49 protein-coding genes, 1 tRNA gene and 1 CRISPR repeat array (1 of these 51 running past the window's edge) are annotated in these 57,671 nt (G+C 44.8%); of the genes, 5 read left to right on the top strand and 45 right to left on the bottom strand.

What is annotated here, in order from left to right; all coding sequences use genetic code 11:
* The 7 genes from pabB to ppdK all read right to left on the bottom strand — a co-directional run.
* Positions 1-172: the 5' portion of an aminodeoxychorismate synthase component I gene (gene pabB, locus LI091_RS11890; protein WP_215638541.1), read on the bottom strand. The gene continues 1,250 nt to the left of window position 1, outside the view; the window shows 172 of its 1,422 coding nt (coding positions 1-172); its start codon is at positions 170-172; its stop codon lies off the left edge, out of view.
* A gap of 4 nt (positions 173-176) precedes the next feature.
* Positions 177-764, bottom strand: coding sequence for an anthranilate synthase component II (locus LI091_RS11885; protein WP_092069392.1), 588 nt, complete (start codon positions 762-764; stop codon positions 177-179).
* 153 nt (positions 765-917) lie between these two features.
* Positions 918-1,127, bottom strand: a complete 210-nt coding sequence (locus LI091_RS11880; RefSeq protein WP_021650997.1) for a DUF1858 domain-containing protein — start codon at positions 1,125-1,127, stop codon at positions 918-920.
* 144 nt (positions 1,128-1,271) lie between these two features.
* A complete protein-coding gene (locus LI091_RS11875; protein WP_173733058.1) occupies positions 1,272-2,609 on the bottom strand; it encodes an MATE family efflux transporter in 1,338 nt (445 codons plus the stop codon).
* Between the two features lie 62 nt (positions 2,610-2,671).
* Complete coding sequence (locus LI091_RS11870; protein WP_015525821.1) at positions 2,672-3,136, bottom strand: GtrA family protein; 465 nt, start codon at positions 3,134-3,136, stop codon at positions 2,672-2,674.
* Positions 3,137-3,277: 141 nt separating this feature from the next.
* On the bottom strand, positions 3,278-4,330 hold the full coding sequence (gene rsmH / locus LI091_RS11865) for a 16S rRNA (cytosine(1402)-N(4))-methyltransferase RsmH (protein ID WP_129974628.1): 1,053 nt from the start codon (positions 4,328-4,330) through the stop codon (positions 3,278-3,280).
* Between the two features lie 194 nt (positions 4,331-4,524).
* On the bottom strand, positions 4,525-7,155 hold the full coding sequence (gene ppdK / locus LI091_RS11860) for a pyruvate, phosphate dikinase (protein WP_059085207.1): 2,631 nt from the start codon (positions 7,153-7,155) through the stop codon (positions 4,525-4,527).
* Between the two features lie 271 nt (positions 7,156-7,426).
* On the opposite strand from ppdK, the gene LI091_RS11855 reads away from it, so the two are divergent.
* Entirely contained in the window at positions 7,427-8,305 is an 879-nt protein-coding gene (locus tag LI091_RS11855) for an aldose 1-epimerase family protein (RefSeq protein ID WP_015525818.1), read from the top strand.
* Positions 8,306-8,394: 89 nt separating this feature from the next.
* Here the strand turns inward: LI091_RS11855 and LI091_RS11850 are convergent, their stop codons facing one another.
* From LI091_RS11850 to LI091_RS11835, 4 genes are read right to left on the bottom strand one after another with little or no spacing between them, the layout of a single operon-like run.
* The gene (locus LI091_RS11850; RefSeq protein ID WP_173722571.1) at positions 8,395-10,575 is read right to left on the bottom strand and encodes an alpha-galactosidase; all 2,181 of its coding nucleotides are present in this window, start codon (positions 10,573-10,575) and stop codon (positions 8,395-8,397) included.
* 27 nt (positions 10,576-10,602) lie between these two features.
* Positions 10,603-11,445: a carbohydrate ABC transporter permease gene (locus LI091_RS11845; protein WP_021651004.1), complete on the bottom strand. Its 843-nt coding sequence runs from the start codon at positions 11,443-11,445 to the stop codon at positions 10,603-10,605.
* Positions 11,445-12,323 (bottom strand): carbohydrate ABC transporter permease, encoded by an 879-nt coding sequence (locus LI091_RS11840; RefSeq protein WP_015525815.1) that lies wholly within the window; start codon positions 12,321-12,323, stop codon positions 11,445-11,447. Before LI091_RS11840 ends, LI091_RS11845 begins: the two co-directional genes overlap by 1 nt.
* Before the next feature lie 2 nt (positions 12,324-12,325).
* Positions 12,326-13,621: an ABC transporter substrate-binding protein gene (locus tag LI091_RS11835; protein WP_015525814.1), complete on the bottom strand. Its 1,296-nt coding sequence runs from the start codon at positions 13,619-13,621 to the stop codon at positions 12,326-12,328.
* Between the two features lie 461 nt (positions 13,622-14,082).
* Here LI091_RS11835 and LI091_RS11830 point away from each other — a divergent pair, with 461 nt between their 5' ends.
* Complete coding sequence (locus tag LI091_RS11830; protein ID WP_022426301.1) at positions 14,083-14,955, top strand: AraC family transcriptional regulator; 873 nt, start codon at positions 14,083-14,085, stop codon at positions 14,953-14,955.
* A gap of 31 nt (positions 14,956-14,986) precedes the next feature.
* Here LI091_RS11830 and LI091_RS11825 read toward each other — a convergent pair whose 3' ends face one another.
* The 8 genes from LI091_RS11825 to LI091_RS11790 form a co-directional block, all read right to left on the bottom strand.
* The gene (locus LI091_RS11825) at positions 14,987-16,381 is read right to left on the bottom strand and encodes a glycine--tRNA ligase (protein ID WP_015525811.1); all 1,395 of its coding nucleotides are present in this window, start codon (positions 16,379-16,381) and stop codon (positions 14,987-14,989) included.
* Between the two features lie 193 nt (positions 16,382-16,574).
* Positions 16,575-17,333, bottom strand: coding sequence for a DNA repair protein RecO (recO, locus tag LI091_RS11820; RefSeq protein WP_092069364.1), 759 nt, complete (start codon positions 17,331-17,333; stop codon positions 16,575-16,577).
* A 2-nt stretch (positions 17,334-17,335) separates the two neighbouring features.
* The gene (gene era / locus LI091_RS11815; RefSeq protein WP_015525809.1) at positions 17,336-18,244 is read right to left on the bottom strand and encodes a GTPase Era; all 909 of its coding nucleotides are present in this window, start codon (positions 18,242-18,244) and stop codon (positions 17,336-17,338) included.
* A gap of 68 nt (positions 18,245-18,312) precedes the next feature.
* Positions 18,313-21,234 (bottom strand): insulinase family protein, encoded by a 2,922-nt coding sequence (locus LI091_RS11810; RefSeq protein WP_265191180.1) that lies wholly within the window; start codon positions 21,232-21,234, stop codon positions 18,313-18,315.
* Between the two features lie 141 nt (positions 21,235-21,375).
* On the bottom strand, positions 21,376-21,954 hold the full coding sequence (locus LI091_RS11805) for a DUF6553 family protein (protein WP_173740827.1): 579 nt from the start codon (positions 21,952-21,954) through the stop codon (positions 21,376-21,378).
* A 57-nt stretch (positions 21,955-22,011) separates the two neighbouring features.
* Positions 22,012-22,605 (bottom strand): DUF5662 family protein, encoded by a 594-nt coding sequence (locus tag LI091_RS11800; RefSeq protein ID WP_021977109.1) that lies wholly within the window; start codon positions 22,603-22,605, stop codon positions 22,012-22,014.
* Positions 22,556-24,481, bottom strand: coding sequence for a Type II secretory pathway, pullulanase PulA and related glycosidase (locus tag LI091_RS11795; RefSeq protein WP_265191179.1), 1,926 nt, complete (start codon positions 24,479-24,481; stop codon positions 22,556-22,558). The genes LI091_RS11800 and LI091_RS11795 overlap by 50 nt, the downstream gene beginning before the upstream one ends.
* A 62-nt stretch (positions 24,482-24,543) precedes the next feature.
* A complete protein-coding gene (locus LI091_RS11790; RefSeq protein ID WP_178004229.1) occupies positions 24,544-25,299 on the bottom strand; it encodes an exodeoxyribonuclease III in 756 nt (251 codons plus the stop codon).
* Between the two features lie 200 nt (positions 25,300-25,499).
* On the opposite strand from LI091_RS11790, the gene LI091_RS11785 reads away from it, so the two are divergent.
* A complete protein-coding gene (locus LI091_RS11785) occupies positions 25,500-25,874 on the top strand; it encodes a DUF1292 domain-containing protein (RefSeq protein WP_015525805.1) in 375 nt (124 codons plus the stop codon).
* 94 nt (positions 25,875-25,968) lie between these two features.
* Here LI091_RS11785 and LI091_RS11780 read toward each other — a convergent pair whose 3' ends face one another.
* The 22 genes from LI091_RS11780 to LI091_RS11675 form a co-directional block, all read right to left on the bottom strand.
* Positions 25,969-26,481 (bottom strand): deoxyuridine 5'-triphosphate nucleotidohydrolase, encoded by a 513-nt coding sequence (locus LI091_RS11780; RefSeq protein WP_174095713.1) that lies wholly within the window; start codon positions 26,479-26,481, stop codon positions 25,969-25,971.
* A 43-nt stretch (positions 26,482-26,524) separates the two neighbouring features.
* On the bottom strand, positions 26,525-27,016 hold the full coding sequence (gene nrdG, locus LI091_RS11775; protein ID WP_044961222.1) for an anaerobic ribonucleoside-triphosphate reductase activating protein: 492 nt from the start codon (positions 27,014-27,016) through the stop codon (positions 26,525-26,527).
* Positions 27,017-27,019: 3 nt separating this feature from the next.
* Entirely contained in the window at positions 27,020-29,113 is a 2,094-nt protein-coding gene (locus tag LI091_RS11770) for a polyribonucleotide nucleotidyltransferase (RefSeq protein WP_114001447.1), read from the bottom strand.
* Between the two features lie 197 nt (positions 29,114-29,310).
* Positions 29,311-29,577, bottom strand: coding sequence for a 30S ribosomal protein S15 (rpsO, locus tag LI091_RS11765; RefSeq protein WP_015525801.1), 267 nt, complete (start codon positions 29,575-29,577; stop codon positions 29,311-29,313).
* A gap of 155 nt (positions 29,578-29,732) precedes the next feature.
* Positions 29,733-30,632: a bifunctional riboflavin kinase/FAD synthetase gene (locus LI091_RS11760; protein ID WP_118625419.1), complete on the bottom strand. Its 900-nt coding sequence runs from the start codon at positions 30,630-30,632 to the stop codon at positions 29,733-29,735.
* 34 nt (positions 30,633-30,666) lie between these two features.
* A complete protein-coding gene (gene truB, locus LI091_RS11755) occupies positions 30,667-31,557 on the bottom strand; it encodes a tRNA pseudouridine(55) synthase TruB (protein ID WP_370816446.1) in 891 nt (296 codons plus the stop codon).
* 7 nt (positions 31,558-31,564) lie between these two features.
* Positions 31,565-32,521, bottom strand: coding sequence for a DHH family phosphoesterase (locus tag LI091_RS11750; RefSeq protein ID WP_022426620.1), 957 nt, complete (start codon positions 32,519-32,521; stop codon positions 31,565-31,567).
* Between the two features lie 9 nt (positions 32,522-32,530).
* Positions 32,531-32,899, bottom strand: a complete 369-nt coding sequence (rbfA, locus tag LI091_RS11745; protein ID WP_015525797.1) for a 30S ribosome-binding factor RbfA — start codon at positions 32,897-32,899, stop codon at positions 32,531-32,533.
* A gap of 12 nt (positions 32,900-32,911) precedes the next feature.
* Positions 32,912-35,605 (bottom strand): translation initiation factor IF-2, encoded by a 2,694-nt coding sequence (gene infB, locus LI091_RS11740; RefSeq protein ID WP_015525796.1) that lies wholly within the window; start codon positions 35,603-35,605, stop codon positions 32,912-32,914.
* Between the two features lie 42 nt (positions 35,606-35,647).
* Positions 35,648-35,965: a L7Ae/L30e/S12e/Gadd45 family ribosomal protein gene (locus tag LI091_RS11735; protein WP_021650310.1), complete on the bottom strand. Its 318-nt coding sequence runs from the start codon at positions 35,963-35,965 to the stop codon at positions 35,648-35,650.
* Complete coding sequence (gene rnpM, locus LI091_RS11730) at positions 35,952-36,230, bottom strand: RNase P modulator RnpM (protein ID WP_015525795.1); 279 nt, start codon at positions 36,228-36,230, stop codon at positions 35,952-35,954. Before rnpM ends, LI091_RS11735 begins: the two co-directional genes overlap by 14 nt.
* On the bottom strand, positions 36,230-37,423 hold the full coding sequence (gene nusA / locus LI091_RS11725) for a transcription termination factor NusA (protein WP_059085213.1): 1,194 nt from the start codon (positions 37,421-37,423) through the stop codon (positions 36,230-36,232). The genes rnpM and nusA overlap by 1 nt, the downstream gene beginning before the upstream one ends.
* A gap of 41 nt (positions 37,424-37,464) precedes the next feature.
* On the bottom strand, positions 37,465-37,929 hold the full coding sequence (gene rimP, locus LI091_RS11720; protein WP_021650312.1) for a ribosome maturation factor RimP: 465 nt from the start codon (positions 37,927-37,929) through the stop codon (positions 37,465-37,467).
* A gap of 216 nt (positions 37,930-38,145) precedes the next feature.
* Positions 38,146-39,886: direct repeats of the CRISPR family, unit length 32 nt; unit sequence ATTTCAATCCACGTTCCCTCGTGGGGAACGAC.
* A gap of 160 nt (positions 39,887-40,046) precedes the next feature.
* On the bottom strand, positions 40,047-40,337 hold the full coding sequence (cas2, locus tag LI091_RS11715; protein ID WP_059085214.1) for a CRISPR-associated endonuclease Cas2: 291 nt from the start codon (positions 40,335-40,337) through the stop codon (positions 40,047-40,049).
* Between the two features lie 9 nt (positions 40,338-40,346).
* On the bottom strand, positions 40,347-41,378 hold the full coding sequence (gene cas1c, locus LI091_RS11710; RefSeq protein WP_015525792.1) for a type I-C CRISPR-associated endonuclease Cas1c: 1,032 nt from the start codon (positions 41,376-41,378) through the stop codon (positions 40,347-40,349).
* Positions 41,375-42,040 carry a CRISPR-associated protein Cas4 gene (cas4, locus tag LI091_RS11705; protein WP_059085215.1) on the bottom strand — a complete coding sequence of 222 codons (666 nt, stop codon included), beginning with the start codon at positions 42,038-42,040 and terminating at the stop codon, positions 41,375-41,377. Before cas4 ends, cas1c begins: the two co-directional genes overlap by 4 nt.
* The gene (gene cas7c / locus LI091_RS11700) at positions 42,040-42,951 is read right to left on the bottom strand and encodes a type I-C CRISPR-associated protein Cas7/Csd2 (protein ID WP_059085216.1); all 912 of its coding nucleotides are present in this window, start codon (positions 42,949-42,951) and stop codon (positions 42,040-42,042) included. The genes cas4 and cas7c overlap by 1 nt, the downstream gene beginning before the upstream one ends.
* The gene (gene cas8c, locus LI091_RS11695) at positions 42,948-44,684 is read right to left on the bottom strand and encodes a type I-C CRISPR-associated protein Cas8c/Csd1 (protein WP_059085217.1); all 1,737 of its coding nucleotides are present in this window, start codon (positions 44,682-44,684) and stop codon (positions 42,948-42,950) included. The genes cas7c and cas8c overlap by 4 nt, the downstream gene beginning before the upstream one ends.
* Entirely contained in the window at positions 44,681-45,343 is a 663-nt protein-coding gene (gene cas5c / locus LI091_RS11690) for a type I-C CRISPR-associated protein Cas5c (protein WP_015525785.1), read from the bottom strand. The genes cas8c and cas5c overlap by 4 nt, the downstream gene beginning before the upstream one ends.
* Positions 45,344-45,362: 19 nt before the next feature.
* Positions 45,363-45,803, bottom strand: coding sequence for a hypothetical protein (locus tag LI091_RS11685; protein ID WP_059085218.1), 441 nt, complete (start codon positions 45,801-45,803; stop codon positions 45,363-45,365).
* Positions 45,787-46,254 carry a DUF3990 domain-containing protein gene (locus LI091_RS11680; protein WP_015525783.1) on the bottom strand — a complete coding sequence of 156 codons (468 nt, stop codon included), beginning with the start codon at positions 46,252-46,254 and terminating at the stop codon, positions 45,787-45,789. The genes LI091_RS11685 and LI091_RS11680 overlap by 17 nt, the downstream gene beginning before the upstream one ends.
* 331 nt (positions 46,255-46,585) lie before the next feature.
* Positions 46,586-48,721 carry a CRISPR-associated helicase/endonuclease Cas3 gene (locus LI091_RS11675; RefSeq protein WP_059085252.1) on the bottom strand — a complete coding sequence of 712 codons (2,136 nt, stop codon included), beginning with the start codon at positions 48,719-48,721 and terminating at the stop codon, positions 46,586-46,588.
* A gap of 150 nt (positions 48,722-48,871) precedes the next feature.
* Here LI091_RS11675 and LI091_RS11670 point away from each other — a divergent pair, with 150 nt between their 5' ends.
* The gene (locus LI091_RS11670) at positions 48,872-49,012 is read left to right on the top strand and encodes a hypothetical protein (RefSeq protein ID WP_173733046.1); all 141 of its coding nucleotides are present in this window, start codon (positions 48,872-48,874) and stop codon (positions 49,010-49,012) included.
* Positions 49,013-49,082: 70 nt separating this feature from the next.
* Here the strand turns inward: LI091_RS11670 and LI091_RS11665 are convergent, their stop codons facing one another.
* The 4 genes from LI091_RS11665 to LI091_RS11650 form a co-directional block, all read right to left on the bottom strand.
* Complete coding sequence (locus LI091_RS11665; RefSeq protein WP_129974622.1) at positions 49,083-51,329, bottom strand: DNA gyrase/topoisomerase IV subunit A; 2,247 nt, start codon at positions 51,327-51,329, stop codon at positions 49,083-49,085.
* Between the two features lie 15 nt (positions 51,330-51,344).
* Entirely contained in the window at positions 51,345-53,270 is a 1,926-nt protein-coding gene (locus tag LI091_RS11660; protein WP_161209006.1) for a DNA gyrase/topoisomerase IV subunit B, read from the bottom strand.
* A gap of 286 nt (positions 53,271-53,556) precedes the next feature.
* Entirely contained in the window at positions 53,557-55,461 is a 1,905-nt protein-coding gene (locus LI091_RS11655) for a GGDEF domain-containing phosphodiesterase (RefSeq protein ID WP_022426612.1), read from the bottom strand.
* Positions 55,448-57,127: a GGDEF domain-containing protein gene (locus tag LI091_RS11650; protein ID WP_022426611.1), complete on the bottom strand. Its 1,680-nt coding sequence runs from the start codon at positions 57,125-57,127 to the stop codon at positions 55,448-55,450. The genes LI091_RS11655 and LI091_RS11650 overlap by 14 nt, the downstream gene beginning before the upstream one ends.
* A gap of 213 nt (positions 57,128-57,340) precedes the next feature.
* On the opposite strand from LI091_RS11650, the gene LI091_RS11645 reads away from it, so the two are divergent.
* Positions 57,341-57,412 (top strand) — tRNA-Glu (locus tag LI091_RS11645).
* Positions 57,413-57,671: the final 259 nt, after the last annotated feature.

Raw genomic sequence — 57,671 nt, 5'->3', positions numbered from 1 at the left:
CCTTTACCAGCTTCAGATACGGGCATCTTCCGATCACAGAATAATGTCCCAGCTCATTGACAAGGGAGGAATCCAGAAATGCTGCTCCGGGTTCCCTCTCGTAGATCCGGAAAATGTCCGCTGCAGGGATGTATGGGGTCAGTTCTTTTATTCTTCGCTGATTTTTGTACATATTTTTACTCCTCCTTCTGAAAATCCTCCGCGATCCTGCAAAAATTCTCAAGAAGCTCATGTCCATATTCCGTACGAACGGCTTCCGGATGGAATTGCACACCGTAGATAGGCAATGCTTTATGGGAAATTCCCATAACAGCACCATCATCAGAAAGCGCATCCACCTGATACTCCTCCGGGATGCTGTCTTCCCGAACAATCAGGGAATGGTATCTTGTCACCTTATATTTCTCCGGCAGGCCTGCAAACACTCCTGTTCCGTGGTTGTGGATCTCTGTTACTTTTCCGTGCATGGGACACACGCCCTTTTCCACTACTGCTCCCGCACAGTGGCCAATCACCTGATGTCCCAGACAGACACCAAGAACAGGAATCCTTCCCTGAAATCTTTTTACGGTATCTACGCAGAACTTCGCATCCCAGGGACGCTTCGGTCCCGGAGAAAGGATGATTCCTTCCGGGTTCAGCTCTTCCAACTCCTCCAGGGTGATCTCATCGCAGCGTCTGACCAGGATCTCTCTTCCAAGCTCCTGAAAATATGCCTTGAGATTATAAACAAATGAATCGAAATTATCGATCATCACATACATGCTTTTTTCCTCCATATCAAGCAGATATTTAAGACTCTCTTTATCGTCTGCTCACAAAAAAAGGGATAACGACGGCATGCCAAAAAGACATGCACAGTCGTTATCCCCTTGCGGTCCGTAATCTGTACGTTCTAATATAAATTGTACTGCTGATTATTTCTGTTTCTTGGTTTCCTCATAATGATGGATGTCTGCCAGTACAGCGTTTACATCAAGTCCGTGTACCATACATGCCTCCTCAAGAGACTCACCGATAGAAGACGGACAGCCGATACAGTGCATTCCTTCCTGCATAAGAATGTATGCAATCTTCTCATCGTATGCAAGCATCTCGCCCATTGTTGTTTCCTTTGTGATTTCCATGATCTATATTCTCCCTTCTGGATCTGTAATCTTACCCGGAATCCCGGTTTCCTGGTTTTTTCCGCAGTTATAATATCATTATAACTGTATCTTCCATAATTGCAAGCCTAAATTTATTCTTTTCATTTTCTGTATTATACCCACTCAGGCAGCAGTTTCCTTTTTTCCCCTGCTCCACTTTTTCATCACATAAATATAATACGGGATCAGAGGGATCAGCGCTGCGATCCATGCGGCAGGATCTGCCAGACATACACCTGCAAAACTTGTTTTTCCTGCAATAAACATAACGATCGCACTTCTTGCCGCCAGTTCAAACACACCGCCCAGCATGGGAACCAAGCCATATCCCAGTCCCTGAAGTCCGTTTCTGTAGAGGAAGATACTTCCAAGGAACGGATATGCCCAGAATACCGTATGAAAATAAGTAACAGAAACATTAATAACATCCGTCTGGGACTTGTCAATAAATAACCAGGTCATGTACTTTCCGAAAAAGAACATTATGATCATAGTGATCACACTCCAGATCAGGACCATGATCTGGGTATATTTCATTCCTGCTTTTACACGGTCCATCTTTCCGGCGCCCCGGTTCTGTCCTACATAGGTTGCCATCGTCGCACCAAAAGCTACAAATACCGTTGCAATGATATTCTGTATTTTTCCCGCAGCGGAAAATCCTGCCATATATACAGAACCGTAAATATTTACCGCACCCTGCACAATAATGGTTCCGATCGCTGTGATGGAAAACTGAAGTCCCATGGGAATACCAAGGGCCAGCAGATAACGGAAGCTGGTAAAAGAAACTTCAAAGTTTTCTTTCTTCAGATGCAGGATCGGGAACTTTTTGATAATATAGATCAGGCAGCAGACTGCGGAAATTGCCTGCGCGATAACCGTAGCATAGGCACAGCCTTCCACTCCCATCCCGATTTTTACAATAAACAGAATATCCAGGAACACATTGATCACTGCCGAAATGATCAGAAAATACAGCGGAGATTTTGAATCTCCAAGTGCACGGAGAAACGCTGCCAGTGAATTATATGCCGCTGTTACAATCAGGCCTGCATAAATAATTCCCATATATCCCTTCACAGATCCCATCAGATCCTCCGGTGAATTCATCAGCCGCAGAATCGGTTCATTCAAAGCCTCAAAGCCAATGGTCATCACAATGGCAAAGGCTGCTGCCAGATAAATGGACATAGCTACGTAATGACGCATCTTATCATATTGCTTCGCCCCGAACCACTGGGATACCAGAATGGCAAAGCCACTGCTCAGTCCGTTAAGCCATCCGGTAACAAAAAACATCAGTGAACCGGTGCTTCCGATTGCAGCCAGCGCATCTACTCCCAGGAACTGCCCCGCAACAATGGAATCCGCAATGTTATAAAACTGCTGAAAAATATTTCCGAGACACATGGGAATCATAAAGCGGATGATCAGGCTCACCGGATTTCCCACGGTCATATCATTGGTCTTGTCCTTTGTCAATTTCAGTCCAACTCCTTTTCCACAAATATAACTATCTTTTATTTTTTAAAAACAATCAATTTACTGATCACATAATTCAATACGATCACAACCACCTGAGCAACAAGTTTCACTGCCATGCTGTTAAATCCAAGCCAGGTGATAAATACCGCAAGGATTGCTTCCTCCACAATCAGAGTAAAGAGCCGTCCTCCGAAAAACGAAGCCATCTGCTTTAAAAATCCGGCGGCGGAATCCACCTGCCCATCGAATACCCATGTCCTGTTTGTAAAATACTGGAACAGTACGCAGACCACCCAGCAGATCACATTGGCAATCAGCGCATTCATGCCCAGGCCCTTATCCAGCCATGCATACAATGCAATGTTCAGAAAAAATGTGAGCCCTCCAAAGAACAGATACATCAGAACTTCCTTATGTTTCTTATAAAAAGGTTCAAATATATTCAGCACCGGAAGATGCATCAGTTTATCAAAAATGTCCTTCTTTTCCTCCACATCCATACCCTTTCTCCTATTCAGTTTAAGCCGTAGCTTTATCATATGTAAACTTATATAACATAGCAAAAAAAATCCCGAATGTCAACGCATTCCAGGATTTTTCTGTTTCTGTATTTGTATCAGAACTGCTCTTTCACTCTTCACTCAGGCCTTCACAGCCCAGCGCATCTTCGTGGATCTGGCGCGCCCATTCTGTGCACATTCCTGTGCGGAAGGACGGATCACATCTTTTGAATAGTCGGAATAGATGCCGTCTTTATAACCCTGCTTTAAGGCTTTCTTTACCAGCTTGTCCTCTCCGGAATGGAAGGTAAGGATTGCTACACGGCCGCCTGGCTTCAGCGCTCCGGGAAGTTTTTCCATAAAATCATAGAGGACCTCGAATTCCCGGTTCACATCAATACGCAGTGCCTGGAAAACTCTCTGGCATGTTTTTTTCACCGTGTCTTTCCTCTCTTTTTCAGGAAGGAAGGACAATGTCTTCTCAATGACTTCACGAAGCTTCGTAGTGGTATCTATGTGGTTTCCTCTTCGGATCTCATCTGTGATGGCCTTCGCGATCTCCTCACAGTACGGCTCATCGGAATTCTCATCCAGCATTCCGGCAAGCTCTTCTCTTGAAATGGTATCCAGACGCTGTGCTGCGCTGATTCCGGTTTCCTGGTTCAGCCTTAAATCCAGAGGACCATCCACCTTAAAGGAAAACCCTCTCTTGGGATTGTCGATCTGCATAGAAGACACCCCAAGATCCGCAAGGATAAAATCAAAGCCTCCAACTTCCTCTGCGATCTCATCAATGGTGCAGAAATTCTGGAGTTTAATTGTCAGGATATCTTCTCCGAATCCCTGCTCTGCCAGACGTTTTCTTGTCTTGGCAGATTCTTCCGGGTCCACATCCGTGGCGTACATGTGTCCCTGACCTCTCAGACATTCCAGCATGGCCTTTGTATGCCCACCGTAACCAAGTGTAGCATCAAATCCAACCTGTCCCGGCCTGATCTCCAAAAAATCAATGATCTCTTTTACCATAATGGAAATATGCATTCCAGCCGGTGTGTTTCCCTTGCTGATCACATGTTCAATGGTATCCTTATACTTTTCAGGCTGAAGCTCTTTATATTTCTCCTCGAATTTCTTCGGATATTTTCCTTTATATCGTACACGTCTCTTATGAGGTGTCTGTGATTCCTGATTCATAAAATTCTCCTTATCCTCCGGCTTTATCTGCCCTGTTTCTTTCATGATACCATGAATCCTATTTTTCGTAAACCGTCGGAATACTTCAAAAAATATCATAAAGAAAAAAAACCTCTGACAATCTGTATTTCTACAGACTGCCAGAAGCTTTATATATGCTCAGACTGAAACTTCAGCCTGAAATGTATTCTTACTTATGCGTTCTTCTTAGCGATTGCTGCCTGTGCTGCTGCAAGACGAGCGATCGGTACACGGAACGGTGAGCAGGATACATAGTCAAGTCCGATCTCGTTGCAGAACTCTACGGAAGACGGATCTCCACCGTGCTCACCGCAGATACCTACGTGAAGTTTCGGGTTAACCGGTTTTCCAAGCTGGATTGCCATCTTCATGAGTTTACCAACGCCAACCTGATCAAGTTTAGCAAATGGATCGTTCTCGAAGATCTTAGCATCATAGTATGCGTTAAGGAACTTACCAGCGTCATCACGGGAGAATCCGTATGTCATCTGTGTAAGGTCGTTTGTACCGAAGCAGAAGAAGTCAGCCTCTTTAGCGATATCATCAGCTGTAAGAGCAGCTCTCGGGATCTCGATCATAGTACCAACCTCGTACTCAAGGTCAGAACCTGCTGCTTTGATCTCAGCATCTGCTGTCTCTACAACGAATTTCTTAACATATTTAAGCTCTTTGATGTCACCAACAAGCGGAATCATGATCTCCGGTTTGATGTTCCAATCCGGATGATTCTTCTTAACGTTGATAGCTGCGCGGATAACAGCGCTTGTCTGCATCTTAGCAATCTCTGGATAAGTAACAGCAAGACGGCATCCACGATGTCCCATCATCGGGTTGAACTCGTGAAGGGAAGCGATGATTGTCTTGATCTGCTCTACAGTCTTGCCCTGAGCATCAGCCAGTTTCTTGATGTCCTCTTCCTCTGTAGGAACGAACTCATGAAGTGGCGGATCAAGGAAACGAATTGTTACAGGATTTCCTTCAAGTGCCTCATAGAGTTTCTCGAAGTCTCCCTGCTGCTCCGGAAGGATCTTAGCAAGTGCTGCTTCTCTCTCCTCTACTGTCTCAGAGCAGATCATCTCACGGAATGCATCAATTCTGTTGCCCTCAAAGAACATATGCTCTGTACGGCAAAGACCAATTCCCTCTGCACCAAGCTCACGAGCTTTCTTAGCATCAGCAGGAGTATCAGCGTTTGTACGAACTTTCATTGTTCTGTACTTGTCAGCCCATCCCATGATACGTCCGAACTCACCAGCGATCTTAGCATCTACAGTCGGGATAAGTCCGTCATAGATGTTACCTGTTGTACCATCAATGGAGATTGCATCTCCTTCATGGAACTCTTTACCAGCAAGTGTGAATTTCTTGTTCTCCTCATCCATAGCGATATCGCCGCATCCGGATACACAGCAGGATCCCATACCACGAGCAACTACAGCTGCGTGAGATGTCATACCACCACGAACTGTCAGGATACCCTGAGCAGCTTTCATACCTGTGATATCCTCTGGGGATGTCTCAAGACGAACAAGAACAACTTTCTCTCCTCTTGCAGCCCACTCAACAGCGTCCTCTGCAGAGAATACAATCTTACCGCAAGCAGCTCCTGGAGAAGCACCAAGACCTTTACCCATCGGTGTAGCAGCTTTAAGAGCAGCTGCATCGAACTGCGGATGAAGAAGTGTATCAAGGTTACGAGGATCGATCATTGCAACAGCCTCTTCCTCAGTTCTCATTCCCTCATCAACGAGGTCACAAGCGATCTTAAGAGCAGCCTGTGCAGTTCTCTTACCATTACGTGTCTGAAGCATATACAGTTTACCATGCTCTACAGTAAACTCCATATCCTGCATGTCTCTGTAATGTTTCTCAAGAGTCTCGCAAACCTGTTTGAACTGTACGAATGCTTCCGGGAACTTCTGCTCCATCTCGGAGATGTGCATAGGTGTACGAACACCAGCAACTACGTCCTCGCCCTGTGCATTGGTAAGGAACTCACCGAACAGACCGTTAGCACCTGTAGCAGGGTCACGTGTGAAGGCAACACCTGTACCACAGTCATCACCCATGTTACCGAATGCCATCATCTGTACGTTAACAGCTGTACCCCAGGAATATGGGATATCATTGTCACGACGATATACGTTCGCACGTGGGTTGTCCCAGGAACGGAATACGGCTTTGATTGCACCAACCAGCTGCTCCTTCGGATCAGTTGGGAAATCAGAACCGATTTTAGATTTATACTCAGCTTTGAACTGGTCAGCAAGCTCATGCAGGTCAGCAGCTGTAAGCTCAACGTCCTGCTTAACACCTCTCTTAGCTTTCATCTCATCGATGAGCTCCTCGAAGTATTTCTTACCAACTTCCATAACTACGTCAGAGTACATCTGGATGAATCTTCTGTAGCAGTCCCAAGCCCAACGCTCATTGCCGGATTTCTCAGCAAGAGTGTTAACAACTTCTTCATTTAAACCAAGGTTGAGGATTGTATCCATCATACCTGGCATAGATGCTCTCGCACCAGAACGAACGGATACAAGCAGAGGATTTTCTTTGTCACCGAATTTCTTACCGGTAACTCCTTCCATCTTGGTAATTGCTTCCATGATCTGAGCCATGATCTCATCGTTGATGGATCTGCCATCCTCGTAGTACTGTGTGCAGGCCTCTGTTGTGATTGTGAAGCCCTGCGGTACAGGAAGACCGAGGTTTGTCATCTCAGCAAGGTTGGCACCTTTGCCGCCCAGAAGATTTCTCATAGTAGCATTACCTTCTGTAAACATGTAAACCCATTTTGCCATTTTACATTTTCCTCCTAATTATTGTTCTTTAAAACATAAAAAATGTATGTTTTCTACGCACATAATTATTTTATAGATTTATCCTTCATTAGTCAAGGTTATTCTTCCAAAAAACAGTAATTTCTCTTGTGAAATATGACAGATTTTCCAGTTATATTTTTCACAGATTGTATTTTTCTCGTTATCATCTGAAAAATGTGCTAAAATAGAAAAAAACATGCAGCAATTCCGAGGTAATATTACCCGAATGCTGTCATACAGGAGGTTTATCATGACACGAACGATTGAAAACAGCTTTCTTAAGATTTCCGTTTCCGATCACGGTGCTGAACTCACCGGCATCTATGACAAGACTAATGACAGGGAGATCCTCTGGCAGGCAGATCCGGCTTACTGGAAACGCCATGCACCTGTACTTTTTCCCAACGTGGGACGTAACTACAAAGATATCTGGCGTCTGAACGGAAAGGAATATCCTTCCAGCCAGCACGGCTTTGCAAGGGACAGCGATTTTATCTGCACGGATATCACCGATACTTCCCTTTCCTTTGTCCTTAAGTCCTCTGAAGAAACCCTGAATGTTTATCCGTTTGCTTTCGCTCTGAAGATCACCTACACTCTGAAGAAGCACGACCTGGAAGTATGCTGGGAAGTAGTTAATAATGATTCTGAAACTATGTATTTTACCATCGGCGGCCATCCGGCATTCCGTGTTCCGGTACGTGAAGGCGAATCCCAGAGTGATTACCGTCTTGCTTTTGAAGGCCTGGACACTCTTACCTATCTCCTTATCGATACGTCTGTAGGAACAGTCCTTGCTGACGAACCACATACACTTTCCCTTGAAAACGGAACCTGTTCCATTGCTCCTCATATGTTTGATAAAGACGCTCTTGTTTTTGATAACGGCCAGATCCAAAAGGCCGGTATCCTCTTCCCGGACGGAACTCCATATCTGACACTTACCAGTGAGGGCTTCCCGAATTTCGGTATCTGGTCCGTACCCGGTGCTCCCTTCGTATGCCTGGAGCCGTGGATGGGACGCTGTGATGACTGTGGTTTTGAAAAGCCTCTTTCCGAAAAAGCAAATATCAATGTGCTGAAACCGGATGAGGAATTTATCAAGAGCTATCAGATCACCGTACACTGAGCTATGATAAAAAAGATCCGCCATACATCGGCTTTTTCAGCTGTCTGTATGACGGATCCTTTTATTTATCTTACTGTCTCAATACGCTCTTATTCTCTCACAAAATGATACTGATAAGCTCTGTACTCCCCAAACTCTGCAGGAAGCGGCATTCCACCATGCATCAGAGCAGCTCCGGAATAGATCCTGCCGGTAGTCTGTTCCTTATAAAGTGCACTCTCATCAAGGCCGCGAAGCTGCACATAATTCACAGTCATATTTCCATGGATCTCCTCCATGACAACATTGAGCAAAACTTCTTCCTGAGAATTTCCAACGATCTCCCATGCACAGACCTCACTCTTAAACGGATCTGTCAGGCGATAGTACCGTCCATTCTGGATCAGTGGCGCATATTTACGGAATTCCCCGATCTGGCTGCGGACCTCATCTTTTTCTTCCTCAGTCAGCTTCAGAAGATCCAGCTCGTAGCCGAAGGTTCCGGACATAGCAACCACACCTCTGGTATGTAACGGAGTGATCCTTCCTGTCTGATGGTTCGGCACTGCAGATACATGTGCTCCCATGGCCGATACCGGATATCCGAAGGAAGTGCCATACTGGATCCGAAGCCTGTCAATAGCATCGGAGTTGTCGCTGCACCAGATCTGCGGTGTGTAATACAGCATGCCTGCGTCAAATCTTCCGCCGCCGCCGCTGCAGCCCTCGATCAGAAGATCCGGATAACGGTTCACCATACGGTCCAGAAAATCGTACAATCCCAGGACATAATCATACATTACACGTCCCTGATCCTTGGTCATTACGGAAAATACATCCATCAGGCTTCGATTCATGTCCCATTTAACGTACTCAATATTGGCATTATCCAATACCGCACTGATCTGTCCGAAGATTCCGTCTACAACTTCTTTTCTGGAAAAATCAAGTACCAGCTGATTTCTGGATCTCACTGGATTTCTTCCCGGAATCGTAAGTGCCCAGTCCGGATGCTCACGGTAAAGATCACTGTCCTCAGAGATCATCTCCGGCTCGATCCAGATACCGAATTTCACTCCAAGGTCATTGACTCTTTTTACCAGTCCGCCGAGAGTCTCTCCAAGCTTCTTCTCATTGACATACCAGTCCCCAAGACCACTGTTGTCATCGTCACGTTTTCCAAACCAGCCGTCATCCAGAACCAGCATATCGATACCAAGGCTCCTTGCCTCTTTTGCCAGATTATATAAAGTCTCCCCTGTAAAATCAAAATATGCTGCCTCCCAGCTGTTTACCAGCACCGGACGGACCTCTGTCTTATATTTACCACGGCAGATATGATGACGGATGCAACTGTGCAGATTCTGGGAAAGACGGTTCATTCCCTGATCTGTGTAGCTTAAGATCACCTCAGGTGCATAGAAGGTCTCCCCGACTTCCAGCGGATACCGGAAGCACTCCTCCTGTACACCAAGGAGCATTCTTGTCTGATTGTACTGATCTTTAAGAACCTCACCCTGGAAATTTCCACTGTATACAAAGGACATAGCATAGCAGCCTCCATGATCCTCTGTTGTGTCCTTCTCTGCCAGGATCATCATCGGATTATACTGATGGCTGGATGTGCCACGGACACTGCCGATCATCTGACTTCCATGAGCCACCGGTACTCTCTGCAGATTCCGCTCCATGGCATGTCTTCCGTAAAAAGTAAGCAGGTCATAATCTCCGTAAAGAAAATCCAGCTCTGCGGACATCACCTTGTTCACATAGATCTTCTCACTGCTCTGATTGCGGATATAGACGCTTCTTGTAATGATATCCAGTTCCGGAAGCACACCGTAAAGAAGCATGGCCTCCACGCCGGTAGCCGGATCCTCCAGTACGATTTCCAGAGTCTGTGCCTCATCATTATCCGCATAAACAGCTGGAAGCCCCGGAAGGCTGTATTTACCGTCACGGATAGTATAATTCTTGTAACGCATATCACAGCTCATGCTTCCGTCACCGTTTTCCAGCATCAGTGATGCACTGCGGAAATCTCCGTTTCCGTAGCAGGAAAGCTCCTGTGGAAGAGAGTCCATGGAATAGGTTCTGTCTGTTCCCGCATCATAGGGATTTCCGGAAAATCCTCTGTCATAGTAAGTCAGAAGATAATCCATGCAGCCTTCTGCCTTTTTACCATAATAGAGATGAAGAAGAAATCCGTACTGATCCACCTGCATCTGATATGTAGTTTCTTTTGTCTGCAGGGTAAACGTTCTGTCTTTCTCGCAGTAGATGATTCCCATATGTGAATCCTCCTTTTTCTTGTGTTTTTATTTTACGGCACCGTTTACAACACCATTTAAAATGTGCTTCTGGCAGATCAGATAAAACAGAAGGATCGGAAGCAGTGCCAGCAGATAAGAGGCAAACGCAAGGTTATAGTTTGTTCCGAACTGAGTCTGGAAATTCAGCTGTGCCAGAGGCAATGTGGTTCCACCCGTAGATCCGGACATGATAACCAATGGAGTCATAACATCATTCCAGGTTCCAAGTGCTGTCAGAACTGCCACTGTGGCATGCATCGGCTTCATGATCGGAAAGATGATCTTCCAATATGTTTTCCAGGTGCTGGCTCCATCCACACAGGCAGCCTCCTCAAGGGCCATTGGAATGTTTGTCAGATATCCGGAATAAAGAAGCACGTTCATAGGCATATAAAATACCGTATAAAGAATGATCACACCGACTTTGTTATCAAGGCCCATCTCAGCAGTCTGCTTTACAAGCGGCATCATCAGGATAGCAAACGGAACAAACATACCGCTCACTACATAGAGATAGATAAATTTATAAAATTTACTTCTCTTGTTTCTGGCTATAGCATAACCTAAAAGTGAATGAATTACAATAGCAAGAACCACTGTGATCACAGTGATCAATACACTGTTTCCAAGAGAATGCCAGAAGTCTGTTACCTCCATAGCTTCCCTGAAATTGGCAAGACTGAATTTCTCTGGCAGAGACAGGATCCCGGCTACACTGTTGGTCATCTCTGTCGGCTGCTTGAATGCGATCACAATTGTCATATAAAGCGGAAATACCACTGTGATAAGGCCAAGGATCAGAAGGATCGTTATCGGCCAGTTCGCTTTTTCTCTTACTTTCGTTTTCATTACAGCTGCTCCTCCTTTTTCCCTGTGATAGTCAACTGCACTGCAGAAATGATCACGATCACAATAAAGAATATAACCGCATTGGCACTCTGGAATCCAAACTGTCCTCCACTCATACCATTGTTATAGATCAGGTAAGAAATAGATTCTGTACTCTGTGCAGGACCACCCTTTGTCAAAGCCATGATCTGATCAAATACCATCAGGAAGTTTTTCACACAGAGAACCATGTTGATGCTGAAAAACGGAACGATCAGCGGGAATGTCAGGTAACGGAACTTGCTGAATCCGGTAGCACCATCAATAGCGCCTGCTTCGTATACATCCTCCGGCACTGTCTGAAGACCGGAAATGTAAATGATCGTATTCATTGCAATGGACTGCCATGCACAAACGATCACGATGGCTACCCATGCAAGGCTCGTACTGGAAAGCATGCTGGAAGACAATGTTTTATTTCCGATCATCTTTCCGAATGCAGGCAGGATATATGTAAAGAAATAATTGAAAATATATCCTACGACCAGTGCGCCAAGTACATTAGGAATAAAATAAGCTCCACGCAGTGCACTCTTGAAACGGATCTTGCTGTTCAGTCCAAGTGCCAGGATCAGGCTGAGTACATTCGTTACGATAGTTGCCACGATGGCCAGCTTAAAGGTAAACAGATAGGAACCGCCAACACGGCTGTCTGTAAAAAGATCCTTATAGTTTCGAAGTCCTACCCAGTCATAGCTTCCATAGCCTTTAAAGTTTGTAAAGCTGTAGATCACACCCTTGATCAGAGGCAGTGTGTTAAAGCAGAAAAATAATGCCACGATCGGAATGGTGATCAGAAGAAAGGTCAGCTTTCTTCCACTCATAGATTTTTTTCCCATGATCAGTTCTCTCCTTCCCCGTTCTTCTCCTCATAGTCCTGTACTTTACGGATAATGTCACGGTTATATCTTGTCCAGTCTGTATCAAATTTTTTCAGGAATGCATCTTTATCCTTTTTCATCAGGAAGGTCTGGATCTGTGCATCCACAGCCATCTCTGTAGGATAATAATGATCCTGGTAGTCGGCCATCCTTCCCTCTTCTATGTATTCCTTCATACCATCCAGCGTAGAGGGAAGTGTGAAATCACCCTCTTTACAGGGAACTGCCTTCTGGTCATCCAGATATGTCTGTATATTCTCATCCTCAAGAAGGAAATCCAGCACTTCATATGCAGCTTCCTTATTCTCACAGTCATCCATCACACAGAACTGAAGGTCAACTCCGGAATTCAGTTTGTTTTCTGACGGATCATTGCTTGCCGGTGTTACAAAAGAATCAATATCCATATCCGGATTTACACTCTGGATCTGCGGGATCGCATAGCTTCCGATGGGATACATGGCGGCCTCCCCTTTTGCAAAAGCGGTGCAGGCTCCATTGTAATCATAGGCAAAGGGATCATCCGGTCCATACTGGATAAGCTCCAGCATACGGTCTGCTACTTCCTTATACTCTTTTGCAAAAGTAGTGTTTCCCTGGTTTACCTGGCGGCATACATCGGCTGGTGCAAGATCTACCGCAATAGAATTCCACGGTGCAAGACAGGTCCAGGTATCTTTAAATCCGAAATAAAGCGGCTGGATACCTGCATCCTGAATTTCCTGGCAAAGGCTCATAAATTCATCCCATGTAGTCGGGATCTGCCAGCCATGCTCCTTGAAAAGCTCACGATTGTAAAGGATTCCGGCGGCATTGGCCACGTAAGGAACCGCATAGACTCCGTCTTCCGGAACGAATTCCAGCGCTTTATCAATTTCTTTATATGCATCTTTGATCGAATCCAGTCCCTGATAATCGGAAATATCCATCAGCATATCAGAATCAATAAAATTGGAAAAGTTAACATCGCCTCCGATTCCAATGATATCCGGATTATCCTCACGGATAAATCTTGTCTTCAATACAGTCATAGCATCGTTTGGTGATTCGATGGTAAGATGGATATCATCATGAGTGGCATTGAATTTTTCTTCCAGTTTTTCAAATGCCTTAACCGCTTCCGGTTTATACTGCACAAGTTCGATCTCTGTCTTTCCGCTGTCCTTTTTACCTGTGCCGCATCCGCTCAATGTAACGGAAGCTGCCATGGTAAAGGCAAGTCCCATACAGAGGATCCATTTACTTCTGTTGCGCATCTTGTAATGCTCCTTCCTTTTCCTTTTATTTGATAAGTCGGATATCACCCATTTAACTGATATGGTTATCCGGGTTCTCCAATACTTATTCTCTGGTTTCTTTTTTCTGAAAGCTATTTTAACATAGCTTTATGCTTGCATAAATAGCAGTGTTTTTCTTGTTTTATACCAAAATACAATTTTTCTCTGTCTTCATTAAAGTCATCTAGCATTTTGATATATTTTACACCTATATCACTACTTTTATCTAAAATTAGTATATTCCGAATTTATCGAAAATCAACAAGTTTCTCGAGAAACTTAATTTTCTCACAAAGTTTTATCGATTATCCTTCTCTTTTTAGTATATTTTACAGGCTGTTTTTGTAATTGCATTTTTATACATATGTTGAAGTTCCCTGCTGTTTTAATATATAATGTTACTGAAACCAGACAAAATCATACGCCTAAAGGATAAAAATATGAATGACCTTCTCTTCTCCGTTTTTCCAAATGAAAACTTTGTTGATATCGGACTATACCAATACGGCTGGGAGCACTGCGCTCCGGCACATTCATTCGGCCCGGCAGCACGAAACCATTATATTTTTCATTATGTGATCTCCGGTACCGGAACTCTGATGGCAGACAATTCCGCAGGAGAGACCATCACCTATCAGGTAAAAAGCGGCCAGGGTTTCATGCTTTTTCCCGGTCAGATCAACACCTACATTGCAGATACCGACTTTCCATGGGAGTACACCTGGGTGGAATTTGACGGGCTCCGGGCAAAAGAGATCGTGGAAACTGCAGGTTTAAGTCCGGACCATCCGGTCTATCACAGCCACTCTGCAGATCTCCGCCAGAAAATGATGGAGGAAATGCTTTATATCAGCCATAATTCCCAGGAATCACCCTTTCATCTTATCGGACATACCTGGCTTTTTCTGGATTACTTTATGCGCTCTACTGAAACTGTCCGCATGAAACAGGATGGAAGTATCCGTGATTTTTATATCAAGGAGGCGCTCTCTTTTATTGAACAGAATTTCCAGAATGATATTTCCATTGAGGATATCGCAGCCTGCTGCGGCCTGAACCGAAGCTACTTCGGTAAGATCTTCCACGACACCATCGGACGTTCTCCCCAGGAATTCCTGATCAGCTATCGCATGACCAAAGCTGCAGAACTTCTTAAGATCACAGCCCTGTCTATCGCAGATATCGGAAATGCAGTCGGATATCCCAATCAGCTGCATTTTTCCCGGGCTTTCAAAAATGTATATGGAATGTCGCCAAGAAACTGGCGGATGAAAAACAGACTTATTGAAAAAAAGCCTCCGGCCAGAAAATAACCGGAGGTTTTTTATTAAAAAATATATTTACTTAAAATGTAAATTTATCAGCAAAGTATGCATCAAGCTCATCGATCTTCACACGTACCTGCTCCATAGTGTCACGGTCACGGACTGTAACTGCACCGTCATTCTCAGACTCGAAGTCATAAGTGATACAGAACGGAGTACCGATCTCATCCTGTCTGCGGTAACGTTTACCGATATTTCCACGGTCATCGTACTCACAGTTGTACTTCTTGGAAAGCTGCTGGTAGATCTTCTCAGCACCCTCGTTAAGCTTCTTGGAAAGCGGAAGCACACCGATCTTAACCGGTGCAAGTACCGGATGGAAATGAAGGACTGTACGGACATCGTTCTTCTCTGCATCCAGAACTTCCTCATCGTAAGCGCTGCAGAGGAAAGCAAGTACCATACGGTCTGCTCCAAGTGATGGCTCGATAACGTATGGGATATATTTCTGTTTCTTCTCATCGTCGAAGTATGTGAGATCCTGGCCGGATACATTCTGATGCTGTGTCAGGTCATAATCTGTTCTGTCAGCGATTCCCCAGAGCTCGCCCCATCCGAATGGGAAAAGGAATTCCACATCTGTGGTAGCCTTGCTGTAGAAGCTCAGCTCTTCCTTATCATGATCACGGTAACGAACCTCATCATCCTTAAGTCCGAGAGCACTCAGCCAGTCAAGGCAGAACTTCTTCCAGTATGCAAACCACTCAAGATCTGTATCCGGCTCGCAGAAGAACTCAAGCTCCATCTGCTCGAACTCACGGGTACGGAATGTGAAGTTACCCGGTGTGATCTCGTTACGGAAGGATTTACCGATCTGGCCGATACCAAACGGGATCTTTTTACGGGATGTTCTCTGTACGTTCTTGAAGTTTACGAAAATACCCTGTGCAGTCTCCGGTCTTAAATATACAGTATTCTTGGCATCTTCGGTAACACCCTGGAATGTCTTGAACATCAGGTTGAACTGACGGATATCTGTGAAGTTGTGTTTACCACAGCTCGGACATCCTACCTCGTGTTCTTTGATGAAGTCCATCATCTTCTCCTGGGACCATGCATCTACGCTTCCCTCAATGGCAATGTCATGCTCTGCACAAAAGTCCTCAATGAGCTTATCTGCACGGAAACGCTCGTGGCACTCTTTACAGTCCATAAGAGGATCAGAAAATCCGCCAAGATGTCCGGAAGCGATCCATGTCTGCGGGTTCATAAGGATCGCACAGTCAACACCTACATTGTACGGAGACTCCTGAATGAATTTCTGCCACCATGCACGTTTTACGTTATTTTTAAGCTCTACACCGAGATTTCCATAATCCCATGTGTTTGCCAGGCCGCCGTAGATCTCGGAACCCGGGTAAACAAATCCTCTGGCTTTTGCAAGAGCTACGATCTTTTCCATTGTCTTTTCCATGATTTCTCTCCTCTTGACTTGCAGCTGTTCCGCCAAATGCGTCCGGAAAGCTCCGGAAAAAGCTGCTTTTTTACATTTTTGGTCTTATTATACTAGTATCCTCATGATTTTTCAAGGATATTTCCATTTGCATTGCATCCTGTCCTGCTTTTGAAAAATAAATCGTTACGGTTATTCCGCAGCCGGCAGTGATCTATCTCATCAATTCCAGGATCTCCAGACTTTTAAACCGCTTGTCTGTATTCAGCTCCGTATACCGGTAAATGTGGCGTTCCAGTTCCCGCAGCACATCATCCCGCACTGTAAACGTATACAGCTTTGCCAGGGGGGACACGGCTATGTAGCGCATGGCATACAGGGCAGCCGCTGAGATCCGTTTCCTGTCCATGGCCATCCTACTGCAGTCCGCACACAGGATCCCATGCTCGTCCTGGGAGAAAAAAAGTTCTCCGGTTTCTTCCTCCATAAGCTCTCTCCCGCAGCCCGCACACTGGAACAGCTGCGGCATCACGCCCTGGATCACCATAGTCCGCAGTTCATAGATACAGCGCACCAGCCGGTCTTCTATATGAGGATTCAAAATGGCTTTGATGGTCACATAGAGAAGATTCATCATCTCCTTCTCATCCGTTCCCTCTTTGCCAAAATAATCTGCCAGCTCCAGAAAATAATATCCATAGTAAACCCCCGGCTGCCGGGTGGCCAGCTCCACAAAATGATGTTGCACGCTGACCTGGTTCAGATTATAGCTTGTCCTTCCCTCATAAAGAGTAAAGCTTCCGAATACAAACGGGTTAGCTGCTGCCATGAACGGACTGTTCTGCCGTCTCGCTCCCTTGGCAAAAGCGGAGATCTTCCCCCTCTCTCTTGTGAGAAGGACGATCCGCTTGTCATAATCCCCTACCGGCATGGCAGAAAGTACCACTCCCTGTACGGTAATCAGATCACTCATTTTCAGATTTCTTTCTTATCATATCCAAAGTTCTTGATCAGGAAATCACTGTCTCTCCAGTTCTTAGTCACCTTGACCCAGAGCTTTAGGTTTACCTTTGCTTCCAGCATACGCTCCAGCTCATAGCGGGCATTGCTTCCGATCTTTTTCAGCATGGCACCCTGTTTTCCGATGATGATGCCTTTGTGGGAATTACGCTCGCAGATGATGGTCGCATCAATATCTATGATGTTGCTTCTTCCCGGACGTTTCTTCATCCGGTCGATGGCAACGGCGATTCCGTGAGGGATCTCCTCATCCAGTGCATGCAGAGCCTTCTCACGGATGATCTCTGCGGCGATCTGGCGCTGAGGCTGGTCGGTAACTGTATCTTCATCATAGAACATCGGTCCGTACGGAAGATATTTGAAAATACTTGGAATGATATCCTGTGTGTTTTTTCCGCGGAGGGCAGAGCAAGGAATGATCTCTGCAAAATCACAGATCTTACGGTAGGTATCGATCGCAGGAAGAAGCTCTTCTTTTTTTACCGTATCGATCTTGTTGATGATGAGAATCACTGGAACTCCAACCTTCTGCAGCTGCTCGGCAATGTGGCGCTCTCCCGCACCTACGAATGTGGATGGCTCCACCAGCCACATAATGGCATCTACTTCCTTCAGGGTTCTCTCCGCAACCTGTACCATGTATTCTCCAAGCTTGTTTTTTGCCTTGTGGATACCCGGTGTGTCCAAAAATACGATCTGTCCCTCATCACAGGTATACACAGTCTGTATCTTGTTTCTGGTTGTCTGTGGCTTGTTTGATGTGATGGCGATCTTCTGTCCGATAAGATGGTTCATCAGCGTGGATTTTCCAACATTCGGTCTTCCGATGATCGCAACAAAGCCTGATCTAAAATTATTATCCATTCTTTATCCTCTCATAATCCTTTCACAGCCTGCTATCCCATTTAACGGACAGCAGGCTTTGTTTCTCCTCAGCCGATCAGTGGCTTCACTTCCATGAATACATCTTCCGCCTTCTCTATTGCAGTCTCACTTCCTACTACGCAGATCTGATCATCGGAAAGTACTGCTTCTACAAGAGCTGCCAGTTTCTGGATATCCTCCTTCTGCGCTCCGAGGATCTGATTTCTTTCCTTCTGGAGCATATCCTCTGTAACATTGGAGAAATATGCGGTTTTTGAGATACTTCCCTGCATCTGCGGAGTTCTCGGCACATCCTTGTTGCTGATCGTTCCGATGATATATTTTGTCATCTCACGCTCGTCTGCCTCAAAGGCACGGATATAATCCGGCACTCCCTGGTATACTTCCAGGGTTCTCTTTAGATGGGGGTCACGGTAGGATACCAGGAAGCTCTCTCCGTTTCTCTTAAAGCCACTCATGCAGCCATACGCTCCACCCTTTACACGAAGGTTGATCCAGAGATAATCGTAGCTTAAGATCACTTTCAGGATCTCCAGTGCACCGGTATACTCCAGGCCTTTTTTGCGGAAGTTTCCGTTCTGTGCCACATACTGGACCTGGCCGGAGGTCTTGAAGGCTTCGTTTTTCTTTATGCAGGGGGCCTGCTTCACAGACTCCGGCTTCTGTCCGTTAAACAAGACTTTTTTGATCCCGGCAGCCTGTGCTTTTACTACATCCAGAGATTCTCTCTCTCCGGTATAGCTTACACAGAAATTCTCCGGGCGAAGGACCTTTTCCATCACCTTACGGAGATTTTTCACGATCTCATCCTTGCAGCTGTCAAAATCCTTCTCCAGTTTTTCGATAAACTGATAATATCCGATTCCTGCCATCTCATCCTGGAATGCCGCCATCGGAGATGCGTAGGAAGCACCACGGAGAACGGCGGTGGAATGGCCTGCACTTGCAAGGCTGGCCTGGGCTCTGGATCTCACTCTGGCAATGATCTCGTAGAGACGTTTGGTGTCATCCAGCTTCGAAGTTGTAAGAACCTCCCGAATCATGGAAAACATGAAATCCATCTCCGGATATAACGCTTTTCCTCTTACGGCAAACATAGCACGGAATGCATCGGTATCCTGGGCATCATCAAAAACCTCTATCCCATAGGCAATACCGCCGGTTCTCGCATTCACTTCATTAAACAGCTCGCCATACGTGTAATTCTCCGTATCCACTGCACCAAGCACAGATTTCAGAAGTCCCAGATAATGGACTGTATCAACATCAAAGTCATGGATCTCAAAAAGAAGATCCGCATAACCGATACCATTGGTGCACACATCATGATACAGAAACAAGCTGTCCTCCACATGGTGCTCCTCGTTTGTCAGCCCTGTGACCTCTTTTTTGATGTCTTCTCTGGAGAGCATGGGGATGCAGGTCAGCGCTTCCGGAGCTTCCTCCGCTTCCTGATAAGCCTCCAGCGCTTTGGTATTCTCTACCATCCGGGTAAGCTCTTCATCAGAAAGGCTCTTTCTGTAATTCTCCAGCTTTTCTTCCAGTTCCTTATCCCTCTTTGCTGCAAGGCCCTTCTCCGGTACCAGGGAAAGGATCGCACCATGAGTGTTGCCCAGAAGATATTTCCGGATCAGCTCCTCGAAATATCCCTCTTCCAGAGCTTTTTTGAGGAACTCAAATCCCTCAAGAAGCTGTACTTCGCAGAACGGTTTCGTATCGTCATAAAGCCAGCTGCTTAAAATATCCAGGCCATACATCAGCCCCTTCGGATAGGAAGAGAAGTCTGCTTCACGGAAACGGAATTCATAGTAATTGATTCCGGCTGTTACCGCCTTTTTGTCGATGCCTTCCTCTGCGATCTTTGTGAGGGTGTCACGGATCACTTTGACAAATTCCTCTTTCTGGCTTAAGTTGGCTCCCTTTGCCACGATGGAGAAATAGGTCTGTTTGATGCCATCCTCAAAAGAACCATAGATATCTTTGCCGATCTTTGCATCCAGAAGTGCCTGCTTCAGCGGTGCACCAGGTGCGCTTAAAAGTGCGTAATCCAGAACCTCGAAAGCAAGACTTAAGTTGATATCTGCTGCCTCGCCCACAACCATATTGTAGGAAAGATAGGTGTTATCCTCTTCTCCTTCGTCCTCTGATACCGGATAATTTTTCCGGATATCTTTTACCTGGGCAAAAGCTTCCTGATCCCGGATCTCGGAATCAATAGTAAGGGAATCAAAAGCAGACAAATAATGGCTGTCAATAAACTCCAGTTTCTCCTCCATATCCATGTTTCCATAGAGATAGATAAAACTGTTGGACGGATGATAATATTGTCTGTGAAAATCCAGAAATTCCTCGTAACTGAGATCCGGGATATTTACCGGATCTCCGCCGGACTCACAGCCATAGGTGGTATCCGGGAACAGAGAATTCATGATCTCTCTCTCCAGAACATCGTCCGGTGAGGAAAAAGCACCTTTCATTTCATTGTAAACAACACCGTTGTACTTCAGCGGTCCCTCTTTCTGCTCCAGATGATAGTTCCAGCCTTCCTGGCGGAAAATCTCCTCTTTTTTGTAAATATTCGGATAGAATACCGCATCCAGATATACATGCATCAGATTCTGGAAATCCCGGTCATTACAGCTTGCTACCGGGTAGCAGGTCTTATCCGGATAGGTCATGGCATTAAGGAAGGTATTAAGAGAACCTTTTACCAGTTCCACAAAAGGATCCTTCAGCGGAAATTCCCTGGAGCCGCACAGTACGCTGTGTTCCAATATATGAGCAACACCTGTGCTGTTTTTCGGCGGTGTACGGAATGCAATGTTAAAAACCTTATTCTCATCACTATTCTCGATGAGCATCACTCTGGCTCCTGTTTTTTTGTGTCTCAGAAGCCATCCTTTTGAATGAATATCCTGAAGCTCCTCTTCCTTCAGGACTTCATATGCTTTCAGATGATTGGGATTCATAAAATAGTAACCTCCTGAATGTTTCTCTTCACACCCGACATGGATCTTCGTTCAAAAAATCTCAGAATATTTTATCGGATGCATGGCAACAAAAGGCTGCCTGAGTAGTCAGACAGCCTGAAACGGAAGCGCTCCGGCCTCCTAAATGTTTCCTTCGTTGGGATAATACTGCCTGTAGATTTCTCTGGCAGCTCTTGTGATGATTCCAAGCTCAGCTTCCATTCCAAGATTAGCCGGAAGCTCCACAGCTGTTTCCCTGATGTCTCTCTGGACCTTGGCCTTCGCACTGTCCTCCTTGATGTGGATCAGGCCGAAAATCGTTGTGTTATAGGATTTATCTGTCTGACAGAGATCCATGTAGACCAGAACCAGATGACAGCATTCCCGGTAAAGAAGCTCCTCATAAAGGCCGCCCCTTTCCTGGAGCTCCTGAAATTTCAGCTTCTTAAGATACTTGCCTATCTCTTTCTTCGCACTTCTTGTACCAAAGAATCTGGAAGCGGAATTCCGGTTAAACTCCATGGTCATCCAGAGACCGAGATAACCGTCTGCCCTGGTATCACCAGTCTCAGCTTTATCGCTGTAACGGATCTCCCAGAGTTCCCTGCGGATCCTGTTTTCTTCTGGTTCTTCTCCTGCTGCAATGGACTGCTCCAGAAGCTTCAGACGCTCCATGGGATCTTTCTCTCTATAGTATTTCGCAATTGTTGGTGTATCCATTCATTCTTCCTCCTGATATCTGAATATTATATCAGACAACCTGCCAAAAATACACCCCTATCTGTGATTTCGAAGCTTTTTCCCAGGGCTTTTCACTTTTTTTCCGCGGTTATCACATAGATATACATTGCGGATATACCACAGGGTCTTATCCTCTCCGTATTTATCCAGGATCCGGAGAAGTCCCTCCAGCTCTTTCTTTGTCTGTGGGTGGATAAACCACAGCTTCTCCTTGCTTTTCAGAAAATACTGCAATGGTTCATGATAGGTATATTCCTCTCCCAGATAGTTTCTGGATGCACTGATCCGGTCCATGACCATTTCCGCCACATATTTTCTGGGCATTCTGGCTCCCATGATCACATGCTCACCGTCAAGGGAATAGTCTACCCAATGTTCAAAATGGTGTCTGTTTCTTCCCTTATGGTGCAGCCAAGACATGGATACGCCGGTTGCCTCACGTTCTGCGTTGTTGGGGCTTCTTGTCCCCTGATAATATTTACAGCCTACCAGAAATTCCGTCGGGGAATATTTGGACAGGTCATGAAGCAACCCCTGCTTATATAACCCGATACGAAAACAATATTTCATCACCAGAAGCTTATGCCTCGTGATGGTCCTGAAGTGCAGCCACGGGTGCCATGATCGCATCTTTCTCCGCCTCCTGTCTGCCCAGCAATACCACAATGGCGCGGGGGCCTATTTCGATTGATTTTTTATATTCTTCTTCCTCCTCCAGATGGAATCCTGTTCCGTGAAGAGAGGTATCTGCGATTTTTTTCCAGCACATGCCTTCCGGGATATTGGGCAGAGCAAGGCTCCGGTTTTCCCAGTGGAAATTATAGCCGATGTAAATAAAATCATCCTCTGCAGCCTCCAGATCCTCTTTTTCCCTTGCATAGGCTCCGTAGTACATCATACCAAGAAGCCTGCTGGTATTCTCATAGCTCAGATACCAGGCACGTTCCCCGTGAAGAGACACATCCGGGAACCCCTTGGTCAGATAATCTACCCCTTTCAGTTCCACCGGCATATGAAGAACGGGATGGGCCTTACGAAAAGCAATGGCATCCTTTACAAATTCCCTCAGTCCCTGGTTTCTGGAAAGGCCCTTCCAGTCTGTCCAGCCGGTAGCATTATCCTGACAGTAGGCATTATTGTTTCCGCTCTGGGAATTGCCGAATTCATCGCCGTGATAGATCATGGGAACACCCTGGCTCAGCAGCATCATCAGAAAGGCATTTTTGATCTGGCGCTCCCTCATCTGACGGACGGAAACCTTACGGGTAGGGCCTTCCACGCCGCAGTTCCAGGAATAATTATAGCTGCTTCCGTCCTGATTGCCTTCGTCATTGGCCTCGTTATGTTTATAATTGTAGCTCACCAGGTCATTCATGGTAAATCCGTCCTGGCAGACCATGTAATTGATCACTCCATGATTCTCGCTGTTATGACGGATATGCCATGCTGCAGCCTCCACCATACCTTCATCGCTTTTCAGGAAACGGCGCATATCCTGGAGAAAATTCATATTGCTCTCCGCTCCGCAACGTCTGGCCGGAAACTTTCCTCTGTAAAAATGATCAAAATCAAAGCCCTGGAAGATCAGTTTTGCTCCGGAAAGGATTCCATCCCGAAGAAGCATCTCCCGGTTAAAGCCCTCTCCCAGCACATGAAATCCATCTACATGGTAAAAATCTCTCCAGAACTGCAAAGCTCGAAGAGCCATCAGGCTGTCTGTTTCCTCCGGAAAATAGAATTCCATGATACAGGCAATGCCGTTCTTGTGCAGCTCCCGGATCATATACAGAAATTCCTGCTCCGGTTCTCTGGTGCTGCAGTAAGCACTCTTCGGGCTGAAATAAAAGCCGGATGCATAGCCCCAGTAATTCACTACATTTTCTTTTCGGCGGGTCTTGATGTGTTCACTGCCTTCCTTCGGTTTACTGATCGGAACCTCACAGAATTCATAGGCAGGCATCAGTTCAATGGCATTGATCCCAAGTTCTTTCCAGTAAGGGATCATCTCTGCCAGGCCAAGAAAAGTCCCCTTATGGGAAACCATCTTTCTGGCAAGCTTCGTATAACCACGGACATGAAGCTTGTACAGGATCATATTTTCATATTCTACTGCCGGTGCAGTTTCATTTTCCCAGCCGGAAACATTCTCATTAAGGAAGCGACAGCGGACCTCCTTTTCCGGATCGTAAGGTACTCCGAAATGCGCTCTCCCGTGAAGTCCGTATGCATACGGATCCTGCACGATCTCACCGTCTATTTTATAATTATATTCAAACTCCTTCAGAGAAGCACTGCACAGCTTCAGCGCCCACACACGTCCTGTATGGAAATCCTTCGGAAAAACGATCTCCACCGGTGCGGCAGTTCCTCTTTTTTTATATAAAAGCAGGGACACTTCGGAATCTTCCGATGCCTCCACTGCAAAATTATAACCGCCCTCCATTTTGTTGGCTCCAAGTATCAGCGGCTGACCTTTCTCCACTCGACCTAATCTGCGGCTTGCCAAGGCAACTCCTCCTTTTCTCTTTTTATTATTCAAATCCATAGAAATCCTTTTCGCCGGATCCGTCACAGATCAATATCCAGCTCAACCGGGCAATGATCGGATCCCATGATCTCTCCGTGGATCTTCGCATCCTGAAGCTTTTCTTTCAGGGAAGGGGAAACAAGGAAATAGTCGATACGCCAGCCGGCGTTCTTCTCTCGTGCACGGAAACGGTAGGACCACCAGGAGTAAACGCCCTCTTTATCCGGATAAAAATAGCGGAATGTATCAATAAAGCCACTCTCAAGGGCTCTGGTAAAGCAGGCTCTCTCTTCATCAGTAAAGCCTGCATTTTTGCGGTTGGTCTTCGGATTCTTGAGATCGATCTCCTGATGTGCCACATTAAGGTCGCCACAACAGATCACCGGTTTCTTCTCCTGCAGTTTCAGAAGATAAGCTAAAAAATCCTCTTCCCATTTCATACGGTATTCCAAACGGCGGAGCTCGCTCTGGGAGTTGGGAGTATATACAGTCACAAAATAATACTCTTCGAATTCCAGTGTGATGACACGTCCTTCTTTATCATGCTCCTCTATCCCGATCCCGTAAGCCGCAGACAATGGCTCCCTCTTCGTAAAAATGGCTGTACCTGAATAGCCTCTGCGGTTTGCGTAGTTCCAGTACTGATGATATCCGGGAAGTTCCAGCTTTACCTGTCCCTGCTGGCATTTCGTCTCCTGCAGACAGAAAATATCCGCATCCAGCTCATGAAAGCGTTCCTCAAAGCCCTTGGTGATACAGGCCCGGATCCCATTTACATTCCAGGAAATAAATTTCATATTTTTATATTTTCTCCTCATTTTTTCGTCATATTTTTATTATATCTCACATTGTCGGATTAAGCAAAAAATATTTTGAAAGTTTTCTCAGGCTCTCAAATATTTTGTTGCTGTTCTACGTCATATCTGTTAAAATGTTCTCTATATCATGCAGAGCTGCCCTCTTATTTACAGGCAGCAGCAGAACGGAGGATTTTTTTATGAGTGATGAATTTAACAAAAGCGGATGTGCACCAAGCGACTGCGCTTCCTGCACAGCTAACTGCGAAAGCAAGGTAGATGAAGCACATCATACCATCACCCTGACTATGGATGATGATACTGAGGTAGAATGTGCCATCCTTACTATTTTCCCTGTAGAGAACAAAGAATATATCGCACTTCTCCCACTGGATGAGAACGGCCAGAATGAGACCGGTGAGGTTTATCTCTACAGCTTCTCCCGCACAGCAGACGGCGATCCGATGCTGGCAAACATTGAAGATGATGAAGAGTACGACGCTGCCGCAAATGCCTTTAACGCAGTCGTGGAAAAAGCACGTGCAGACGAGGAGGCAGACGCACCTCTCAGCTAAACAGTGCATTTATCGGAAAGCAGTAACTACACAAAACAAGCCCGGAAAATCGGATGTATGTGGTCTTCACACCTCCGCCTTCCGGGCTTTTGTTTTATTTTGTGGTACTTCCGAAGCCGCCGTTTCTTACTGCATCTGCATCGTCATCCACGGTGATTCCGTATTCCACAAAGATCCCCTGCATAAAACCGGTTCCTGCCGGGATCTGGATCGTTTTATCTTCTCTTGTATCGTTAGTCAGCTTGGCAAAGATATGACCTTCGTTGTCGGAAAAGAAATAATCGCTGTCAATGATTCCCACTGTGTTATTGAGCTGCAGCCGGAATTTAAATCCCAGTCCGCTTCTCGGATAACATTTCAGGACCCAGCCCTCTTCCATCTCTACGCGGATACCGGTTGGTATCTTTACGATCTCACCCGGCTTCATGGTCACATCCACAGGTGCATAAAAATCATATCCTGCACTTCCGGTCGTAGCTCTCTTCGGAAGCTTCAGACTGTCGTAGATATTCCGGAGCTCCTCTTCTGAATACTGTTCAAAGGTATCCTTCCAGTCCTTTGCAAACTGTTCAAAACTTACCTTGTGAAATTTCGCAATTCTTTTCATTTTTCGTTCCACTCCCAATAGGTAATTTCAAAAAAACCTCTGATCACTCCGTGTACAGAACCACACGGTTCTCACGAAGTGACGCCTGTACATCGATCACCCTCTGATTTGAGGAGCCTTTCCATTTCAGACGAACCTCTTTCTTGTCCACCTGAAATTCCCCGTCCACGCATACATCCAGATAATGGATGATCTCGTACTGCTGGATCTCTTCCCAGAGAGAACCGGTATACAGCCAGATGGTCTTATCCGGATACTTCTCTCTGATCTCTCTTGCAAGAGCTGTTACCTCAGCGATATTGGAAGGATGCAGAGGATCTCCTCCTGAGAATGTGATCCCGCTGATATAATCCTTGTCCAGCTCTGCAAATATCTCAGCTCGCTCGCTGTCCGTAAATGGGAGACCTCCGTTTGGATCCCAGGTAATTGGATTCTGGCACTCCCGGCAGCCGTGTGAACAGCCGGCCACCCAGAGTACTACACGAAGTCCGTCTCCGTTTAACATATCGTCCTTGGTAATATTGTGATATCTCATCATTTATGCTTCTTCCGGTACATCCTTCATGCTGAAGCTGATTCTTCCCATCTTGTCCTTGCCAAGGCAGATAACCTTAACTTTGTCGCCAAGTGTGAGAACATCCTCAACACGGTTGATCCTCTGTTTGGAGATCTTGGAAATGTGTACCATTCCCTCCTTGCCCGGTGCAAACTCAAGGAACGCACCAAACTCTTTGATGCTGACTACGCGTCCTGTAAAGATCTGTCCTGCCTCAAACTCGGTAGTGATGATCTCGATCATACGTTTTGCTTCATCCATACCCTTCTGGTCTGTTCCGCAAATGGAAACTGCGCCGTCATCTGTGATGTCGATCTTCACACCTGTACGCTCGATGATCGTGTTGATGGTCTTTCCTCTCTGTCCGACTACATCACCGATCTTCTGCGGGTCGATCTGGATCTGGATGATCTTCGGAGCAAACTCACCAACGCTTGTACGAGGCTTGTCGATACATTTCTCCATAACTTCTGTCAGGATATATTCTCTTGCCTCTTTTGTCCTGCGGATCGCCTCCTCAACGATCGGTCTTGTAAGACCATGGATCTTGATATCCATCTGGATCGCTGTGATTCCGTCATGTGTTCCGGCTACCTTGAAATCCATATCTCCGAAGAAGTCCTCAAGGCCCTGGATATCTGTAAGAACGATGTAATCATCGTCTGTTTCACCTGTAACAAGTCCACAGGAAATACCTGCAACCGGTTTCTTGATCGGTACACCGGCAGCCATCAGTGACATGGTAGATGCACAGATACTTGCCTGGGATGTGGAACCGTTGGACTCAAATGTCTCAGATACGGTACGGATTGCATACGGGAACTCCTCTTCTGTAGGAAGTACCGGTACCAGTGCTCTCTCAGCAAGTGCTCCGTGGCCGATCTCACGGCGTCCCGGTCCTCTGGAAGGTTTTGTCTCACCTACGGAGTAGGACGGGAAGTTGTAGTGATGCATATATCTCTTGGATGTCTCAAACTCATCCAGTCCGTCAAGACGCTGTGCCTCTGTAAGAGGAGCCAGTGTGGTAACGGTACAGATCTGAGTCTGTCCTCTTGTGAACATGGCAGAACCGTGAACTCTCGGGATAATGTCTGTCTCCGCAGCCAGCGGACGGATCTGTCTGATCTCACGGCCGTCCGGACGTTTGTGATCTTTGAGGATCATCTTGCGGACAGTCTTCTTCTGGTACTGATATACAGCCTCACCGAGAACGGCAAGCCACTCTTCGTTATCTGCAAAAGCTTCTTTCAGCTTGTCTGTGATCTCGCTGATATTATTCTCACGTGTCTGTTTGTCATCGGAGAATACGGCAACCTCCATCTCTTCCGGAGGAACGATCTTCTTGATCTCATCAAAGAGTTCCTGCGGTACTGCACAGGACTCGTAGGAATGTTTCTCTTTTCCGCACTCAGCTACGATCTGGTCGATGAATTTAATGATCTCCTGGTTTACTTCGTGAGCCTTGTAGATGGCTTCGATCATCTTGTCTTCCGGAATCTCGTTGGCTCCGGCCTCGATCATGATAACTTTCTCTCTTGTGGAAGCTACGGTAAGCTGAAGGTCAGAAACTGCCTTCTGTGCAAGTGTCGGGTTGATGATGAACTCGCCGTCGATCATGCCAACCTGTGTGGTTGCACATGGGCCGTCAAATGGGATATCAGAAATACAGGTTGCAATGGAAGAACCAAGCATAGCCGGGATCTCCGGATTGCACTCCGGATCAACAGACATAACCATGTCTACCAGTGTTACGTCATTTCTGTAATCCTTCGGGAACAGTGGACGCATTGGGCGGTCGATAACACGGGATGTAAGGATCGCATGTTCGCTTGCCTTACCCTCTCTCTTGTTGAATCCTCCCGGGATCTTTCCTACTGCGTACATTTTCTCCTCATACTCAACGCTTAACGGGAAGAAATCGATCCCTTCTCTTGGCTCTTTGGATGCGGTAGCAGTAGCAAGGACCGTAGTATCACCGTAGTGCATAAGAGCAGCACCATTGGCCTGTTTCGCTACACGTCCGATATCTACAGTCAGTGTTCTTCCTGCAAGTTCCATGGAATAACTTTTGTACATATTCGTTCTCCTTTTCTTATTATATTAATATCTGACAGGAGCCCGAAACAACTGAAAAGACCACTTCCTTTGAAAAAGATCTCGACCGGAAATGGGCTTTTCAGTAGTCTCGGAAATCACTCCTGCGGTAATTCCGTCTGTGTTTATCACACATGTTAAAATGGGGCGGATGGAATCATCCGCCCCTCCCGTAGCAATTATTTTCTTAAACCTAATTTCTCAATCAGTGCACGGTATCTTTCGATGTCTGTTTTCTTAAGATAAGCAAGAAGGCCACGTCTCTGACCTACCATTTTCAGAAGACCTCTTCTGGAATGATGATCTTTGTGGTGTGTTTTAAGATGCTCTGTGAGCTCCTGGATTCTTGCTGTAAGAACTGCAACCTGAACCTCCGGTGAACCTGTGTCACCCTCTGTTCTTGCATACTCTTTCATGATCGCTGTTTTCTTCTCTTTAGAAATCATTGTTGTTTCCTCCTTGAAATTTTAATTAAACGCCGGGTATTAAGAAGTGGTCGGAGTCTCCGGCTTCTGAATACTGGCTTTTTTCACCTCGAACAGTATAGCACACGGTTTCTGACCTGTAAACTGTTTTTTCGAAAAGTTTTTCCCGAAAGTTTTTATTTTTCGAGACTGCGGAAATAAGCCTTTCCCTTTTCTGCATCCTTCAGGAGCTGCTGCTTTAGTGCTTCTATGGACGAAAAGCGCTTCTCCGGTCTGGAATAATGAAAGAATTCCACTCTGCAGGGCTCTCCGTACAGATCCTCCTCGCAGTCAAAAAGATAGGTCTCAACACCCAGGAATTTCTCTCCGATGGTTGGTTTATATCCTACGTTTGTGATCCCGCAAAGGGTTCTGTCCTTAAAATGGGACACGGTATCATAAACGCCATTTGGCGGCATCAGCTTTTCTTTTGCAGGAACGATATTGGTAGTGGGAAGAAGGACCTTATGTCCCATTCCTCTTCCATGTTCGATCACACCGTCCACAAAAAAGGGGATTCCCAGCAGATCATTAACCTTTTCCATATTTCCCTTTTTCAGTTCCTCACGGATAAATGTACTGCTGATCTTTCTGCGGCCTTCCATTTCTTTCGGAACAACATCCACAGTAAAGCCAAGCTTCCTTCCCATAGTCTCCAGAAGCTGTGGTGTTCCCTTGCGTTCATACCCGAACCTGAAATCTTCTCCCACTGCAACATGCTCCGCCTGAAGATCTCCCACCAGGATTTCTTTAATAAAGGTTTCCGCCTTCATATGACGGATCCGGTTATCCAGCGGACATTCGATCAGCACATCCACGCCTGCTTTCTCAAGAAGCTGACATCGTTCCTCTTTTGTAAAGATCATCTGACTGCCGATGCCAAGAGAAAAAAGGACTGTCTGCAGACCTTTTTCTTTCTGTTCCAGGATCTTCTCCACCAGTTTCTGGTGTCCACGGTGTATGCCGTCAAATTTTCCAAGTGTCACCGCACTCTTTGAAAGGCGCGGAAATTCTCCGTCGATCTTCAAGTATTCCATATCTTCTGCTGCTCCTGCAAGTTTTTATAAAATGTCATACAAAAAACATGCGGATGGGTACGTATTTCTGTTTTCTTTCATCCCAGCCGTATATTCCTGTGAAATTTCCGCTGCTTTTATACATCCGGACTTTTTCTTCCCTGCTGCCTCCCTGTACCAGTTCTTCCGGAAGCGGGTTTCCGTTATTGAGAAGTCTGTCTCCCTCCGGTGTACAGGTAAGGACCGGATACATGGAAAGTACATCCTCGATGGAAACAAGCTTTTCCCCGATGGTCCCATCGGCAACCGCTTCCTCCACCTGGGAAAGTGTCATGCTCTCTTCCAGAGTGAAATTTCCGGACCTGGTCCGAAGCAGCTCTTCCATGGCTCCGCCGCAGCCTAATTTTTCTCCGATGTCATTGCAAAGTGTACGGATATAGGTGCCCTTGCTGCAGGTAACGCTTATGCGTACCAGCGGAAGCTCCATATCCAGTATCCTTATCTCATAAAAAACCACAGGGCGCGGCTTACGCTCTATGGTTTTTCCTTCTCTGGCCAGTTCATAAAGCTTCTTTCCGTTTACCTTCAGGGCCGAATACATAGGAGGGACCTGCTGCTGTTCTCCCACAAAGGATCCCACTGCCTCACGGACTTCCTCTTCCGTGACGGTAACAGGTTTCTCAGAAAGAACAGCTCCGGTCATGTCCTGGGTATCTGTGGAAACTCCCAGCCTTAAAACCGCCTCATATGTTTTTTCTTTTTCTGTAAGAAGCTCCACCAGCCGGGTCCCCTTGCCCAGTGCAACAGGAAGTACTCCCTCTGCTGCCGGATCCAGAGTCCCAGTATGGCCAATCTTTTTCATGTGGAGAATCCCACGCAGCTTTGCAACAACATCATGAGAGGTATAACCTTTTTCCTTTCGGATCACAAGTATTCCGTCCATGATCTTATCTTTACTCCTCTGCAAGCTGTTTTTCAATTTCAGCAGTAAGGTTATTGATCACATCGTACATGGAGCCCTGCATATCACAGCCGGCTGCACGCACATGTCCGCCGCCTCCGAAAAATACGGCAATCTTGCTTACATCCACCTTACCATTGGAACGGAGAGATACCTTAAAGAGCTGCGTCTGCATCTCATAGATAAAGATCGCAACCTCCACACCAGCAGTCAGACGGAGCTGGCTCACGATTCCCTCCAGATCCTTTCCTTCCACACTGTAGAAATCCATCTCCCGTTTTTTCAGATATCCGACCACACACTTACCGCCCTGAAGGAGAATACTCTCTGCCAGGACACGTCCCATGACCTGATTCTGAAGATATGTTTTCTGGTAAAAGGACTCATCGATGATCCTGCTGAAATCAAATCCTGTTTTCATCAGTTCTCCGGCGATCCTCATGGTTTCCGGTGTTGTGGAAGAATACTGGAACACGCCGGTATCATGTGCCATTCCTGTATAAATAGGAACCGCAATAGAACGATCGATCTTGTCTGAATCCAGAAGTCCGTAAAGAACTTCGCTGGCAGAGCTGATCTCGCCTCTTACATGATTGACATCCGCAAATCCGTTATTGCTCACATGATGATCAATGCAGGCTGTCTTTTTTGCTGCATCGAAATATTTCCGAGCAACAGCAAGCCTGTCCAGTGCGCTGACATCACAGGTGATAAAAAGATCATACACCTTATCTTCTTCTGCTTCTGTCTTAACCTCATCCATTCTGTCAATGTAATCAAATACAGGTTTCCGGTCTTCCAGATAAACATCTGCTTCTATATCAGGAAAATATTTCCGGATATAGAGATACAGAGCCATACAGGAACCAATGCAGTCCCCATCCGGACGGATGTGACCGCCAATGCCAACGGTTTTTACATTTTCCAGTATTTCTGAAATGTTTTTCATTTTTTCCACCTATTCCTCTGTTTCCATCCCACTCATTACGTCATTGATCTTCTTTGACATATTTACACCATATTCAATAGACTCATCCAGAACAAAACGGATCTCCGGTGTATTGCGGAGATTCAGTCTTCTGGCCAGTTCTCTCCGAACATAGCCCTCTGCATTCTTTAAGCCCCGGAGGGTGGAATCCTTGGCCTGTTTCTCGCCCAGCACACTGATGTAAGCTTTGCAGGTCTTAAGATCCGGTGCCACCTCAACAGCTGTCACAGAAGTCATCGGATGAATTCTGGGGTCCTTGATCTCGCTGTGTATGATGGTGCTGAGTTCTTTTTGAACTGCACCATTCACACGTGTATTTTTAATGCTGTTTTTTCTCATTACGAATCACTCCTATCTTGGTACCTCTACCATGATATATGCTTCGACTTTATCTTCTTCTTTGACATCATTAAAGTCATTAAATACAAGACCGCACTCATATCCGGCACGAACTTCCTTGACATCATCCTTAAATCTCTTCAGAGATGCAAGCTCACCCTCGAAGATCTGGTCCTCACCTCGTGTGATACGAACCTTACAGTTACGCTGGAATGTACCATCCAGCACATAGCTTCCTGCGATGGTTCCGACACCGGAGGCCTTGAACAGCTGACGAACCTCTGCGTGACCGATAACCTTCTCCTCGAATACAGGATCCAGCATACCCTTCATAGCTGCCTCTACATCCTCGATCGCCTGATAAATGACTTTATAAAGTCGAAGGTCAACGCCCTCCTGCTCAGCAAGCTGTTTTGCTGTAGTATCCGGACGTACATTAAAGCCGATGATGATCGCATTGGATGTTGCAGCAAGGCTGACATCAGACTCATTGATGGCACCTACACCACCATGGATCACCTTAACGATAACTTCCTCGTTGGAAAGCTTGGTAAGACTCTGTTTTACAGCCTCAACAGATCCCTGTACATCGGCCTTGACGATGATCGGAAGCTCCTTAAGATCGCTGGCCTGGATCTGGTCAAACAGGTTATCCAGAGAAAGCTTGCCTTTGGTCTCCTCGAGAAGACGGCTCTTGTTCTCTGTAACGAATGCGCCTGCAAAGTTCTTGGCTTCTTTATCGCTCTCAAAGGACATCAAGATCTCACCTGCATTAGGAACATCACCAAGTCCGAGGATCTCAACCGGAGTAGACGGACCTGCCTCTTTTACACGACGTCCCTTATCATCCATCATTGCACGTACCTTACCATTGCATGCACCTGCGGCAATAAAGTCTCCCACATGAAGAGTACCCTTCTGAACAAGGATGGTAGCAACCGGTCCTTTACCTTTATCAAGCTGAGCCTCAATAACAAGACCTCTTGCCTCACGGTTCGGATTGGCTTTGAGCTCGGAAACCTCAGCAGTAAGAAGAATCATCTCAAGAAGATTCTCAATTCCTTCTCCTGTATGTGCGGATACCGGAACAAAGATGGTGCTTCCGCCCCAGTCCTCAGGAATCAGTTCATACTCGGAAAGCTCCTGTTTTACACGCTCTACATTTGCACTTGGTTTATCGATCTTATTGATGGCAACGATGATCTCAACACCGGCTGCCTTTGCATGGCTGATCGCCTCTACTGTCTGCGGCATTACACCATCGTCTGCGGCAACGACCAGAACTGCGATATCTGTAGCGTTGGCACCACGCATACGCATAGCTGTGAACGCCTCATGTCCCGGTGTATCCAGGAATGTGATCTTCTGACCTTTGATATTTACCACGTAAGCACCGATGTGCTGTGTGATTCCGCCGGCCTCGCCTCTGGTTACGTTTGTATTACGGATGGCATCCAGAAGAGATGTTTTACCATGGTCAACGTGACCCATAACACAGACTACCGGAGGTCTCGGAACCATATCATCCTCATCCTCTTCGTCCTCTTTGAGGAGCTCTGCGATCACATCCACCTTTTCTTCCTTCTCAGCAATGATATCAAAGCCAAGTGCGATCTCCTCTGCCTTTTCAAAGTCGATCTCCTGGTTTACGGTTACCATGACACCTTCCATGAAAAGCTTCTTAACGATCACTGACGGCTGCATCTTCATTGCGTCCGCAAGCTCACGGATAGTAAGCTTCTCCGGAATGGTGATCTCCTTGATCTCCGGTTTCTTCTCTTCCTGCTTCGGCTGTGGATTCGGTTTCTGAAGTGCTTTCGGGATTCTGGAATTCGGTCTGCGTCCGCCCTGATTTGGTCTGCGTCCGCCCTGGGTACCTTTCTCGAATTCTTTCTTCTTGTTCTTATTCTCTCTGTCACGCTCACGCTTGCTGTCCTTGGATGTCTTGGTCAGCTCCGGAGTGAATACAGCATCTGAAGAGCCACCGCTTCTTCTCTGTCCCGGACGCTGTCCGCCGCCCTGGCCACCACGGTTTGCTCCGCTGAAACGGTTGTCTCCGCCTCTTCCGCCTTCGGAACGTCCGCCCTGGCCTCCCTGGCCACGGTTTGCTCCACCGCCGAAACGGTTTCCTCCGTCTCTTCTTCCTTCAAAGCTTCCGCCCTGACCTCCCTGGCCACGGTTTGCTCCACCGCCGAAACGGCTTCCGCCTCTTCCGTCATTCTGACGTGGGCCTCTGTTTCCCTCGCCCTGTCTTGCCGGACGTCCCTCACCATTCTGGGAACGATTTCCGCCAAAACGATTTCCGCCGTCTCTTCTTCCCTCGAAGGTTCTTCCGTCACGATTTCCGTCTCTTCTTCCTTCCGGACGGTTGCCCTGCGGTCTTCCGCCCTGAGTACGATTCTGGCCACTCTGACCGTTTCTCTGCTCACCGGACTCACCGTTTCGTGTGTTTGCTCCTGCGCTTCTCTGACCGCCGTTCTGTGGACGTGCCGGTCCCTTTCTCTCGCCTGCTGCCGGTTTTCTTCTTCCTTTACCGCCATCGCTGGCATTCTGTGCATGAAATACACGGATGATATTTTTTTTCTTTTTCGGTGCTTCAGATTTGTTACCCTCTGTATTCACCGTTGTTGTCTTTTCTTCTGTTTTTGGAGTATCCAATTGTCTATATTGCTCCTTTCCCGATCTGTTGAATTTATCTTTTATCATTTCTATCGTCAAACCTCCTTACAGACGCCTGTATCATGCAGGTTATCTGCCGGATTCTTTTTCCAGCGCCTTCATGATCGCCTTTGCAAAATTTTCGTCCTGCACGGCAAGGCTGGCACGGAATTCTTTGCCCATTGCTCTGCCCAGGCTCTCTTTGTCTGAAAGGAAATATAACGGAACTTCATAATAGGTACACATATTCCGAAATTTCTTTTTTGTGTTTTCGGAGGCATCATCTGCCACCAGTGCCAGGAAACCTTTTCCTGTTTTTACGGATTTCTCTGTGGAAAATTCTCCGCTCACTGTTTTTCCTGCTTTTGTCGCAAGTCCGATGAGTGATAAAACCTTATTGTTTTTCAATTGATCCAAACTCCTTTTTGAGGTTCTGATACACTTCATCCGGAACTGCCATTTTCAAGGAACGCTCCAGGCCATGGTTTTTGATAGCCTTTTCCAGGCATTCCTCTGAGAAACAAAGGTATGCGCCGCGTCCGTTTTTCTTACCTGTAGCGTCCAGGATGATCTCATTCTCTGATGTCCTGAGAACTCGTATCATTTCCTTTTTGCTTTTCATTTCCCTGCAGCCGGTACACTGACGCATGGGAATCTTGGTTCTCGTTTTCATTATTCTTCGGCATCTCCATCTGCTGTTTCTTCAGCTTCTGTTTCTGTCTCTTCTGTATCTTCCTCTGCTTCTTCAAGCTCTTCGGAAACAGCCTCTTCTGTCATTTCTTCCTCTGCTTCCTCGTGTTCCTCATCGTAATCATCGTAGAAGTCACCGGACTCTCTTGCCTGTGTCTCGCTCTTGATGTCGATCTTGAAGCCTGTAAGTCTTGCAGCAAGACGTGCGTTCTGTCCTTCCTTACCGATAGCAAGGGAAAGCTGGTAATCCGGAACTACGACCAGTGCGGTCTTCTCATCCGGGTCAGCCATAACTGCGATAACCTTTGCAGGGCTTAATGCATTCTCGATAAGGATCGCCGGGTTCTCATCCCAGTTGATGATATCGATCTTCTCACCGTGAAGCTCGTTAACAACTGCACCTACACGTGCACCGTTCATACCAACGCATGCTCCCACAGCATCTACATCCGGATCGTTGCTCCATACAGCGATCTTGGTACGGGAGCCTGCCTCACGGGCAATGCTCTTGATCTCAACGGTACCGTCTCTTACCTCTGCAACTTCGGACTCGAAAAGTCTCTTTACAAGACCGGGATGTGTTCTGGAAACCAGGATACGCGGTCCCTTCGGTGTATCCTTAACTTCAAGAATGTAAACTTTTACTCGCTCAGTTGGCTGGAAGGTCTCACCCTTTACCTGTTCGTTCTCTGTAAGTACTGCGTCTGCCTTACCAAGGTTGATGCTGACATTTTTGCCCATTACTCTCTGAACAATACCGGTTACCACTTCTTTTTCGATTCCATAGTACTGATCGTAAAGAACTTTACGCTCTTCCTCACGGATTTTCTGAAGAATGACATTCTTTGCATTCTGGGTTGCGATACGTCCGAATTCCTTGGACTGGATCTCAACCTTCATAACATCACCGATCTCTGCGTTCGTGTTTGTTTTCTGTGCATCCACCAGAGAAATCTCCAGCGCCGGATCCTCCACATGCTCTACAACAGTTCTGTCAGCGTAAACACTGAAGTCACAGGTCTCCGGATCGATCATAACGTGAACGTTATCTGCCTTTCCGAAATGGTTCTTACATGCCTGGATCAGTGACTGCTCAATTGCCTCCAGCAGTGTATCCTTACTGATGTTTTTCTCTTTTTCGAGAACGTCCAGCGCATCTCTTAAATCTCTGCTCATTTTTCTTTTTTCCTCCTGAATTTTACAGATTCGATTCTCTTTTAGAATTCGATCGCGAGACGAATCAGGGCAATATCTTTTTTATCAAAGGTACGTTCTGTGCCGTCTTCATCGATTGTCACACTGTTACTATCATATGCATTTAAAATACCGCAGAATTCTTTCTGTTTCTCGATGGGCCGGTAGGTACGGATCTCCACCAGCTTGCCAAGGCTTCTCTTAAAGTCTTTTTCTTTTTTAAGAGGCCGGTCAAGTCCCGGAGAACTGATCTCCATAATGTAGCTATCCTCGATGAAATCCTGCTCATCCAGTATATCGCTGAATGCACGGCTTACGTCCTCGCAGTCATTGACTGTGATTCCGCCCGGCTTGTCGATATAGCCTCTGAGATACCAGGTTCCGGCTTCCTTGACATACTCCACGTCTACCAGCTCAAAGCCCCTGGACTCCACGATCGGTGTAAGGATCGCCTCTGTCTTCTGTTCATATTCTTCCCGTCTGCTCATGCTTCCCACCTGCCTTTCCTATTTCTGCCTATTTCTGAACAAATTCCTTCTCAGCAAATAGGAGCGGGCTCTCGCCCACTCCTATGCCAACAAGTTCTTAGTTTCGTTCATTGTAACACCAATGTCTGTTAAATGCAAGTATTAATTGCGATTTCCGGTTTTTGTCCCCGCATAGGGAATGTCCCATGTACCACACCGTTTGATTTCCTCTTTGTTATTTCAATTCACGTTCCCGCGTGGGGAACGACCCTTTCAATCTCCACGAATCTCTTTGCGTTGATATTTCAATCCACGTTCCCTCGTGGGGAACGACATCATCAACCAGGCTATCACTATCTTCTACACTCATTTCAATCCACTTTCCCTCGTGGGGAACGACGATAGCAAGCATCCCAGACATTGCTTCTTTTCCATTTCAATCCACGTTCCCTCGTGGGGAACGACTTCCGGATCCGCACGAGATCACCGCAAAGACAGAATTTCAATCCACTTTCCCTCGTGGGGAACGACGGTGTTAGCCCTATTACAAATACCATTTACTATGATCTCAATCCACGTTCCCTCGTGGGGAACGACACATGTACCACAACTTTTCTGCTGACCTGTGATAATTTCAATCCACGTTCCCTCGTGGGGAACGACGGTGGCAGTATACTGTAACTCGTGGAGTAAGCGATTTCAATCCACGTTCCCTCGTGGGGAACGACTATACACCGACATGCAGAAGTTGATTATGTTCAATTTCAATCCACGTTCCCTCGTGGGGAACGACCCGGGATCACGATGACATTCACCAGAGCATTGCCATTTCAATCCACGTTCCCTCGTGGGGAACGACCATGGAGAAACCTCTAAGTTATCCCAATCAGCAGATTTCAATCCACGTTCCCTCGTGGGGAACGACGAGGTCCTTATTTGATCTTCCTTTCCCCTTGCCGATTTCAATCCACGTTCCCTCGTGGGGAACGACCACGGGCAGTATGGATAGATCTCTCTGTCTTTTCTATTTCAATCCACGTTCCCTCGTGGGGAACGACGGCCAGGTGGATTCCTGGCAGCAGTTCTCTGATATTTCAATCCACGTTCCCTCGTGGGGAACGACGAAACAACTACGAAAGGAGCTGGCTATATGTTTATTTCAATCCACGTTCCCTCGTGGGGAACGACAGAGGAAGCGATAGACATCGATGACGATGAGGAAATTTCAATCCACGTTCCCTCGTGGGGAACGACCGTCCCTGGAAAGACGGTCCAGCTGGTATACGATCAATTTCAATCCACGTTCCCTCGTGGGGAACGACCGATTCCCTATGTGGCCAGTGTGACCAATATAGAATTTCAATCCACGTTCCCTCGTGGGGAACGACCCAGACGGATATCACTCTCTGGATCTATATACAGAATTTCAATCCACGTTCCCTCGTGGGGAACGACGATGGTGTTCGCATTGTTGGTGTATGTATCAGCAATTTCAATCCACGTTCCCTCGTGGGGAACGACGGTGTTTCTACGGAAACTGACTATTTAAAAAGTATTTCAATCCACGTTCCCTCGTGGGGAACGACGTATCTGTATATTTCACTATACATATATTCACATATTTCAATCCACGTTCCCTCGTGGGGAACGACTGCGCTGGGTGTAACCACTGTAACCACTTTTTTATTTCAATCCACGTTCCCTCGTGGGGAACGACGATAAATGTCCGGGCGGTTGTTCATCATGATGTATTTCAATCCACGTTCCCTCGTGGGGAACGACCGCTGTCCGGTTCAGCTTCTCTGCGATCAGTGTATTTCAATCCACGTTCCCTCGTGGGGAACGACCGGGAGCCTTTTTTCGAAGGCGTACTGCTCCATTATTTCAATCCACGTTCCCTCGTGGGGAACGACGATATTTACAAAGGACTGCATCCTCTTGTAAGAATTTCAATCCACGTTCCCTCGTGGGGAACGACGGCAAATTTTCACAAATATTCTTTGTTTTTTTATGCAATAAATATAATTTTTCTACTTTTTATTATCCCTTCTCTCTTTTCTTTAGTGTTATTCATGTTACTTTTCTGATTTTTGTAGTGCGAATCCTGCCGGCATTTTATGTGTACTTCTGATTCGCACCTACATAATTAAAGGTTGATCTACTGGAATTCCACGTTCTATACCTACATGTTCTATTTTAGTCTGATAATTATTTCCGAGGTAATAAAAACGTAAGCTATCTTTATTTTTGTCAATAATATCAGACAATATCCCCTTCAAAGCAACACTTTGAGCGCTATCCAAAATACACTCAAATACAGAATTTTGCACCCTTCTTCCATAATTTGTACATTGCTTCGCCACTTTACGCAAACGAGTTCTTCCTGCAGTTGTCTCTGTATTTACATCATAAGTAATCACTACCAACACTTTGTCACCTCATTTCCACAAAAACACTGGATAACTGTCCAAATCTCCTCTTAAATATCTTGCCAACAACATTGCCTGTACATAAGGAACCATTCCCCATTCCACCTTTTCTTTCAAGAACGGATGTGTGATGGTTTCCTTCTTTTTCTTCTGCCATTCTACCAACAGCTTTTTTCGCAGCTCATCATCCATCAGAACAGCTCCATTTTCTTTTTTGGTAAAATTCTTTCCATTTACAATCTTTTTGTTAACAAGCGATAATACAAAACGATCTGCCAATACAGCTCTTAATTCCTCTATCATATCCAAAGCCAGTGATACTCTACCTGGTCTTTCGGTATGAAGATATCCCACATAAGGATCCAGCCCCACACACTCCAGGGAAGAAGCAATCGTATTTGTCAACAACGTATATACAAAAGACAACATTGCATTCATATTATCTAACGGTGGTCTTTTATTTCTTCCTTGAAATGAAAAATCCTTTTTCTGTTGCAAAATCATTTCATCAAAAACTCCAAAATACACGCTGGCCGCTTCCCCTTCAAAACCTCTTAATTGTGCTTTTGATTCACATGTTTGAATTAATCCCAACGTATGTTTCAGCTTTTCTGATGCTATTTTTATTTTGTCCGCATCTACCTGCATACTATGATCTCTAACACAGCGTTCCAACACCCATCTTGCATTATACACCTTTCCAAGTATACAGTTTTTTGCAATTTCCAGGCTGATTGCTGAATCCAAACTGCTTGCATACTGCTGTTCTCGCAAAAGCACATTTCCTCTTGTCTTTCCGGTTATCCTCGCAAGAAATTTTCCCTGGGGCGTCATAAAACAAAGAGAGATATTTTTTTCTGCACAAGATCCCATCAATGCCGGACTGACGCCCCTGTATCCAAAGGAAACTATCCCTTCCAGATTATGTAATGGAAGTCTTCCTTTTTCTTTATCCTCTTCAAAAACAACTATATTTTCTCCATCTAAACCCAAATAGCTGTTTTCAGAAGTTACATACAACGTATTCAAAAGTTTTTTCATGTCTCTTCCTCCTTCAGCATCTGGTCTATATAATGTTTCACAGAAACTTGTTTGTTTAATTTGGGCAGACAAAGTTCCTTTAATGAACAGGAATTACACATTTTACCTGTTTTTACCTTCGGAGTATAACCTCTATTGTAATACTGATGCATCTCTTCAAATATATCTTTGACTGCATTTCTCAGATCCTCTGTAATTTCCACAACTTCTCTTCGTCTTGTTTCTCCATAAAAAAGAGCTGCTTCAGGTATTGTTGCAGAAAACATTTCTTCGAGACATAAAACCTGTGCCACAAGCTGCAATCTATCGGCATCTGTTGATTTTTCTTTTCCTTTTTTGTATTCTACCGGATAAACAGAATACATTCCCCGATGTCCATGAAGCCGTATTCCATCTTCACATTTATGAAATTCTACAAGATCACACTCTCCACTCACTCCCATAATTCTTGAAGAAACCGGCAAAGCTCTTACCAAAATAGTATCTTTTCTTTTTTCCGTCAAATATGGATCATGTACCTTCTGGTGCATCAGTTTTCCAACAGCTGTATGAACATTTTCTGCCCACTGCTGCTCAACATGGATCAATGCCCACTGTCTTCTGCAAAATTTAAAATGCTGTATACCTGATATCATCAAATAATCATCTTCTGTATACTCCATCAAATCATCCTTTTTACTTCAACAGATTCCGGTATTTTATCATTATGAATTTCAACTGTATAATCCTGATATCTTCTCGGATATTCTACATTTTCTTTTCGTGTTACTTCAACTGCATCAAACAATTTATATGCCGGACAATCTCCCAATTCTTTACTGTGCTTAAACACGATCAGTTCACGTACTGACATTTTTCCACGGGCTGCTGAATGGTCATTTTCAAACATATTTATGATCGCATCCCACAGAAGTTCCAGATCTTCTTCTGTAAATCCTGTTGTTTTTCGTGCAAGATTTGCAGATATAAAGCCCTCTGCGCGATACAATGCATATGGCACAATACTCTTTCTTCCCATTTCGGTACTTTTATTTTCGGCATCTTTTTCTGTTGTGATTGCCACACGGGTAATGGTAACTTCCTGACTGATCACTGGGTCGATACTTCTGGCAAATCCAAGCTGAACTGGGCCACGCACCTGTCCGCAGTTTAAAGAAGCTTTTACAAAAGTAGTCATTACTGCCCCAAAAGTTCTGATATCATAATAATTTTCACACATGTAATCCCGCAATTTTGAATCCACACCCGGATCACTTTTTTTCAGTTTTTTTAATGCTTCCGTTACTTTCTTATCATCTGTTTCTTTGATTCCAACATTTTCACATGCCGTTCGGTCACTTCGATTCAACGGAACATCTTCTTTAATATAAATTTTGTAACCCTGTGCATCCTCTTTTACTGTTTCCACATAATTTCTTATTTTTCTTTTCAGGCAGACATCCGTAACAAGCCCTAAGCCGCTTTCCGGATCTATTCTTGGCATATTTCCTGCATCCGGATCTCCATTTGGATTACCATTTTCCACATCAAATAAAACTACAAACTCATATCTGTTTTTAATAACTTCGCTCATCTATTTTCCCTCCCGTTTTCCCAAATACTTTCCTGTTTCTGGTGGTAATACCCCAAAATAAATTTTCCTTGTTCCTCCAATGGCAAACGTTTTGGATAAGCTTCTAGCTTACTCACCAATTCGCCCAAAAGATCTTCATATTTTCTTTTCAAATACCCTTTATCTCTTTCTATTTTTTTTATATGACTATTCTTTAATTTAAACAATACTGGAAATACTGATGCCGGTGTTGCACATGCTGAATTAAAATACCGATCTCGAATTGTTGATTTTATTCCAGGATTTGCCTCTGTCTGAATCGACTCCAACACAGAAAATAATCTTCCCAATACATATGCTACATCATTAGATTCTTCATTTAATCCCATACAGATCTCTCCTTCCGTATTTTTATAATTTTTTATCAGAAATGCCTTAACAATAGAAACTCTTCCCCATGTTACACATCCCTGCTCAGCCCGTATTCTTATTAATGTATCTGTATACAAACTTGCCGGATACCTGGAATTTTGTAAAATAGCTGAAAACGCCATAGCGGCCATATTGGAGATTGTTTTTTTATCCCGTGAATTCATATTCACTGTTTCTTTTAACATATCTTCAATTCCAAGATATTCCCGCTCTTCCCATTTAGGTTTTATCATCTGCATTCGTTCATAATGACATGCCAGATTTTTCGTAATATTTCCAAATGAACTCTGATAAAAAAATCTTACAGATAACCTGGCAGCATTTGGTGCCAGACATAAAATATAAAACTTCTGAGATGGATTTAATTCAATGTCATCAATTATGATCTGTTCATCTTTTCTGAGTTTTTCAAAAAATCCATGTACCTCACTTTGATTATCTTTTACCGGATTTAACAATGCTAAAAGCGCATCCTGATATTCCGTCTTTGCCTCCTCTGCCCAATATACAATAATAGAATCTCCCAGCGGAAACGTATATTTCTTTTGTGCCAGCAAATAATTCAACGCACTTGTGTAAGCAAACTCTGCATATTTTCCGACCGGTGCATTATAGCTCTGTTCTTTTCCATAAGATTCAAATGATGGTGCATTAAAAGAAACCAAAGCTGCACCACTGGACTGTGCTCCCGGCACCCCTTTTATATTCCTGTGAATTCTTGAAATTTCAGTTTTTTCTCCTGTTACCAGACAAATTCCACTTATATCTGTTTCCGACTGTTTACTTTCTACATTCCATATTTGCTCTATTTCCTTGTCATCCTGGGCATATTTTTTATCCATACAGAATATAAGATTTCCACCATCCGTGATCTCCTCCCAGTTTTCTAAAACAGCAGCATTTTCTTTTGCTTTTTCCGGATTCCATTTATAAAAAAAAGCACATATAGCCTGTGCCATTTCTCCGGAAGTATTTTTCAACAACTTCAGATGCTTCTCCTTTGCCGCTTCAAAGCATTCTGTAATTCTTTTTCCTGTACCACTCTTATCAATTCCAAGCATATATTTCGAATTATCACATAAAAAATTCGCCGCAACTCCGGATGATCGCGTGAGCATTGCCGGAACTTTCATTGTTTGTGAAATCCAAATCTGTTTCTTCCCTGCCTGTCTCTCCTCCTTCAGCCATAAGATATTCTTTATATCCCCGTCTGTAGACAAATTGATTCCATAAGAAACTTTTGCCTGACACCACCCCTGTTTGGGTAATTTTTCTTGTCTTTCCAAATCTTCATAATATTTCACCAATGCCTGCAGTATCATCGAACCACCTCGCAGTTTCGCACATCTATTACTCCCTGTTTCATGATTGCTCTAAAAAACATGGGGCTAAGATTCTCTTCATCCGAATAATCAATATCATATAGCATAAATCCAAAATCTTTTTCCTCTACATCGTCATATGCAGTATGAATTTCCTCTTCATTACACAACTCAAAATTTGCAGGAAATTCCCGACACCCAAAATAAGGCATACTGTAACATGCGCCTCTTTTCAATCTCCTCATAATAATATCCTTGAATTTCCCTGGATTATCCGTTTCATTTGCTTTCTCCGTCATTTCAAAATGAGCTTCAATAACATACTCTACATCACTTAACAACAAAGACGCTCTCTGTACAATTTCCTCTTTACTGCTTAAATATAGGGGTTTCATTCCTCCATTATAGGCTTCAAGCACTTTACTTGCAGATACCTTACTCTTCACTTCATTTCTTCTTACACTGGTAAATTTAACCGGTTTCTTCACATAAATCTTATCTATACACCATTTCATGCCCGGATGCCAGTAAATTGCTTCCAAAATTCCTCTGGCAGCCGACGGTGTTATTACATCATAAGAACACCGTTCTACTTTCATCTCTGGTCTTGAAAATAATGCATAATCCCCCCACACTCTGACCTTTACTCCCATTCCCATAGGCACTTTCCCTCTTTTCTCATATTATTTCACCAGCTTTATAACATGCTGCTATATAATCTCGTGATTGATAATAAAAATCTGTATTATAGTCCGAAATATGTGCATCAATCCAGGAATGATAAATTTCCCATATTCCCTTTTCAAGTTCTGTATCATCGTATATGTCTTCTATTAATCTCTCATATACTTCTCCAATATCCCAGTAATCCGGAATTGCATACCTGCATATTGATACATTGTCAAATTCGCCCTCCGGAATATCACATTGCTCTGTAAATTCTGCCGCAACTTTTTCTATTGGCTCACAGTGAAAGACATCCGCATAGTTATATATTCGCTTTATATTTTCCATTCCAAGATAATCCGTAACTTTCCACCGACGTTGTTTTTGAGTTCGTCCTATGTACTCGATCAAACTACAGGTAAAAAACAAAGCATTATTATTTTTTCTCGCCATAAACAACCTCACTTCCTACAAATTTCAATGTATCCAGTGCTGAAATTGTATGAAAACTGATTTGATGCGTTGGATACTTGAATTTTACCAATTCCCAGAAAGCAGCTCTTGAAATCTTTCCATCCAGATAATTTTGCAGATAATTGTAGATTGTATCATCTGCCATTGGTCCTTCCACAATATCATACTGATGTGCCTGTCCCTTTCGACAGGAAATAATAAAATCCAGCCATTCTTCCGTCATTTTATCGAATTTAAGAATATTTAATCTCTGATTTTCTGTATACTCATACTTGTTAATATATCCTTTTTTACCATATCTTATAGCCCATCGTTCTGCCTGCTTTTCAATATTTGTACAATAAAAACCAAAATAAAAATCTTTGTTAAATCTGGCTTTTCTGATTTCCGGATATTCCACTACCTCTTTGCTCCCATGATATAGAATCATATGCAGCTCCTTTTTTCTGTAAATTCTTTTTATTTTTAATAATTTTCTTTTATTTTTTCTCGTCATCTTAAATATACTACACTCATCCAAAATATACAATACTTGCCCCTAAATTATTTACATTTAAATTTATTGAATTCTTTTTATTTATATATTATATTTATAGTATGTCAGAAAACATTTTAATGCCTATGAAGGCAGGCGACTTGCTTGATTCGATTAAAATGGTTCCTGTGGATTGAAATAATAATTTTAAATGTAACCGTGTAGAATTAGAACAGGGAGATTAAGGTTTTTCCACCTTAATCTCCCTGCTCTAATCTACATATTTTCACAACCAAACTGCCATGCCACAGTCAACCTCAAGATTCAGTCCTGTCTCCTCTGAATATTGTTCTAAATCTGTCAGTTCATAGAAATCCTTTATATCTTCCGAAACCAGCTTCAGCATCCCCGCATCATTATATTTCTCAAATTCCTGTTTATACAAATTCACACAATATTGTACAGCCCGTCTCATTCCGGATTTTGTAAAACCTTTATTTTTCAGATCCTGTATCACTTCCTGAGCATCTTCTTCCTGATTTACAAAAACGGTTACCGTGTTTTCATCTATCAGTTTAAACTCTCTTTCCACTGTAGCAAAATGATGCCATCCCCCATTAAACTCTTCGCAGATTTTCTTTTTATCCAAACTTTCACCTCGCATATGATAAAGCATTTCAAAGTATCTTGTTACAGTCTGCATATCTTCAATTTTACATTCATTCGCAAGCAGCGCTTTCGAAACATCCATCTGCTGTCTCTGCCCTGGAACTTTTTCAGCATCATCAAACTGAAAAATCACCACTTTGCTTTCTTCTATCGTCCGTTTTCCCTCACGATTACACCTTCCTGCCGCCTGAATGATAGAATCTATTCCTGAAAGCTGTCTGTATACTGTATAAAAATCAAGATCTACTCCTGCCTCTACCAGACTTGTTGAAATTACAATGCACTTTTTCCCTTCTCTCAATCGTTCTTTTATCTGCTTTAACATACGCTTTCTATGTTTTGGATACATGCTCGTAGATAAATGATAAACGCCATCTTCTCTCATAGCATTATAAATTTTTTGAGCTTTCTTTTTTGTATTCACAATGCATAATGCCTGTGTTTCTCTTAACAGACATTCTTCCACGTCTTCTTCTGACAATTTTCCATCGTTTTCAAAGTGAACTCTTTTAAAAAACTCAAACTGTTCCTCTGTCCTTGGACAAAGCTCAGTAATCTGCTTTATATTGCAAAAAAAAGCATCCAATGCCGGTTGTGTAGCTGTACATAATACTGCACTCACCTTATAATTTATCACCAGTTCTTCAATTGCTGTCAGACAGGGTTTCAAATAGTCATTTGGCAACATCTGTGCTTCATCAAATATGATCACACTATTTGCCATATTATGTAATTTTCTGCATTTTGAAGATTTATTTGAAAACAAGGATTCAAAAAATTGTACATTCGTTGTAACTACTACTGGTTTATCCCAGTTTTCAGAAGCAAGCTGCATAGGTTTCAGTTCTTCTGCTTCCTCATAATCTATGTTGCAATGATTTTCCAGAACATTTTCATCTCCTAATATCCTTCGAAAAACTGCTGCATTTTGTTCGATAATACTGGTATAAGGTATCACATAAATAATACGTTTCATGTGATGCTTAACTGCATGCCTTAATGCAAATGCAAGCGATGCAACCGTTTTACCTCCACCAGTCGGAACCGTCAGCCGAAAAAGGCCTTTTTCTCTCTCTCCGTTTTCCAGGCAAGCTTTTAAAATCTCTGTTCTTCTGCCATTTACACTTTCTGTTTCTGTATTTTTCAGCCACTCTGTTATATATTTTTCCAATTTATCCAGAAGCACCTGTATCTCTTGCCCCTGCTGTCGTCCCGATCTTTCTTCTGTCATAAATTCTTCTGTATCAAGAAAATCGGCATCGACAAGACAAGAATACATCATTCTCGTAAACATACTTAAAGAAAAATTTAAATCCTTCGTTTTCTCTACATTAACTGGTGATGTTTTTAACTCTGGAATCTTCACTTCTTTTTTGTATGCATAAAAATCTTCTATTTTCTTCTTTCTTCTTCCAAGTGTAGTAGATGAATTTCCTGTATCTGTGCTGACGCCATAATCGGATAAGCCAGCATGATGTCCCGCAATACACATCTCCAAAAACGGATACATCCCACCCAATTCCATGCAAACTCTTGCTCCTGCTGTTGCATGATCCACTTTTATTTCTTCTCCACGAATCCGACGTTGAAATTTATCGCTATATTTTCCGATATCATGCAGCATTCCACAGCAATATCCCCAATCTCCTTTTTCAAAAACTTCTGCAAAATCTTTTGCTTTTTCTGCCGTTCCCTGCAAATGCTCTAATATACTTTGTTCACGTTCACCATCACAATGTGCAATATAATTCATCTTCTTCTCTTCCATTTACAACACCGTACCCTCACTACAAGTTATATATTATACTGCTTTAGTTCATCTATATCAATGTATCCAAAGCGCCATCTCTTATGATAATCTCCCATTCTCCATCTCATACACCACATTCATAGTGGAGACTCTGTGGGATACCAGGACTACAGTGCGGCGGGTGGTGTCTTCTTTCAGGGACTTGAGGATGGTGGCTTCGTAGAGCTGACCTTTGTCTACGTATTTCAGGGAGGAGAGCCTTCCCCTCATATCTGCCCGTCAAACCGGGAATGAGCGTGCATCTCACGAATGGTCAGTTCCAGCCAGATCACCGTAAGCTGTGAGGTAGATGGCGGGGTGGTGATCAGATTCTCGGCTTCACACCTTTGGTGTCTCGCTTGGCGAGTTTGACTTTGTTAAGTACATATGGTTTGTCGTGGTAGGTAATGGCATACTCCTGCCTGCTTTCCAAAAGATACGCATGGTGGATCCGGTCTTCGCCGGTAAGCTTCATGCCGCGGACACCCATAGCGTTTTTCTTAGTGACGGAGATCTCGGTTTTCATGATACGGAGAAAGTAACCCTTTTCAGACTGGAACACAACCTGATCCATCTCGTCCGCTGCTCCTACGAATACAAGGCGGTCATCCTCTGCAAGCTTGGTGGAAACAATGGTACGCTTGGAAGCACGGAACTCTTCTCCTTTTACCAGCTTGCACATGCCGTTCTCTGTAACAAAGAGCACTGTGGAGGCTGCCACCTGGCTCAGCGGTGCCACATAAAGGATCTGCTCGGAAGTACTATCATAATTACCCAGATTATCTGCCGGAACACCTTTATCACGGAAACGCACCAGCGGGATATCCTCTGCCTTCACGGTGTGGAGCTTGCCGGTATCTGTAAAGATACAGATCTTGTCCGTATTCATGCAGGTAAAGACATAACGGCTCTCTGCATGAGCGGCATCCTTATTACGCTCGTAGGCATTCTTGTCAATGAGACGCATATATCCGAAACGATCCATCAGGAAGCAGACTTCGGTCTCTTCCATCTTCTTCTCCTCATAAACAGCTTCCTCTGCGTTTTCAATGGAAGTCTTACGCTTACTGCCGTATTCCTTCTTGATCTGATCCAGTTCACCCATGATCACTGCTGCCATGGAGTCATAATTATTCAGGATATCCTCATAAGCAGCAATGTTCTTCATGGTTTCCTCATGCTCCTTCATCAGAGCATCGATCTCCAGACCGATCAGCTTGTAAAGACGCATGTCCAGGATAGCTGCGGCCTGTTTTTCTGTGAATTTCAAGGATTTTGCCGCTTTTTCGGATGTCTTGGTCTTGAATTTAATCCCTTCTGTGATACCGTCGGTCAGACATTTCTTTACCTGGTCACGGCTCTTGCTACCACGGAGGATCTCGATGATCAGATCAATGACATCACAGGCTTTGATAAGGCCTTCCTGGATCTCCCGTTTCTCCTGTTCCTTGGCAAGAAGGGTTGTATATTTTCTGGAATTTACTTCAAATACAAAGTCCACATGGTGAGCAATGATCTGCTTCAGTCCCAGTGTTTCCGGTCTTCCGTCTGCAACTGCCAGCATGTTGACACCGAAGGTATCCTCCAGTCGGGTCTTCTTATAGAGCATGTTGGTAAGGTTCTCCACGTCTGCATCGCGCTTCAGTTCCAGAACGATACGGATTCCCTCCTTGGAAGACTGGTTGGAAATATCCACGATATCTGTGGTCTTCTTGGTCTCTACCAGGGTTGCGATATCATTAAGGAATTTTCCGATGTTTGCACCGATCATGGTGTAAGGAATCTCTGTGATCACCAGCTGCTGGCGACCGCCCTTCAGCTTCTCTATTTCCACCCGTCCACGGATACGGAGCTTACCTGTTCCGGATTCATAGATCTTTACAAGGTCGTCCTTATTTACTACGATACCACCTGTCGGAAAATCCGGGCCCTTGAGATAACGCATCAGCCCACGGGTGCTGATATCATTATTCTTCATGTATGCCTTCACAGCATCCACCACTTCGCCCAGGTTATGCGGCGGGATGCTGGTAGCCATACCAACGGCTATTCCGTCTGCTCCGTTTACAAGGAGGTTTGGAATACGCACCGGAAGTACTACCGGCTCCTTCTCTGTTTCATCAAAGTTCGGCATAAAGTCCACAACGTTCTTATCCAGATCTTCCAGAAAAACCTCCTGGGTCAGCTTCTCCAGGCGGGCCTCTGTGTATCGCATGGCTGCGGCTCCGTCTCCCTCGATGGAACCAAAGTTTCCATGTCCGTCCACCAATGTACGACCCTTTTTAAATTCCTGCGCCATGACTACAAGCGCATCATAAATGGAGCTGTCACCGTGGGGATGATATTTACCCATAGTATCTCCTACGATACGGGCACATTTACGGTACGGGCGGTCGTAACGGATACCCAACTCATACATATCGTAAAGGGTACGGCGCTGTACCGGCTTCAGTCCGTCACGTACATCCGGCAGTGCTCTGGAAATGATAACGCTCATGGCATAATCGATATATGATTTCTGCATGATCTCCGCATAATCGGTGCGGATGATATTGTCCTGTTTCGTATTCATAGTTTATTCTCCCAATCAAATATCCAGCTCTGCATCTGTTGCATGCTCATAGATAAAGGCCTTACGTGGCGGAACATCGCTTCCCATCAGGATCTCTGTCACATCGGAGGCCATGCGGGCATCTTCGATCTCCACACGCTTCATCATTCTTGTCTCAGGGTTCAGGGTAGTCTCCCAGAGCTGCTGGGCGTCCATCTCACCGAGACCTTTGTATCTCTGGAGCGTGAAGCTTCCCGGTTTATGGCTCTTACGGTATTTCTCAAGAGCCTTGTCATCGTAGAGATATTCCTCCTGCCCCTTCTTCGGCATTACCTTATAAAGAGGTGGCATGGCAATATACACATGTCCCTCATAGATAAGCTCCGGCATAAAACGGTAAAACAAGGTCAGAAGCAGAGTAGAGATATGAGCACCATCCACATCCGCATCGGCCATGATCACGATCTTGTCATAACGAAGCTTCGTGATATCAAAATCATTTCCGTAGCCTTCGGAAAAACCGCAGCCAAAGGCATTGATCATAGTCTTGATCTCTGCGTTGGCCAGCACCTTGTCGATGGTAGCCTTCTCTACGTTGAGGATCTTACCGCGGATCGGAAGGATCGCCTGATAGTTACGGTCTCTGGCTGTCTTGGCCGAACCGCCGGCGGAATCTCCCTCTACGATAAAGATCTCACACAGTGACGGATCCTTCTTCTCACAGTTGGCCAGCTTGCCGTTGGAATCAAAAGAGTATTTCTGTTTGGTAAGAAGGTTTGTCTTGGCACGCTCCTCGGTCTTACGGATCTTGGCTGCCTTTTCCGCACAGGAAAGGACGATCTTCAGTGTTTCCAGATTTCGGTCAAAAAACAGTACCAGCTGTTCTCCTGCTACCTTACCGGTGGCTCTGGATGCGTCCTGGTTATCCAGCTTGGTCTTGGTCTGTCCCTCAAAGCGGGGTGCCGGATGCTTGATGGAGACTACAGCAGTCATTCCGTTTCGGATATCTGCACCTGTAAAATTGGGGTCTTTATCCTTCAGTACACCGATCTCACGTGCATAGGTGTTCATTACCGTTGTGAAGGTAGTCTTAAATCCGGTCAGATGAGTTCCTCCCTCTGCATTGTAGATATTATTGCAGAATCCTAGAACGTTCTCACGGAACTCATTGGTAAACTGAAAAGCAACTTCCACCTGGATTCCGTCTGCCTCTCCTTTAAAATAAACCGGATCATGGAGAGACTGTGCATTCTTGTTAAGGTCACGGATAAAGCCTACGATCCCCTCCGGCTCATGATACTCGATATCCTCAGGAGTGTCCCCTCTTCGATCCTCAAAATGGATGGTAAGCTCCGGATTCAGATAGGCAGTCTCATGAAGACGGCTCTTTACATCTGCTGCTCCGAATCTTGTTTTCTCAAAAATCTCCGGATCCGGAAGGAAATTCACACAGGTTCCGGTACCTCTGGTCTTCCCTAATTTGGGGAGAAGTCCTGCTTCCAGTTCAATGGTAGGGATTCCTCTCTCATAGTGGTCATGATGTATATAACCATCACGACTGATCTTAATATCCAGATACGTAGATAATGCGTTCACTACGGAAGAACCTACACCATGAAGTCCGCCGCTTGTCTTATATGCGGAATTGTCAAACTTACCGCCTGCATGAAGGGTTGTAAAAACAAGACGCTCCGCAGATATTCCCTTGGCATGCATATCCACCGGGATCCCTCGTCCATTATCTTCTACTGTACAGGAACCGTCCTTCTCAAGAACTACATGGATACGGCTGCAGTACCCTGCAAGGTGCTCATCCACCGCATTGTCTACGATCTCATATATCAGATGGTTCAGTCCCTTTCTGGATACGCTTCCGATATACATACCGGGGCGCTTTCGCACGGCCTCGAGGCCCTCCAGGACAGAGATACTGCCCGCATCATAAGTGTCTTTTTTTGCCATTCCACTGATTCCTTTCTTTTTATACTCGAACGTTTGTTTGTATTATACTCAAAATATATGTACTTGTAAAGTCCACATGATCATCTTTTCTCTGCAATTTTTCCAAAAGATACGCGTGGCAGTTCAAGGAACCGGTCTTCCGAAAAATCGCTTTCTTCAGCCGCCACAGCCTATCTATTCTATCAAAAGTATCTGTAAACTTCAAGCAATTTGTGTCTGCCAGAATACAACAGGCGGAAACCCCTGCTTTTTATGAAAGCATGTTTTCCGCCTGTTTCTGATCATTTCAGGAAATTTTTTCCAGAAGCTTCTCCTCGCACAGGGGCCTGGAAAAATAATATCCCTGTATCATATCCACACCCCATTTTTCCAGAAGCTTTACCTCCTTTTCGGTCTCAGCGCCTTCTGCGATCACCTTATATCCCATATGCTGCAGGATCATGACAATGCTGCGATAAAAGGTAGCCGTCTGAGGATCGCTGCTGACCCCGGACAAAAGAGAACGGTCCATTTTTACTGCTGAAAACGGGATGCGAAGAACTGCGTTCAGATTTGCATAACCGGAACCGAAATCATCCAGGCACATGTGGATCCCCACTTCTGCAAAATCATCAATGGCTGTGCAGAAGCTTTCGCTGTATTCGGTTGCCACGTTTTCCGTGATCTCAAACTGAAAATATCCCGGATCTAATCCATACCCCTGTATGATCCCGATAAGCACATGGCTGTATCCGGGTTTCATCAGTTCGGAAGGAGAAAGATTGAATTTCACATTCCGGATCTTCTTCATGATATATTCATGTTCTTTTATAAAACGGCAGACCTTGTGAAGCTGAAGACATCCCACTGCAGAGATCATTCCCTGTTTTTCCGCGATCCCGATAAACACATCCGGCGGGATCATTCCCAGAGCAGGATGTTTCAGCCGGCTCAGTGCCTCCAGAGTAATAAAATCCTGGTTTTTTATAGAATATACCGGCTGATAATATACTTCAAACAGATCCTCTTTCACAGCCTTCTGAAGAAAATGCTCCACTTCCTGTTCATAGCGAAAGCCCTCCAGGATCTTGCTGTCCGACTGGATCAGGACCGTATCCTGACGGTTCTGTATCAGAGAGATCATATATTCAATATAAGAAAGAATACTATCCTCTTTTTCCAGTTTTTCCGCATTCATGATCCCGCAGATTGCAGCATGGAACGACACCTTTTCGTTTTCGATAAAAAACGGCTTTTTCAGAAATTCTTCTATGCCATCTCTGGCTTTTTCATAATCTGTCAGCGAGTCCAGCACTGCCAGAAAGCAATTGCCTGTGATACGAAAGATCTGCACTGAATCCGTGATCTCCCGAAATCCCTTCGCTGCCCGGATCAGCAGCTGATCTCCCACTCTGGTACCGTAGATCCGGTTGATCTGCTTCATATTGCGGGCATCCACAGCAAGCAGATGAAAGCTTTCTTTTCGATAGAGCTTTTCTCCGATCCATTTGTCAAAATACTGTTTGTCAAATAAACCTGTCATACTGTCCGTATATTCACCTGGATTGTTCATAGTAAGATAGATCAGCCAAAGTCCTACAGAAAGTCCGAAGCCGGTAAGCAGTATTCTTTCCGCGGCAATCTGGAGAAACAGGCAGGCTGCTTCGATAAACCAAAATCTCCATATGGTGCGCCGTATTTCTTTTTCTGCTGTTTTTCCATAAAGTAACATAAATGCAACGATCACCAGCATAAAAAAGAATACATATCCATAGAGCAGAAAATGAAAACTTCCCCGGATAAATCTACCTTCCTGGTCAAAATAAAAAAGCCATCCCGTCCGTAAGTTTGCTGTAACTGCCAGCAGCATTGCAGCTGGCAGGACCACCCAACCGGTTTTCAGCCATTTATATTTCTCCTTCTGTCTTCCGGTGATGATCCGAATGTAGCAGAAAAGCCCGTAGGTAAGTATGACATCACAGAAATAATAGAGCGTCAGGACCAGCGCTGACATTCTGCAGCCTTCGCTGCTGCCGCCTCCCGCGATCACCGCACTCAGCATATCCAGCAGCACGTAAACGCCGCTGAAAGCCAGAAAACATACAAAATTCCTGTTTTCCGCATTGTTCAGTCTTTTATGAGAAAAATAATGTATCGCGATCATCGTCACCAAAACAAGGGATGTGATCTGAAAACAGTTAATATACTCCATTTTTCAAATCCCCCTTCTTTTTGTTCTCATAAAGCTTCCTGTCTGCCTCATATTTCCATTCTCCCATGGATTTCAGAGAGCCATCCTTATTTCGCAGATGGCTGCATCCCAGGGACAACGAAAAACGGTGTCTGCATCCTCTCCCGATATTCCGGAGTTCTTCTTTCAGGCGTTCCGACCAGAATTCGTCCGGTACTTCCGGATCATAGACCAGAACCGCAAATTCATCCCCGCCGATGCGGTAGCAGGTTCCTTTTTCCCGGAAAACGTTCTCCACACATCTGGCCGAGATCACCACCATCTCGTCTCCTGCAGCCCGTCCGTATTCTTCGTTGATCACGCGAAGCTGATCGATATCGATATACATAAGAAGGATATCCCGGTATCTGCCCATATCTGCGGAAATACTTTCCAGTTTTTTCTCAAAATTGGCTCTCGTCTCAAGTCCTGTCATCCCATCCTCTCTGGACAGTCGTTCGTAAGCCTGGGATTCCAGACGGTAACGGACGTTGTCTGCCATCATCATGACTGCGTCTGCAATGACCAGCACAAGAAACACAAGATTTCCCAATTCAAAAATGGATCCATAGTAGGAAATCTCGAACAGCCAGTACAGGATCAGCGCTATGATACCGCTTGCTCCCACGATGATATATGCAATGAGAAGCAGATGTATCTCACGCTGTTTATGCTTCCGGTACTCCCGGATCAGAAGTACCGCTGATATCAGGACCCACACAACCAGCAGGATATGTGTTACAAACAACATATCCTTAAATTCAAAGGCTCCCAGGATCACCAGAACTCCCTGTAAAACAGCATTCAGATAAAATGTAAAGATTCCAAGATCCAGGAGCCTGTATTTTTTCATGTTTCCGATATTCTGCAAAAAACGCAGCATCGGAACTGCCAGCAGCATGAACATATAAAAAGAAATGAGACATAATACTTCGGGGCATCTGCTGTAGCTTTGTGCCAGTGATGAGTCCGTCACCAGCCAGATACTGCACATCATAAGGAACAGTGCCACATCCCGGAACCGTCTGTCCGGCATCTGCCTTATTCTCATATAGATGCAGATGCACAGGGCGATCATACTTAATACGATCATGATCGTTGCCGCCCCTAAAGGAATGGCTGCTTTTCTGATCTGATACCAGGCTATTGCACTTCCGGTTCCTATGCATACCGGCTCTATAACATATTTTCCTCTCTGAGGCGCAGAATAGCTGAACGTCAGGACTTTTCCCTCTGTGTCATTACCCAGAGCGGCGATGCACTGCACCTTGGAACGCATCTGCACATTTTTGGAAAACATGGCCTCCTTATATTCATACAGGATCTTTCCATTCAGGCGTATCACCAGATCGTACTGGGCTCCTGTAGAAACCACGGTCATCCCTCTGCTTTCCGCTCCCAGACTTTCATTGTACAGGATCAGCTTTTCACCTGTTTTTGCCGGAATTTCCGCAGGCAGGGTGATCTCCTGTTTTTTTCCGTCTTTTATGTAGTACCATCCTTTGTTAAGAAGCTGTACACTGTCCTGCTTCTGGATCAGCCCCCCTGTGTGGATCGCCGCAAAGATCGCGCCAAAAACCAGCAGTACCACAACAAAAAGAAAGGATTCTCCCTTCCATATCAAACTTTTCTTTTTTCTGTAATCCATACTCTTCCTCTTTATATTTTTTTATTCCATTTCATTTTGTATCTATCATATCATCAATAGATTTTTCCGTCAAAAAAATTATCAAAAAACAGGGTGAAAATTTTTTTCAAAAAAAGAAAAAAAGTGCTTGCATTTTGTAAAAAAGTATTATATACTAACGAAGTCGGTTGCGGGAAACAACAGAAATCAAGAGCAAACGACACAAATGAATATGGCCAGTTGGTCAAGGGGTTAAGACGCCGCCCTCTCACGGCGGAAACACGGGTTCGATTCCCGTACTGGCTATCAACTGAAAGCAGTTAGGATTTTTATTCTGACTGCTTTTTTGTGATTGTTATACTTCACTTTTTCCTGTTATTGCTTTCAAACTTTGCTCTGAACATTGCATATAAAAATTTCGTTCTTCCTGTTTATCTGTTTTCTGTATTTTCACATATATTATTTTGCATTTCTTTCTCTTCTGTTTTATAATTTCCCCTGAAAATACTTAAGCCTGCAAATAAAAAGTCAAGGCTAAATTGAAAGAACATTGCTACGAAAATAA

The sequence above is a fragment of the Blautia sp. MSK20_18 genome, assembly GCF_020553125.1.
In the GTDB taxonomy this organism is placed as follows: domain Bacteria; phylum Bacillota; class Clostridia; order Lachnospirales; family Lachnospiraceae; genus Blautia_A; species Blautia_A fusiformis.
The sequence above is the reverse complement of the archived record's forward strand: the minus strand, read 5'-3'. Positions and strand labels throughout refer to the sequence as shown.

Excerpts from the sequence above, each read along its gene's own strand:
- LI091_RS11885 (WP_092069392.1), bottom strand. The coding sequence starts at position 764 with ATGTATGTGATGATCGATAATTTCGATTCATTTGTTTATAATCTCAAG.
- LI091_RS11880 (WP_021650997.1), bottom strand. The coding sequence starts at position 1,127 with ATGGAAATCACAAAGGAAACAACAATGGGCGAGATGCTTGCATACGAT.
- LI091_RS11875 (WP_173733058.1), bottom strand. The coding sequence starts at position 2,609 with ATGACCGTGGGAAATCCGGTGAGCCTGATCATCCGCTTTATGATTCCC.
- LI091_RS11870 (WP_015525821.1), bottom strand. The coding sequence starts at position 3,136 with ATGGATGTGGAGGAAAAGAAGGACATTTTTGATAAACTGATGCATCTT.
- rsmH (WP_129974628.1), bottom strand. The coding sequence starts at position 4,330 with ATGAATCAGGAATCACAGACACCTCATAAGAGACGTGTACGATATAAA.
- ppdK (WP_059085207.1), bottom strand. The coding sequence starts at position 7,155 with ATGGCAAAATGGGTTTACATGTTTACAGAAGGTAATGCTACTATGAGA.
- LI091_RS11855 (WP_015525818.1), top strand. The coding sequence starts at position 7,427 with ATGACACGAACGATTGAAAACAGCTTTCTTAAGATTTCCGTTTCCGAT.
- LI091_RS11850 (WP_173722571.1), bottom strand. The coding sequence starts at position 10,575 with ATGGGAATCATCTACTGCGAGAAAGACAGAACGTTTACCCTGCAGACA.
- LI091_RS11845 (WP_021651004.1), bottom strand. The coding sequence starts at position 11,445 with ATGAAAACGAAAGTAAGAGAAAAAGCGAACTGGCCGATAACGATCCTT.
- LI091_RS11840 (WP_015525815.1), bottom strand. The coding sequence starts at position 12,323 with ATGGGAAAAAAATCTATGAGTGGAAGAAAGCTGACCTTTCTTCTGATC.
- LI091_RS11835 (WP_015525814.1), bottom strand. The coding sequence starts at position 13,621 with ATGCGCAACAGAAGTAAATGGATCCTCTGTATGGGACTTGCCTTTACC.
- LI091_RS11830 (WP_022426301.1), top strand. The coding sequence starts at position 14,083 with ATGAATGACCTTCTCTTCTCCGTTTTTCCAAATGAAAACTTTGTTGAT.
- LI091_RS11825 (WP_015525811.1), bottom strand. The coding sequence starts at position 16,381 with ATGGAAAAGACAATGGAAAAGATCGTAGCTCTTGCAAAAGCCAGAGGA.
- recO (WP_092069364.1), bottom strand. The coding sequence starts at position 17,333 with ATGAGTGATCTGATTACCGTACAGGGAGTGGTACTTTCTGCCATGCCG.
- era (WP_015525809.1), bottom strand. The coding sequence starts at position 18,244 with ATGGATAATAATTTTAGATCAGGCTTTGTTGCGATCATCGGAAGACCG.
- LI091_RS11810 (WP_265191180.1), bottom strand. The coding sequence starts at position 21,234 with ATGAATCCCAATCATCTGAAAGCATATGAAGTCCTGAAGGAAGAGGAG.
- LI091_RS11805 (WP_173740827.1), bottom strand. The coding sequence starts at position 21,954 with ATGGATACACCAACAATTGCGAAATACTATAGAGAGAAAGATCCCATG.
- LI091_RS11800 (WP_021977109.1), bottom strand. The coding sequence starts at position 22,605 with ATGCGATCATGGCACCCGTGGCTGCACTTCAGGACCATCACGAGGCAT.
- LI091_RS11790 (WP_178004229.1), bottom strand. The coding sequence starts at position 25,299 with ATGAAATTTATTTCCTGGAATGTAAATGGGATCCGGGCCTGTATCACC.
- LI091_RS11785 (WP_015525805.1), top strand. The coding sequence starts at position 25,500 with ATGAGTGATGAATTTAACAAAAGCGGATGTGCACCAAGCGACTGCGCT.
- LI091_RS11780 (WP_174095713.1), bottom strand. The coding sequence starts at position 26,481 with ATGAAAAGAATTGCGAAATTTCACAAGGTAAGTTTTGAACAGTTTGCA.
- nrdG (WP_044961222.1), bottom strand. The coding sequence starts at position 27,016 with ATGAGATATCACAATATTACCAAGGACGATATGTTAAACGGAGACGGA.
- LI091_RS11770 (WP_114001447.1), bottom strand. The coding sequence starts at position 29,113 with ATGTACAAAAGTTATTCCATGGAACTTGCAGGAAGAACACTGACTGTA.
- rpsO (WP_015525801.1), bottom strand. The coding sequence starts at position 29,577 with ATGATTTCTAAAGAGAAGAAAACAGCGATCATGAAAGAGTATGCAAGA.
- LI091_RS11760 (WP_118625419.1), bottom strand. The coding sequence starts at position 30,632 with ATGGAATACTTGAAGATCGACGGAGAATTTCCGCGCCTTTCAAAGAGT.
- LI091_RS11750 (WP_022426620.1), bottom strand. The coding sequence starts at position 32,521 with ATGAAAAACATTTCAGAAATACTGGAAAATGTAAAAACCGTTGGCATT.
- rbfA (WP_015525797.1), bottom strand. The coding sequence starts at position 32,899 with ATGAGAAAAAACAGCATTAAAAATACACGTGTGAATGGTGCAGTTCAA.
- infB (WP_015525796.1), bottom strand. The coding sequence starts at position 35,605 with ATGATAAAAGATAAATTCAACAGATCGGGAAAGGAGCAATATAGACAA.
- rnpM (WP_015525795.1), bottom strand. The coding sequence starts at position 36,230 with ATGAAAACGAGAACCAAGATTCCCATGCGTCAGTGTACCGGCTGCAGG.
- nusA (WP_059085213.1), bottom strand. The coding sequence starts at position 37,423 with ATGAGCAGAGATTTAAGAGATGCGCTGGACGTTCTCGAAAAAGAGAAA.
- rimP (WP_021650312.1), bottom strand. The coding sequence starts at position 37,929 with ATGAGCAGACGGGAAGAATATGAACAGAAGACAGAGGCGATCCTTACA.
- cas1c (WP_015525792.1), bottom strand. The coding sequence starts at position 41,378 with ATGAAAAAACTTTTGAATACGTTGTATGTAACTTCTGAAAACAGCTAT.
- cas4 (WP_059085215.1), bottom strand. The coding sequence starts at position 42,040 with ATGGAGTATACAGAAGATGATTATTTGATGATATCAGGTATACAGCAT.
- cas7c (WP_059085216.1), bottom strand. The coding sequence starts at position 42,951 with ATGAGCGAAGTTATTAAAAACAGATATGAGTTTGTAGTTTTATTTGAT.
- cas8c (WP_059085217.1), bottom strand. The coding sequence starts at position 44,684 with ATGATACTGCAGGCATTGGTGAAATATTATGAAGATTTGGAAAGACAA.
- cas5c (WP_015525785.1), bottom strand. The coding sequence starts at position 45,343 with ATGGGAATGGGAGTAAAGGTCAGAGTGTGGGGGGATTATGCATTATTT.
- LI091_RS11685 (WP_059085218.1), bottom strand. The coding sequence starts at position 45,803 with ATGGCGAGAAAAAATAATAATGCTTTGTTTTTTACCTGTAGTTTGATC.
- LI091_RS11680 (WP_015525783.1), bottom strand. The coding sequence starts at position 46,254 with ATGATTCTATATCATGGGAGCAAAGAGGTAGTGGAATATCCGGAAATC.
- LI091_RS11675 (WP_059085252.1), bottom strand. The coding sequence starts at position 48,721 with ATGAATTATATTGCACATTGTGATGGTGAACGTGAACAAAGTATATTA.
- LI091_RS11665 (WP_129974622.1), bottom strand. The coding sequence starts at position 51,329 with ATGAATACGAAACAGGACAATATCATCCGCACCGATTATGCGGAGATC.
- LI091_RS11660 (WP_161209006.1), bottom strand. The coding sequence starts at position 53,270 with ATGGCAAAAAAAGACACTTATGATGCGGGCAGTATCTCTGTCCTGGAG.
- LI091_RS11655 (WP_022426612.1), bottom strand. The coding sequence starts at position 55,461 with ATGGAGTATATTAACTGTTTTCAGATCACATCCCTTGTTTTGGTGACG.
- LI091_RS11650 (WP_022426611.1), bottom strand. The coding sequence starts at position 57,127 with ATGGATTACAGAAAAAAGAAAAGTTTGATATGGAAGGGAGAATCCTTT.